Annotated in this window: 87 protein-coding genes (1 of these 87 running past the window's edge); 17 read left to right on the top strand and 70 right to left on the bottom strand. The window is 71.3% G+C overall.

Annotation, left to right across the window (positions count from 1 at the left end; translation table 11 throughout):
* From JOF41_RS36430 to JOF41_RS36265, 34 genes are all read right to left on the bottom strand, one after another.
* Positions 1-1043, bottom strand: partial view of a hypothetical protein gene (locus JOF41_RS36430; protein ID WP_209624865.1) — the 5' portion only. The gene continues 112 nt to the left of window position 1, outside the view; the window shows 1043 of its 1155 coding nt (coding positions 1-1043); the start codon lies at positions 1041-1043; its stop codon lies off the left edge, out of view.
* The gene (locus tag JOF41_RS36425) at positions 1040-2179 is read right to left on the bottom strand and encodes a hypothetical protein (RefSeq protein ID WP_209624863.1); all 1140 of its coding nucleotides are present in this window, start codon (positions 2177-2179) and stop codon (positions 1040-1042) included. Before JOF41_RS36425 ends, JOF41_RS36430 begins: the two co-directional genes overlap by 4 nt.
* Positions 2180-2197: 18 nt before the next feature.
* Entirely contained in the window at positions 2198-3142 is a 945-nt protein-coding gene (locus JOF41_RS36420) for a phage tail family protein (RefSeq protein WP_209624861.1), read from the bottom strand.
* Entirely contained in the window at positions 3139-7401 is a 4263-nt protein-coding gene (locus JOF41_RS36415) for a transglycosylase SLT domain-containing protein (protein ID WP_209624859.1), read from the bottom strand. Before JOF41_RS36415 ends, JOF41_RS36420 begins: the two co-directional genes overlap by 4 nt.
* Before the next feature lie 6 nt (positions 7402-7407).
* A complete protein-coding gene (locus tag JOF41_RS36410) occupies positions 7408-7749 on the bottom strand; it encodes a hypothetical protein (protein WP_209624857.1) in 342 nt (113 codons plus the stop codon).
* Between the two features lie 95 nt (positions 7750-7844).
* Positions 7845-8153, bottom strand: a complete 309-nt coding sequence (locus tag JOF41_RS36405; RefSeq protein WP_209624855.1) for a hypothetical protein — start codon at positions 8151-8153, stop codon at positions 7845-7847.
* A gap of 36 nt (positions 8154-8189) precedes the next feature.
* Positions 8190-8393, bottom strand: a complete 204-nt coding sequence (locus JOF41_RS36400; protein ID WP_209624853.1) for a hypothetical protein — start codon at positions 8391-8393, stop codon at positions 8190-8192.
* A 71-nt stretch (positions 8394-8464) separates the two neighbouring features.
* The gene (locus JOF41_RS36395) at positions 8465-9127 is read right to left on the bottom strand and encodes a phage tail tube protein (RefSeq protein ID WP_209624851.1); all 663 of its coding nucleotides are present in this window, start codon (positions 9125-9127) and stop codon (positions 8465-8467) included.
* Between the two features lie 67 nt (positions 9128-9194).
* Entirely contained in the window at positions 9195-9608 is a 414-nt protein-coding gene (locus tag JOF41_RS36390) for a phage tail termination protein (RefSeq protein WP_443705804.1), read from the bottom strand.
* 2 nt (positions 9609-9610) lie between these two features.
* Entirely contained in the window at positions 9611-9916 is a 306-nt protein-coding gene (locus JOF41_RS36385) for a hypothetical protein (RefSeq protein WP_209624847.1), read from the bottom strand.
* On the bottom strand, positions 9916-10263 hold the full coding sequence (locus tag JOF41_RS36380; protein WP_209624845.1) for a hypothetical protein: 348 nt from the start codon (positions 10261-10263) through the stop codon (positions 9916-9918). The genes JOF41_RS36385 and JOF41_RS36380 overlap by 1 nt, the downstream gene beginning before the upstream one ends.
* Positions 10260-10712 (bottom strand): hypothetical protein, encoded by a 453-nt coding sequence (locus JOF41_RS36375; RefSeq protein ID WP_209624843.1) that lies wholly within the window; start codon positions 10710-10712, stop codon positions 10260-10262. The genes JOF41_RS36380 and JOF41_RS36375 overlap by 4 nt, the downstream gene beginning before the upstream one ends.
* Before the next feature lie 12 nt (positions 10713-10724).
* Positions 10725-11657, bottom strand: a complete 933-nt coding sequence (locus JOF41_RS36370) for a major capsid protein (protein ID WP_209624841.1) — start codon at positions 11655-11657, stop codon at positions 10725-10727.
* Between the two features lie 66 nt (positions 11658-11723).
* Positions 11724-12272, bottom strand: coding sequence for a hypothetical protein (locus JOF41_RS36365; RefSeq protein WP_209624839.1), 549 nt, complete (start codon positions 12270-12272; stop codon positions 11724-11726).
* A 58-nt stretch (positions 12273-12330) separates the two neighbouring features.
* Positions 12331-13137 carry a VG15 protein gene (locus JOF41_RS36360; RefSeq protein WP_209624837.1) on the bottom strand — a complete coding sequence of 269 codons (807 nt, stop codon included), beginning with the start codon at positions 13135-13137 and terminating at the stop codon, positions 12331-12333.
* A gap of 2 nt (positions 13138-13139) precedes the next feature.
* Entirely contained in the window at positions 13140-14516 is a 1377-nt protein-coding gene (locus JOF41_RS36355) for a phage portal protein (protein ID WP_209624835.1), read from the bottom strand.
* Positions 14517-14543: 27 nt separating this feature from the next.
* Complete coding sequence (locus tag JOF41_RS36350; protein WP_209624833.1) at positions 14544-16385, bottom strand: terminase large subunit domain-containing protein; 1842 nt, start codon at positions 16383-16385, stop codon at positions 14544-14546.
* The gene (locus JOF41_RS36345; protein WP_209624831.1) at positions 16375-16749 is read right to left on the bottom strand and encodes a hypothetical protein; all 375 of its coding nucleotides are present in this window, start codon (positions 16747-16749) and stop codon (positions 16375-16377) included. The genes JOF41_RS36350 and JOF41_RS36345 overlap by 11 nt, the downstream gene beginning before the upstream one ends.
* A 34-nt stretch (positions 16750-16783) precedes the next feature.
* Positions 16784-17530, bottom strand: coding sequence for a bifunctional DNA primase/polymerase (locus tag JOF41_RS36340; RefSeq protein ID WP_244992879.1), 747 nt, complete (start codon positions 17528-17530; stop codon positions 16784-16786).
* A 258-nt stretch (positions 17531-17788) separates the two neighbouring features.
* A complete protein-coding gene (locus tag JOF41_RS36335; protein WP_209624829.1) occupies positions 17789-18097 on the bottom strand; it encodes an SAP domain-containing protein in 309 nt (102 codons plus the stop codon).
* A complete protein-coding gene (locus JOF41_RS38725) occupies positions 18097-18426 on the bottom strand; it encodes an HNH endonuclease signature motif containing protein (protein WP_209624827.1) in 330 nt (109 codons plus the stop codon). Before JOF41_RS38725 ends, JOF41_RS36335 begins: the two co-directional genes overlap by 1 nt.
* Positions 18423-18626: a hypothetical protein gene (locus tag JOF41_RS36325; RefSeq protein ID WP_209624825.1), complete on the bottom strand. Its 204-nt coding sequence runs from the start codon at positions 18624-18626 to the stop codon at positions 18423-18425. Before JOF41_RS36325 ends, JOF41_RS38725 begins: the two co-directional genes overlap by 4 nt.
* Positions 18627-18629: 3 nt before the next feature.
* Positions 18630-18920 carry a hypothetical protein gene (locus JOF41_RS36320; protein WP_209624823.1) on the bottom strand — a complete coding sequence of 97 codons (291 nt, stop codon included), beginning with the start codon at positions 18918-18920 and terminating at the stop codon, positions 18630-18632.
* Complete coding sequence (locus JOF41_RS36315) at positions 18913-19191, bottom strand: hypothetical protein (RefSeq protein WP_209624821.1); 279 nt, start codon at positions 19189-19191, stop codon at positions 18913-18915. The genes JOF41_RS36320 and JOF41_RS36315 overlap by 8 nt, the downstream gene beginning before the upstream one ends.
* A 29-nt stretch (positions 19192-19220) precedes the next feature.
* Positions 19221-19913 carry a hypothetical protein gene (locus tag JOF41_RS36310; RefSeq protein WP_209624819.1) on the bottom strand — a complete coding sequence of 231 codons (693 nt, stop codon included), beginning with the start codon at positions 19911-19913 and terminating at the stop codon, positions 19221-19223.
* Between the two features lie 12 nt (positions 19914-19925).
* Entirely contained in the window at positions 19926-20225 is a 300-nt protein-coding gene (locus tag JOF41_RS36305; RefSeq protein WP_209624818.1) for a hypothetical protein, read from the bottom strand.
* A 13-nt stretch (positions 20226-20238) separates the two neighbouring features.
* Positions 20239-20652, bottom strand: coding sequence for a helix-turn-helix domain-containing protein (locus JOF41_RS36300; protein WP_209624816.1), 414 nt, complete (start codon positions 20650-20652; stop codon positions 20239-20241).
* A gap of 234 nt (positions 20653-20886) precedes the next feature.
* The gene (locus JOF41_RS36295; RefSeq protein ID WP_209624814.1) at positions 20887-21273 is read right to left on the bottom strand and encodes a hypothetical protein; all 387 of its coding nucleotides are present in this window, start codon (positions 21271-21273) and stop codon (positions 20887-20889) included.
* Entirely contained in the window at positions 21270-21746 is a 477-nt protein-coding gene (locus tag JOF41_RS36290; RefSeq protein ID WP_209624812.1) for a hypothetical protein, read from the bottom strand. Before JOF41_RS36290 ends, JOF41_RS36295 begins: the two co-directional genes overlap by 4 nt.
* Entirely contained in the window at positions 21743-22456 is a 714-nt protein-coding gene (locus tag JOF41_RS36285) for a hypothetical protein (protein WP_209624809.1), read from the bottom strand. The genes JOF41_RS36290 and JOF41_RS36285 overlap by 4 nt, the downstream gene beginning before the upstream one ends.
* Positions 22453-22767 (bottom strand): hypothetical protein, encoded by a 315-nt coding sequence (locus JOF41_RS36280; protein WP_209624807.1) that lies wholly within the window; start codon positions 22765-22767, stop codon positions 22453-22455. The genes JOF41_RS36285 and JOF41_RS36280 overlap by 4 nt, the downstream gene beginning before the upstream one ends.
* Positions 22764-23021: a hypothetical protein gene (locus JOF41_RS36275; RefSeq protein WP_209624805.1), complete on the bottom strand. Its 258-nt coding sequence runs from the start codon at positions 23019-23021 to the stop codon at positions 22764-22766. Before JOF41_RS36275 ends, JOF41_RS36280 begins: the two co-directional genes overlap by 4 nt.
* 7 nt (positions 23022-23028) lie before the next feature.
* The gene (locus JOF41_RS36270) at positions 23029-23199 is read right to left on the bottom strand and encodes a hypothetical protein (protein ID WP_209624803.1); all 171 of its coding nucleotides are present in this window, start codon (positions 23197-23199) and stop codon (positions 23029-23031) included.
* A 185-nt stretch (positions 23200-23384) separates the two neighbouring features.
* Positions 23385-24161 (bottom strand): GntR family transcriptional regulator, encoded by a 777-nt coding sequence (locus JOF41_RS36265; RefSeq protein ID WP_209624801.1) that lies wholly within the window; start codon positions 24159-24161, stop codon positions 23385-23387.
* Between the two features lie 114 nt (positions 24162-24275).
* Between JOF41_RS36265 and JOF41_RS36260 the strand changes: the two genes are divergently transcribed.
* The 15 genes from JOF41_RS36260 (at position 24276) to JOF41_RS36190 (ending at position 33088) form a co-directional block, all read left to right on the top strand.
* Positions 24276-24509: an excisionase family DNA-binding protein gene (locus JOF41_RS36260; protein ID WP_209624799.1), complete on the top strand. Its 234-nt coding sequence runs from the start codon at positions 24276-24278 to the stop codon at positions 24507-24509.
* Between the two features lie 139 nt (positions 24510-24648).
* The gene (locus JOF41_RS36255) at positions 24649-24837 is read left to right on the top strand and encodes a hypothetical protein (RefSeq protein ID WP_209624797.1); all 189 of its coding nucleotides are present in this window, start codon (positions 24649-24651) and stop codon (positions 24835-24837) included.
* A complete protein-coding gene (locus tag JOF41_RS36250) occupies positions 24837-24986 on the top strand; it encodes a hypothetical protein (protein ID WP_209624795.1) in 150 nt (49 codons plus the stop codon). The genes JOF41_RS36255 and JOF41_RS36250 overlap by 1 nt, the downstream gene beginning before the upstream one ends.
* Positions 24987-25060: 74 nt before the next feature.
* Complete coding sequence (locus JOF41_RS36245; RefSeq protein WP_209624793.1) at positions 25061-25279, top strand: hypothetical protein; 219 nt, start codon at positions 25061-25063, stop codon at positions 25277-25279.
* A 45-nt stretch (positions 25280-25324) separates the two neighbouring features.
* Complete coding sequence (locus tag JOF41_RS36240) at positions 25325-25618, top strand: hypothetical protein (RefSeq protein ID WP_209624791.1); 294 nt, start codon at positions 25325-25327, stop codon at positions 25616-25618.
* A 91-nt stretch (positions 25619-25709) separates the two neighbouring features.
* Complete coding sequence (locus JOF41_RS36235) at positions 25710-25985, top strand: hypothetical protein (protein ID WP_209624789.1); 276 nt, start codon at positions 25710-25712, stop codon at positions 25983-25985.
* 23 nt (positions 25986-26008) lie between these two features.
* Complete coding sequence (locus tag JOF41_RS36230; protein ID WP_209624787.1) at positions 26009-26938, top strand: DUF2637 domain-containing protein; 930 nt, start codon at positions 26009-26011, stop codon at positions 26936-26938.
* 21 nt (positions 26939-26959) lie between these two features.
* Positions 26960-27421 carry a hypothetical protein gene (locus tag JOF41_RS36225; RefSeq protein WP_209624785.1) on the top strand — a complete coding sequence of 154 codons (462 nt, stop codon included), beginning with the start codon at positions 26960-26962 and terminating at the stop codon, positions 27419-27421.
* Position 27422: 1 nt separating this feature from the next.
* Complete coding sequence (locus JOF41_RS36220) at positions 27423-27956, top strand: hypothetical protein (protein WP_209624783.1); 534 nt, start codon at positions 27423-27425, stop codon at positions 27954-27956.
* Complete coding sequence (locus tag JOF41_RS36215) at positions 27953-28276, top strand: hypothetical protein (protein WP_209624781.1); 324 nt, start codon at positions 27953-27955, stop codon at positions 28274-28276. Before JOF41_RS36220 ends, JOF41_RS36215 begins: the two co-directional genes overlap by 4 nt.
* A gap of 18 nt (positions 28277-28294) precedes the next feature.
* Complete coding sequence (locus JOF41_RS36210) at positions 28295-30583, top strand: putative type IV secretion/conjugal transfer ATPase (RefSeq protein ID WP_209624779.1); 2289 nt, start codon at positions 28295-28297, stop codon at positions 30581-30583.
* Between the two features lie 335 nt (positions 30584-30918).
* Positions 30919-31389 carry a hypothetical protein gene (locus tag JOF41_RS36205; protein ID WP_209624776.1) on the top strand — a complete coding sequence of 157 codons (471 nt, stop codon included), beginning with the start codon at positions 30919-30921 and terminating at the stop codon, positions 31387-31389.
* 249 nt (positions 31390-31638) lie between these two features.
* A complete protein-coding gene (locus tag JOF41_RS36200) occupies positions 31639-32355 on the top strand; it encodes a metal-dependent hydrolase (protein ID WP_209624775.1) in 717 nt (238 codons plus the stop codon).
* Positions 32356-32429: 74 nt separating this feature from the next.
* Positions 32430-32843, top strand: a complete 414-nt coding sequence (locus JOF41_RS36195) for a RapZ C-terminal domain-containing protein (RefSeq protein WP_209624773.1) — start codon at positions 32430-32432, stop codon at positions 32841-32843.
* On the top strand, positions 32840-33088 hold the full coding sequence (locus JOF41_RS36190) for a hypothetical protein (RefSeq protein WP_209624771.1): 249 nt from the start codon (positions 32840-32842) through the stop codon (positions 33086-33088). The genes JOF41_RS36195 and JOF41_RS36190 overlap by 4 nt, the downstream gene beginning before the upstream one ends.
* A 60-nt stretch (positions 33089-33148) precedes the next feature.
* Here the strand turns inward: JOF41_RS36190 and JOF41_RS36185 are convergent, their stop codons facing one another.
* The gene (locus JOF41_RS36185) at positions 33149-33406 is read right to left on the bottom strand and encodes a hypothetical protein (protein ID WP_209624769.1); all 258 of its coding nucleotides are present in this window, start codon (positions 33404-33406) and stop codon (positions 33149-33151) included.
* 98 nt (positions 33407-33504) lie between these two features.
* Here JOF41_RS36185 and JOF41_RS36180 point away from each other — a divergent pair, with 98 nt between their 5' ends.
* Entirely contained in the window at positions 33505-34008 is a 504-nt protein-coding gene (locus tag JOF41_RS36180; protein ID WP_209624767.1) for a DUF6003 family protein, read from the top strand.
* A gap of 61 nt (positions 34009-34069) precedes the next feature.
* Here the strand turns inward: JOF41_RS36180 and JOF41_RS36175 are convergent, their stop codons facing one another.
* From JOF41_RS36175 to JOF41_RS36020, 34 genes are all read right to left on the bottom strand, one after another.
* Positions 34070-34309 carry a hypothetical protein gene (locus JOF41_RS36175; RefSeq protein WP_209624765.1) on the bottom strand — a complete coding sequence of 80 codons (240 nt, stop codon included), beginning with the start codon at positions 34307-34309 and terminating at the stop codon, positions 34070-34072.
* Between the two features lie 20 nt (positions 34310-34329).
* Complete coding sequence (locus tag JOF41_RS36170; RefSeq protein WP_209624763.1) at positions 34330-34860, bottom strand: DUF3307 domain-containing protein; 531 nt, start codon at positions 34858-34860, stop codon at positions 34330-34332.
* Positions 34857-35171, bottom strand: a complete 315-nt coding sequence (locus JOF41_RS36165) for a WhiB family transcriptional regulator (RefSeq protein WP_209624761.1) — start codon at positions 35169-35171, stop codon at positions 34857-34859. Before JOF41_RS36165 ends, JOF41_RS36170 begins: the two co-directional genes overlap by 4 nt.
* Before the next feature lie 83 nt (positions 35172-35254).
* Entirely contained in the window at positions 35255-35458 is a 204-nt protein-coding gene (locus tag JOF41_RS36160) for a hypothetical protein (protein WP_209624890.1), read from the bottom strand.
* Positions 35455-35970, bottom strand: a complete 516-nt coding sequence (locus tag JOF41_RS36155; protein ID WP_209624759.1) for a RuvC family protein — start codon at positions 35968-35970, stop codon at positions 35455-35457. The genes JOF41_RS36160 and JOF41_RS36155 overlap by 4 nt, the downstream gene beginning before the upstream one ends.
* Entirely contained in the window at positions 35967-36308 is a 342-nt protein-coding gene (locus JOF41_RS36150; RefSeq protein WP_209624757.1) for a MazG nucleotide pyrophosphohydrolase domain-containing protein, read from the bottom strand. The genes JOF41_RS36155 and JOF41_RS36150 overlap by 4 nt, the downstream gene beginning before the upstream one ends.
* Complete coding sequence (locus tag JOF41_RS36145) at positions 36305-36478, bottom strand: hypothetical protein (RefSeq protein ID WP_209624755.1); 174 nt, start codon at positions 36476-36478, stop codon at positions 36305-36307. Before JOF41_RS36145 ends, JOF41_RS36150 begins: the two co-directional genes overlap by 4 nt.
* The gene (locus JOF41_RS36140; protein WP_209624753.1) at positions 36475-36876 is read right to left on the bottom strand and encodes a hypothetical protein; all 402 of its coding nucleotides are present in this window, start codon (positions 36874-36876) and stop codon (positions 36475-36477) included. The genes JOF41_RS36145 and JOF41_RS36140 overlap by 4 nt, the downstream gene beginning before the upstream one ends.
* Positions 36876-38033: a hypothetical protein gene (locus tag JOF41_RS36135; RefSeq protein WP_209624751.1), complete on the bottom strand. Its 1158-nt coding sequence runs from the start codon at positions 38031-38033 to the stop codon at positions 36876-36878. Before JOF41_RS36135 ends, JOF41_RS36140 begins: the two co-directional genes overlap by 1 nt.
* Positions 38030-38353 carry a TIR domain-containing protein gene (locus tag JOF41_RS36130; protein ID WP_209624748.1) on the bottom strand — a complete coding sequence of 108 codons (324 nt, stop codon included), beginning with the start codon at positions 38351-38353 and terminating at the stop codon, positions 38030-38032. The genes JOF41_RS36135 and JOF41_RS36130 overlap by 4 nt, the downstream gene beginning before the upstream one ends.
* Entirely contained in the window at positions 38350-39009 is a 660-nt protein-coding gene (locus JOF41_RS36125) for a ParB/RepB/Spo0J family partition protein (RefSeq protein ID WP_209624746.1), read from the bottom strand. The genes JOF41_RS36130 and JOF41_RS36125 overlap by 4 nt, the downstream gene beginning before the upstream one ends.
* A 9-nt stretch (positions 39010-39018) precedes the next feature.
* Entirely contained in the window at positions 39019-39153 is a 135-nt protein-coding gene (locus JOF41_RS38055) for a hypothetical protein (RefSeq protein WP_276516030.1), read from the bottom strand.
* Positions 39150-39284 carry a hypothetical protein gene (locus tag JOF41_RS38050; RefSeq protein ID WP_276516029.1) on the bottom strand — a complete coding sequence of 45 codons (135 nt, stop codon included), beginning with the start codon at positions 39282-39284 and terminating at the stop codon, positions 39150-39152. The genes JOF41_RS38055 and JOF41_RS38050 overlap by 4 nt, the downstream gene beginning before the upstream one ends.
* Positions 39285-39398: 114 nt before the next feature.
* Complete coding sequence (locus JOF41_RS36120) at positions 39399-39596, bottom strand: hypothetical protein (protein ID WP_209624744.1); 198 nt, start codon at positions 39594-39596, stop codon at positions 39399-39401.
* Positions 39593-40087, bottom strand: coding sequence for a hypothetical protein (locus JOF41_RS36115; protein WP_209624742.1), 495 nt, complete (start codon positions 40085-40087; stop codon positions 39593-39595). Before JOF41_RS36115 ends, JOF41_RS36120 begins: the two co-directional genes overlap by 4 nt.
* Entirely contained in the window at positions 40084-40689 is a 606-nt protein-coding gene (locus tag JOF41_RS36110; protein WP_209624740.1) for a hypothetical protein, read from the bottom strand. Before JOF41_RS36110 ends, JOF41_RS36115 begins: the two co-directional genes overlap by 4 nt.
* Entirely contained in the window at positions 40686-40865 is a 180-nt protein-coding gene (locus JOF41_RS36105; RefSeq protein ID WP_209624738.1) for a hypothetical protein, read from the bottom strand. The genes JOF41_RS36110 and JOF41_RS36105 overlap by 4 nt, the downstream gene beginning before the upstream one ends.
* The gene (locus tag JOF41_RS36100; RefSeq protein WP_209624736.1) at positions 40862-41182 is read right to left on the bottom strand and encodes a hypothetical protein; all 321 of its coding nucleotides are present in this window, start codon (positions 41180-41182) and stop codon (positions 40862-40864) included. Before JOF41_RS36100 ends, JOF41_RS36105 begins: the two co-directional genes overlap by 4 nt.
* Positions 41182-41490, bottom strand: coding sequence for a hypothetical protein (locus tag JOF41_RS36095; RefSeq protein WP_209624734.1), 309 nt, complete (start codon positions 41488-41490; stop codon positions 41182-41184). The genes JOF41_RS36100 and JOF41_RS36095 overlap by 1 nt, the downstream gene beginning before the upstream one ends.
* A complete protein-coding gene (locus JOF41_RS36090) occupies positions 41490-41699 on the bottom strand; it encodes a hypothetical protein (RefSeq protein ID WP_209624732.1) in 210 nt (69 codons plus the stop codon). The genes JOF41_RS36095 and JOF41_RS36090 overlap by 1 nt, the downstream gene beginning before the upstream one ends.
* Before the next feature lie 201 nt (positions 41700-41900).
* A complete protein-coding gene (locus tag JOF41_RS36085) occupies positions 41901-42245 on the bottom strand; it encodes a hypothetical protein (protein WP_209624730.1) in 345 nt (114 codons plus the stop codon).
* A 67-nt stretch (positions 42246-42312) separates the two neighbouring features.
* Positions 42313-42474: a hypothetical protein gene (locus JOF41_RS36080; RefSeq protein WP_209624728.1), complete on the bottom strand. Its 162-nt coding sequence runs from the start codon at positions 42472-42474 to the stop codon at positions 42313-42315.
* Positions 42471-43013: a zinc finger domain-containing protein gene (locus tag JOF41_RS36075; protein WP_209624726.1), complete on the bottom strand. Its 543-nt coding sequence runs from the start codon at positions 43011-43013 to the stop codon at positions 42471-42473. The genes JOF41_RS36080 and JOF41_RS36075 overlap by 4 nt, the downstream gene beginning before the upstream one ends.
* A complete protein-coding gene (locus JOF41_RS36070; protein WP_209624724.1) occupies positions 43010-43933 on the bottom strand; it encodes a hypothetical protein in 924 nt (307 codons plus the stop codon). The genes JOF41_RS36075 and JOF41_RS36070 overlap by 4 nt, the downstream gene beginning before the upstream one ends.
* 51 nt (positions 43934-43984) lie before the next feature.
* On the bottom strand, positions 43985-44647 hold the full coding sequence (locus JOF41_RS36065) for a helix-turn-helix domain-containing protein (RefSeq protein WP_209624722.1): 663 nt from the start codon (positions 44645-44647) through the stop codon (positions 43985-43987).
* Positions 44644-45162 carry an HNH endonuclease gene (locus tag JOF41_RS36060; RefSeq protein ID WP_209624720.1) on the bottom strand — a complete coding sequence of 173 codons (519 nt, stop codon included), beginning with the start codon at positions 45160-45162 and terminating at the stop codon, positions 44644-44646. Before JOF41_RS36060 ends, JOF41_RS36065 begins: the two co-directional genes overlap by 4 nt.
* Positions 45159-45935, bottom strand: a complete 777-nt coding sequence (locus tag JOF41_RS36055) for a hypothetical protein (RefSeq protein ID WP_209624719.1) — start codon at positions 45933-45935, stop codon at positions 45159-45161. Before JOF41_RS36055 ends, JOF41_RS36060 begins: the two co-directional genes overlap by 4 nt.
* On the bottom strand, positions 45932-46267 hold the full coding sequence (locus JOF41_RS36050) for a hypothetical protein (protein ID WP_209624717.1): 336 nt from the start codon (positions 46265-46267) through the stop codon (positions 45932-45934). The genes JOF41_RS36055 and JOF41_RS36050 overlap by 4 nt, the downstream gene beginning before the upstream one ends.
* Positions 46264-46497: a hypothetical protein gene (locus tag JOF41_RS36045; protein ID WP_209624715.1), complete on the bottom strand. Its 234-nt coding sequence runs from the start codon at positions 46495-46497 to the stop codon at positions 46264-46266. The genes JOF41_RS36050 and JOF41_RS36045 overlap by 4 nt, the downstream gene beginning before the upstream one ends.
* Positions 46498-46590: 93 nt before the next feature.
* Positions 46591-47043, bottom strand: coding sequence for an RNA methyltransferase (locus JOF41_RS36040; protein ID WP_209624713.1), 453 nt, complete (start codon positions 47041-47043; stop codon positions 46591-46593).
* Entirely contained in the window at positions 47040-47672 is a 633-nt protein-coding gene (locus JOF41_RS36035) for an ERF family protein (protein ID WP_209624711.1), read from the bottom strand. The genes JOF41_RS36040 and JOF41_RS36035 overlap by 4 nt, the downstream gene beginning before the upstream one ends.
* Complete coding sequence (locus tag JOF41_RS36030) at positions 47669-48502, bottom strand: hypothetical protein (RefSeq protein ID WP_209624709.1); 834 nt, start codon at positions 48500-48502, stop codon at positions 47669-47671. Before JOF41_RS36030 ends, JOF41_RS36035 begins: the two co-directional genes overlap by 4 nt.
* Before the next feature lie 81 nt (positions 48503-48583).
* On the bottom strand, positions 48584-49033 hold the full coding sequence (locus tag JOF41_RS36025) for a helix-turn-helix domain-containing protein (protein WP_209624706.1): 450 nt from the start codon (positions 49031-49033) through the stop codon (positions 48584-48586).
* The gene (locus JOF41_RS36020; protein ID WP_209624704.1) at positions 49030-49302 is read right to left on the bottom strand and encodes a helix-turn-helix domain-containing protein; all 273 of its coding nucleotides are present in this window, start codon (positions 49300-49302) and stop codon (positions 49030-49032) included. The genes JOF41_RS36025 and JOF41_RS36020 overlap by 4 nt, the downstream gene beginning before the upstream one ends.
* A gap of 77 nt (positions 49303-49379) precedes the next feature.
* On the opposite strand from JOF41_RS36020, the gene JOF41_RS36015 reads away from it, so the two are divergent.
* Positions 49380-49901, top strand: a complete 522-nt coding sequence (locus tag JOF41_RS36015; RefSeq protein ID WP_209624702.1) for a hypothetical protein — start codon at positions 49380-49382, stop codon at positions 49899-49901.
* Here the strand turns inward: JOF41_RS36015 and JOF41_RS36010 are convergent.
* On the bottom strand, positions 49893-50168 hold the full coding sequence (locus tag JOF41_RS36010; protein ID WP_209624700.1) for a hypothetical protein: 276 nt from the start codon (positions 50166-50168) through the stop codon (positions 49893-49895). The two genes, JOF41_RS36015 and JOF41_RS36010, sit on opposite strands and share 9 nt — an antisense overlap.
* Positions 50169-50615: the final 447 nt, after the last annotated feature.

Raw genomic sequence — 50615 nt, 5'->3', positions numbered from 1 at the left:
TGCCCGTACACCCCGAACACCCCCCACCCGCCGGGGATGATCGCGGCGAGCGACGGCCAGGCGTCCGAGCCGCCGGGGTCGGTGAGGACCGTGGCCTCCCACGTCGCCACCGGCCTGCCCAGCAGCGTCACCTGCCCGGTCGCGAGCGCGTTGAGCACGGCCTGGTCGGTTTCGTCGGAGGCCGTGGCCACGATGTCCAGCTGCGGCCAGCCCGCTGCGGGCAGCGTGGGGTCTTCGGCGTACCCGATCGGCGTCAGCCCTTGGGAGACGTTGCCGCGAGCCCACGCGCGGAACCCCATGCGCGACGAGTCGCTGCTGGTGGGCAGGGACAGCAGGGACTGGCCGTAGTCCCACGTCCACGGCTCCCCACCCACCACGTCCAGCGTGGGGTTGCCGATCCTGACGACGTGCTCGACCTTCTCCCGGCCCACGCTGTCCACGGTCAGCCGTGGCGAGAAGTCGACCTCGGGACCGTTGTCGAGGCCGGATAGGTCGCTGACCTCTTGGCCGATGTAGCGCAGGTCCACCGACAGGTAGGTGCGGGACTCGGTGCCGGGGATGTCGGTGGCGGGCAGCACGATGGGCAGCTCGCAGTATGGGTCCAACGTCCCGGCGAGGAGCAGGTACTTGATGACGGTGGGCAGGGCTACGCCGCTGATGGTCATGGGTGCCGCCGCGGCGAGTCCCGTGGTGACGCCCGCGGTCTTGAGCACTCGGCGGTTGAAGATCTGCCCGAGTCCGACCGCGCCGATGGTGACCGTGCCGGAGCCGTCGTCGGGGTCCTGGTGGGCGACGATCGGCCCGGCCTGGAGCACGGCACCGCCCCAGATCGCGGCGAGGGAGTGGCGCCAGCCGGTGAGGTACTGGCGCAGGTCGGCGACGGGGATGCCCGCCGCCGTGGTGGTGATGCTGACGGACCCGGCTTCGCCGATGAGCCTGTTGAACTGCGGCACCCCCACCAGCGGCAACTCGTCGACCACGAGGCCCGTGCGGGTCTCGTAGACCACGCACCGCCACGGCGCCGGAATCGGCGGCGAGGTCATGCGATCTCGCCGACCTTCTCCACGTACAGGCGGGACACGCCGTTGGGGTTGAGCGTCCCCGCCGTCGCCGAGCTGTTAAACGCCTCGACGGTGAACCCGAGCGTCTGACCAGCGCCGATGTAGAGGTATTCGGTGCCTTCGGCGATCAGGAACCCTGGGTTGTTGTTGCCGCCGCCGATGATGTTCGAGTAGGACGGCACGGTGGAGGTCAGGCGCAGCGCGGTGTAGTTGTCGGCGGTGATCGACGCCAGGAGCTTGCCGTGGATGCGGTACAGGCCGGACTCGGCCAGGCTCACGCCGCGCCCGTTGTACACCGACCCCCACGTGGTGCCGTGGCCGCTCACGTTGTACAGCTTCAGGTCGGTGATGCCGCCACCGTTGATGGTCGCCGACCCGTCGGAGCGCAGCAGGTCGGCCTGGAAGAACCGGGGGACACCGGCCTGCGCCATCCACGACCACGACGTGCCGTTCCAGCGGCGCAGCTGCCCGCTGGCGCCGCCGGTGTCGGTGAGCTCACCGAGGTAGGAGCCGGGGTCGGAGAGGCTGTCGCCGGGCAGCAGCACCCGCACCCCGCCGCGCGCGCACGTGCCCCGCCGCTTGTCGGTGATGTTGCCGGAGTTGATGGTCGATGCGTTGGCGGGGACGGTGACCTCGGCCAGCGTGATGTACCCGACCCCCGCCGGAATCGCGTTGTACGGGGCGACCGGCACTGCGGCTGCGGTGCCGGTGACGACCTCGATCCGCCCCTTGGTCTGGGCATCGGTGCCGTTGGTGACCTGGTCGTAGTTGCGGACGATGACCAAGTCGATCCGCGGGTTGGTGGAGTTCGCGTTGTCGAGCTGGACCTTCCACAGCGCGGAGTTCCAGGTGTGCAGGTACGGCCCCTGCCCCGAGCGGGTGACCACGGCGCGGCCGGGGTAGATCTTCAGCCACATGCTGGGGGTGTCGTCGGGGATGACCTTGAGGTCCAGCGGCGCGACCGCGCCGGAGGAGTAGCCGACCAACACCCCGTCGCGCGTCGCCGCAGCGTCGGCCGTACCGGGCGCGAGGAACGCGCCGACCTGCAGCCTGCCCGCGTACGCCGTGTTCTGGAGCTGCAGCGACCACGTGCTGGTCGCGGGGGCGTGCACCGCCACAAGAGCCTCCGGGGTGGTTCAGGCCAGCGCGGGCGACCAGGACACGGTCAGCCGCGAGGACGGCGAGTAGGAGGCCGCGGTGAACGCGACCGTCGTGGTCGAGCCCGGCAACAAGGGCGCCCACTGGGGGTTGGACAGCAGGCTGCGGCGGCGGGTGGTGCCGTTGAGCAGCACGGAGCGGCGCAGCGGGTGCGTGTCGATCAGGAGGAACTCGCCCTGCAGCAGCGTCCCCGAGTACGGCAGCTGCTGGCCGGTGGAGAGGCTGATAACGGGCATGACCAGCGGCGGGTCGATGCCGTTGGATGGTCCGTCGAGGCGGTAGCGCGGCCACGTTTCCGCCGTGCCGCTGTTGACGACGACTTCCGCGCCGGAGGTCTCCGGCACACCCCAGTCCAGACCCCCACCGGTCGACCAGTCCAGCCCGGCTCCGGCTCCGGCCTGCCAGTTCAGGCCCGTGCCCGGCGTCGGCAACGAGATCGGCTGGGACTGCTCGGCGAGGTACTTGCGCGGGTCCGGGGCGTACAGCGCCAGCGAGAAGTCCAGGTGCAGACGTCCGCGGGCGATGTTGACCAGGGTTTCGCCATTGAGCACTACCTCGGCGCGCACGTCCCCGAGCGCTTCGGTGCACACCAGCGTGTACGTCCCCGACGGGTTGTCGCACAGCGCCGCCAGCTTCCGCTCGGCCAGCTCGCGCGCCTCCTCGGTGGGGCACGCGACCCGGCCTTCCAGAGTGATCGGGCGGCCCTCGCGCCACTGCGGCCCCGCGTAGGCGCCGTGCGCGCCCATGACGTTCTGCCGCGAGGCCCGCACGGCGGGGGCGCCTTTCCATCCGGTGGCGTTGGTGACGTAGAACTCGCAGCCGGTGTCCGTGTCGACGCCGCCGTTGAACTCGATGCCGTCCAGCCGCCACCGCTCGGCGGGCAGTTGGTCGGCGGGCAGCCACTCGGCGACAGCTCTGGTCACACCGGGCCTCCTGCCTGCGCGAGAGCGAACCGGTTGTAGCGGGCGGACGCCTGCCCGATCTCGGTCTCGGACTGACGGGGCTGCGGGTGGATCTCCTGGTGGATCGTGACCCCGCCTGCCGCGCCCGCGGAGATGGCCTGCCACTGCTCGCCGGTGAGCACGACTTCGGGGCGGCCGGTGCCGTTGTAGACCGCGGACGGGCCGGGCGGCAGCCACCCGCCCTGGTCGAACACCAGACCGCCGCCCGCGTACCCCATGGGTGGGGCACCGGCGTTGGCCTGCTGCACGTTGAAGATCGACCCGTAGCGGGCCTTGATGTAGTTGATCCCGGCGACGATGTTCGCGATCGGGTCCAGGATGTTGTTCGGCAGCCTGGGGTCGCGGTAGGCGGCGAACGTGGGCGGGATCGTCTGCATCAGGCCCTGGGAGGGGATGCCGTTCTGGGCGTTGATGTCCCAGTCGTTGCGGGCGTTGGGGTTACCGCCCGACTCGCGCATGATCAGCGTGGTCAGCGGCCCGAACCAGGAGGCGTCGGTGCCGGTGAACGCCAGCGCCGCCCGAATCCACTGCGACAGCTGCTCCGACCCTGCCGGGCCCGCCGGGGTGTTGCCCGAGGTGAACGGGTTGATCTTCTCCCACAGCCAGTCCACCGCGTCGCCGATGAGCTTGGCCGGGGCGCGGGCGATCATGTCGATCCACGGGGAGTCGCCGATCCCGATGTGGGTCTTGATCCAGCCGATCGGGTCCTTGAACATGGCCACGACGTCCTCGGCCAGCCCACCGACGAACCCCAGCACGGTGTCGACGATGCCGCCCCCGGCGAAGCGTGCCACCCCGCCGCCGGAGAACCCGGCGACGGTGGCCGGTCGCCCCCCGCTGGCGGCGGCGTTCGCGGCGAGGATGTTGGCCGGGCCCAGCGCACGCACCAGTTCGGGTACCAGCACCGCCTCGCCGGGCGAGAGCAGCGCGGGCACCACGTCGCGGCCTGGTGCGTAGCCGCCCAGCACACCGCCCCCGGCGAACTTCACCGGCTGCATCTCGTCGAGTTTCCCCAACCCCACGAAATCGGCGATCTTGTTCCACAGGGCGCGGATACCGTTGTTGTAGACGGTTTCGATGATGAAATTCACCGGCTTAGCGGCGATTTCCTTCAGCTTGTCCCACGACTGCCGGATGAATTCTACGGCCTTCTCGAAGCCCTTACCGACCAGGTCGATACCCTCGTTGAGTTTGTCGAACACCGGGCGGATGACGTTCTCCCACGCCCACGAGATAATCGTGCCGATGCCCTCGAACACCGGGGCGACGATGTTGCGCCACAACCACGTCAGCACCTCGGCGAGAATCCGGATGGTCGGGATGACCAGGCCCTCCAGGATCGGCATCACGATGCCCCGGAACAGCAACTGGAAGTGCGCGGCGACCATCTCGAACACGGTCTTCACCAGCGGAGCCAGCGCGGTGATCACCGGCACCAGACCCTCGACCAGCGCCAGGACCACCGGCACCAACTGCGGCAGGATCTCGGCGAACGCGTCCGCGATCTGGATCAGCACCGGCACCAGCGGCGGGATCAGCCCCAGCAGCGCGGGGATCAGCGCCGACGCCAGCTCGATCAGGGCCGGGAGGATCGGCAAGATCGCCTGGAAGATCGTCATCCACGCTTGGGCCAGAGCGGGCAGCACCGGCATGAGGGCCTGGATCGCGCCGACCACTGCCTGCCCGATCAGCGCGGCGATGTCATCGAGGTAGGGCAGCAACATCTGGACCGCCTGCGACAGCAGCCCCACGGCCAGGGTGACCACGTCGCCGATCAGCGGTGCCACGTCGGCGATCACCGGGGCCAGTGCGCTGATCGCGGTCACCAGCGTGGTCCCCACCAGGCGGATCAGGTCCGTCAGGGGCGGGGCGAGCTCGGTGATGATCGGCACGAGTGCGATCAGCGCCTCGGCCAACACCGCGCCCAGCTGTCCGGCCAGCTCGGCGACCGGCCCGGCCAGCGCGACCAGCGCCTCACCCACCGGGCCCATCGCGGGCATCAGCGCCTGGAATGCGGCCAGCAGGCCCTGTGTGAGGATCTGCGCGACCTGCCCCAGGAACGGGGCCAGGACCTGCAAGCCCTGCGCGATCGTGCCGATCACCTGCATCGCGACCGGCGCGACCGGCATGAACGCGCGCAGCAGCTCTGCGGCGAGCATGGCGACCTGTCCCAGCACCTGCCCGAACTGGGTCATCAGGGGCCCGGCGGTGGTGCCGAGCATGGTGAAGAAGTCGACCCAGTACGGCGACGCCAACGCCTCCAGCGCCTGCCGCGCCAACCCGCCCAACGCGGACGAGAACTGCCCGATCACCTGGTTGATGACCGGCATCACCGGCATCAGCGCCTGCAGCCCGGCCTGCAGCTGCGGCAGGAACCCGCCCGCCGCCGATGCCTGCAGCGCGTCGAACTGCGGCTTCATGCCGTACAGGAACGTCGCGAACGATGCGGCCGCCGGGGACAGCTCAGCGAACGCGTCCCGGACCTTGCGCGCCGACGCCGAGCCCACGTCGCCGGTCTGCGTCATGGCCTGCTGCAGCGCCCGCTGCGCCTCCACCACGCCCTGCTCGGCCTGGGTGATGCTGTAGGCGGCCTGCCGCTGCTGCGCCGCCTGCTCCCGCACCGCGTCCGCCAGCGCCTGCTGCGCGGCGGCGACCTTGTCGGTGGAGGACTGCACCTGCTCTTGGGCGCGCACGACCTGCTCGGAGCCCTCGACCCCCGCCTTGTCCGCCGCTGCCTTGTCCACGGCCAGCCGCTGGTTGGTGATCTGCAGCCGCTCCAGCTGGTTCGCGGCCTGCTCGTAGGCGAGTAGGGCGCGTTCCTGCTCTTCGGCGGTGGCGTTGGGGTTGCTCCGCACCTCGGCCAGGGAGGATTCGGCGTCGGCGAGGTCGAGCACCGCCTGCCGCTGCGCCAGCGCCCCGTCCTCGACCTGGAACGCCAAGTCCTCCAGCGCCCGCTGCGCTTCCAGACGGGCCTTGTTGAGGTCCTGCTGGGCGCGCAGCGCGGCCCGCTGCGCCTGCACCAGACTCGTCTCGGCCTGGGCGACGCGCTGCTCGGCACGGATCTGCGCGTCCGCCGCCTGCGCGCGCGTGTTCGCCAGCGACGCCGTAGCCGAGCGCACCCGGTCCTGCGCCGACACCACCGCAGCAGCCGCCGCGGCCTGCTGCTTCGCAGCCGCTGCCGCGTCGTCCCCGGCGGACAGTTCGGCGTCGCCCAAGGCGCTGTACGCCCCGCCCACCCCGGCCAGGGCCAGGGCTGCGACGCCGAGCGCGCCGATCCCGACCAGCGCGGCCCCGCCCAGCCCGGCCAGGGCCGCACCGACGCCGCCGATCACGGGCACCAGCGCGCCGAGCTTCATCCCGGCCCCGAACACCCCGTTCAGCCCGGACGCAGCCGAGCCCGCGGTGCCACGGTCGTCCACGTCCACGTCGACCCGCGCGCGGCGCCCGTCCAACCGGTCGACCTCGGACTCCACACCACCCAGCGCGGCCAGCGCCGCCGCGGCGTCGACCTCGACCTGGATGTCCGCCGACGACGCACCCAACGCCAGCAGCCGCGCCTTGACCTGCTCCAGCCGCGCGTTGGCCTCCGCAGCGGACACGTCCACGCCGATGCGGGCATCCCCGAGCGCCTGCAACTGCTGCCGCAGGTCGGCGATCTCCCGCTCCGCCGGGGTCGAGTCCGCGGTGATCGTCGGCGTGGGCAGGGAATCCAAAGCGCCCGCCACCTGCTTGCGCAGCGCCGCCGCGAACTTCCCGCCCGCCAACCGCCCGGCCTGCTCGGCGTCGGGCATCTGCGGCGCCTTGGCCGCGGTCTCGGCTTCGGCAGCCTTGCGCTGCGCCTGCACCAGCCCCGACTGCGCCTTGCTGGCCGCGTCGGTGGCGGCGGCGAGCTTGCGCCGCGCGGACTCCAACTGCTCCTCAGCTACGACGAGCTGACTGGTCTTGGCCTTGCCCGAGTCGCGCAGTTCCTGCAGCTTGGCCTCGGCGGCGCGCACTACCCCGGCGGCGTCGGCTTCCTTGGCGCGAGCGGCCTTGACCTGCTCGGCCATCTTGTCGATCGCCGACGTGGCCGCGGCGAGCGCGGCCTTGTTGACGTCGATCTTCACGTCGCCGGTGGCCTGGATCTTCATTCCGGCGAGCTCGGACTTCACCTTGGTCTGGAAGCCCTTGAGCGACGGAATCACCGGGACGAACGCGGTACCCGCCTGGTACTGGGCCAAGGGTGGTCACCCCCTCGGCGGCAATACCTGCTTCACAATCAGGTCGTGTTTGCGCTGGTCCTCGCGGCGTTCCTGCCGGTCCTGCGCGGTCAGCGGCCGCCGGACCGGCTTCGGTGGGCGCGGTTGCTGCTTCAAGCCGGGGGTGGTGGCGACCACCGCGTACCGCAGCGCCGCCAACTCCTCGCGGATGACCGCGCGCAACTCGTCGAACTCGTCCCAGCCCGCCAGCGGCGGATGCGCCGCCGCTGGCTGCTCGTGTCGGGCGCGGCGCACGGCGAGTTCGTCGTCGTCGTGCAACGCCACCCAGTACCGCGAGTACCGCGGCAGATGCCTGAGCAGCCGCAGCAACTGGTTCCACGGACGCACGCCGCGGAACCAGTCCAGCAGGTCCCAGCCCAGCTCGTGGGCCAGGTCGTACTCGATGGCCTCGCCGTAGCGGTCGATCAGCTCGACGAGGCCCCGGTACCCCCCACCGGAACCCGCTGCAGGTCCACGCCGTAGTGCTTGGCCAAGTCCATGACGAACCGCACCATCACGTGCATCGACTCGTCCTTGAGCAGGCCGAACACCTCGTCCGCGTGCTCACCGCACAACAGCATCAGCCGCTCGCGGGTGCTGGACGTCTCCTCCAGCTTGAGGATTGTGTCCGTGCTCGGAGCGGGGATGGTGATGCTGCGCTGCTCGTCGACTTCCAGCACATACGGCTCGATCGCCGCGTCCTCGCGGTACTGGTCGAAGCGGTAGGTCTTCACGTGGTGCTCCTGGGTGGTTGGGTGGTTGGAGTCGGACTACTTCTTGGCGGGCTTGTCCGCCTCGGCGGGCTCGGTGGTGCGCTGCGCCACCGCCTCCGGCGAGTCCTTGCGCGTGTGCACCGGCTTGTAGCCGGAGCCGAACACCAGCTGGTGGTACTCGACCGCCGTGGTCGCCGTGTACGGGTTGCCGTTCGGGTCGGTCAACTTCACCGGCTCGAACCCGCTGTCGTTGTTGGCCATCGCGTGCTCCTCCGGGTGGTCACAGGGGGTGGGGCAGGCGGCGACCACCCAGGCACCGCCCACCCCACGTCTCAGGAGCCGAAGCCCATCGAGGCGAGCAGCGACTTCCAGCCCGGCCCACCGAAGAAGTGCCGAATGCTGTACCCGGCGGTGGTGTCCGGGGTCGCGGTCAGCGTCATCTGGTAGGCGATCTCCCCCGAGTCCGTCCACGTCTGCTCACCGCGCTCGGACACCATCGCCCGCGGCAGCAGACGACCGATGAAGATCGCGTCGGTGCCGTCGCCGTCCACCGCGATCGCGAACGCCCGGTAGTAGCGCGTCGCCGGGCGCAGCGGCCGCGAGAACGCCACCTCACCGGTGGTCGCGTCCGGGGTGACCGCGGACAGGTCCACACCCTCGTACAGCTCCAGGGTGCGCAGCTTGGTCTCCTGCGCGGTGAACTGCAGGCCGGTGACGTCGGAGACGATGTCGCGGCGGGTCGGGTCGGCGAACCCCCACGAGGTGGTCTCGTTGGTCTCGATGTCCCGGCTCCAGGTCAGGGCGTTGTCCTTGGAGATCAGCCCCAGGTCCTCGTAGCCGGTGGGCAGGGTCGCCAGGGCGCTGGACGCGCCCGTGGTCAGCGTCGCGGGCAGCGTCGAGGACAGCGGCGCCAGGAACACCGCCCCCGCGAGCGCCTTGCGGATCAGGGCGGTCTGCGCTTCGCGGAGCGCGTCGAACGTCGTGGGTGTAGTCATGTCGACCTCCGTGTCGAGGCGTGCGTGGGCAGGCCCCGACGGGGCCACAGGGACAGAAACGAGGTGGTCAGGAACGCGGGCGGCGTAGCTCGACCTGGTAGGTCGCGAGCTTGCGCCGCAGTTCCGGGTTGTCGTACGGGACCTCTTGCGGGCTGGTGGCGGTGACGCACCGGTCCACCAGCACCCCGTCCGGGTACGTGGGGGTCGGCACGCGGGTGCCGCCCGCGCCGAGCATCCGCTGCCGCACCTGTTCGGCGATGCCGATGGCTTGCTTGTAGGACGGGGCGAACACCGCGACCTCCACCAGCGGCCGGTCGGTGATGCCGTCGTCGGTGCCGCCGACCCGCAGTACCTGGATCACCGGCCCGTTGTCGCCGAGGTTCGGTGGGGTCGTCTGCGTCACCGTCGGTGCCAGCGCCGGTGCCTGCCGCAGCAGCGCCATCACCAACTCCTCCGCGTCCGGCCACACCGGGAGCACCATGCTCACTGCTGCTCCCCTTCGATCACCGCGATCGCCGACCGCAGCAGGTGCCGGGCCTTGGTGCGCTTGTTGCCGAACTCGATCGCGGCGGACTTCGCGTCCGTGGCCTCCAAGCGCGCCCCGGCCCGGTCCCCGCGTGGCGACACCGCCCGCACCGCCCGCACCCCGGCGGCGTAGCGCCCGGACTCCCGCGGCGCGCGAGCCTGCACCCAGCGGGCCCCACGCTGCGCCGCTTCCAGGCACGCCCGGCCCATGTCGTCGGACTTGAGCAGCGCGGCCATGCCCGCACGATCGGGTTGGTAGCGCATCAGCCGGTCACCCTCTCCAACGCGATCTCCACACCAGGCGTCCAGCCGGTGAGCGGGCTCGCCCACGACCCGGCTTCGCCCTGCACCCGCCACACCGTGTCGTGGTAGATGGCCGGAACCATCCGGTCCGCCGGTAGCCGCACGAGGTCTTGGGCCTGGATGTCGGCGCCGTGTGGCGCGAACAGCGTCAGCCCGACGATCACCGTGTCGCGCTGTTCCTCCCGCTCGGAGGAGGTGCGCGGCGCGAGCGCGCACCCCGGCACCTGGTGTGTGGTGCCGGGCTGCTCGTCGCCCCACTCGTCGCGGGAGTTCGGGCGTTCGATCGTGGCGGTGAACGTGTGGTTCACGCCCAGTCCCACAGGATCGAGTCGCCGCCGTACTGGTCGTCCACCCACACCGGTGTGCCGGGGTAGTCACCACGGGTGGTGGCCTGCGTCCACAGGCCAGAGGTCGCCGACCGGTACTTGGCCAGCAGCGCGACCTCCTCGTCCAGCAGGTACACGCCGGTCTGGTCATCGGCCAGGCGCCGCGAGAACGGGCCCACCGTCTCGGCGACGAGCCCCTCGGGGTTGCGCACCACCCGCAGCGCCGCCTGCAGGGTGATGGTCACCACCGCGGCCGGGGCGGACACGGTGCCCGCCTCGGTGACCCAGGTGCGGTTGGTTTCGGCGCGCACGATCTCGGAGGCGTCGGCCAGAGCTGCCAGCGCCTGCTCCCGCTGCGCCCCCGTCAGCGCGCCTCGGCCGAGGCGCGCTTCGAGGGCTTCGATGGTCGCCAGCGCTGGCAGGTCCGCCATCACCGTCTCCGATCAGGCCATCGTGATCTTGACGGCGCGGACGAAGTCGGGGTCGGTGTCCACGTCCGCGCCGTCGGTGCCGTCGGCGACGATGTTCGTGCCGATGTAGGTGTCCACCAGCGACCGGTCCTGCACGTTGCGGAAGTCGTAGTCGCGCAGCCACCGCATCGCCAGCCCCTGGAACGCCTGCGACGCGCCGAACGTGGCGCCCGCCGGGACCGAGGGTGCCCGCATCGACAGCACGTAGGCGGTGCGGTGGAACGCGAACCCGACGTTCGCGGGCAGCGCGTTGGTGGCGAACACCGGCCCGAACCCGGCCAGGCGGCCGATCTGGGCGTCCCGCAGCGCCGAGTCGGTGCCCGACTGGTCGACCTTGGACAGGTGCTCGGACTTGAGGAACACGCCCTCCATGTCCGCGCCGACCACCAGGAACCGCTCGGTGCGGGGAACGTTGGCCTTGTTCAGCGCCACGTTGGCGTCGACCGCGGTCTTGTACGGGTCGCTGGTGTCCAGCGTCAGCGTGGTCGCGTAGGTCGCGCCCACCATCTCCGCGACCACCGCGTTCTCGATGCCCTCGGCGACCGCGCGCACCTGCGGCGCGAGGACCTGGGTACCGAAGTCGGTGATGTCGAGGGTCAGCTCCTCGTCGGTGACCGGCACCGCGTTGTACACGTCGGTGTCGAGGGTGACGTCGACCTTGGTCTCGGTCAGGTCGTCCATGGTGATGATGCCGGTGCCCTCCGACGCCGCGCCGCGCGCGCCGCGCAGGGTGCGGGTGCGGGCCTGGGTACGGGCCGGGACGCGGATGGAGATGGTGTCGCCACCAGCCCCGGCGAAGTCCCCGGCCGCGTCGCGCCAGATCAGGCCGGGCAGCACGATCTCGCGCTCCAGCAGCCCCAGCGCAGCGGACGCGATACGCGTCGCCTTCAGGAACGTGTTCGCCACGGTGACCTCCTACGGATCGTCGTGAACCGCCAGCGGCCCTCGTGGCGTGGCCGTGCGGGTGTCGTGTCAGCCCCGACGGATCAGGTCGGCGAGCTTGCGGGGATCGGTCTCCTCGGGCTCGTCGTCGGGGTCGGCGCCGCCGCGCAGCGCCTCGGTGGGCTTGCTGGCGGGGGCGGTCTTGCGGGCGGTCGCGCCGAGCAGCTCGTACAGCTCGGCAGCGTCTTCGGCGAGTTCCTCCGGGGAGCCGCCGGTCACGCGCTTGGCCACCGCCTTGACCTGCGCCAGGCTCGCCCCGTCGGGGGCGGCGTCCAGCGCGGCCTGCAGCTTCGTGAGGGACGCCTCGGCGGTCTCCGCGCGCGTCTTGAACGTGTCGCGGTCGCCGGTGAGGCGTTCGACTTCGGTCTTGCTGGCGTCCTCCAGTTCGCGGGCTTTCTGCGCCAGCGGTTCGAGCTCCTTCAGCCGCTTGCGGAGGTTCTCCGCCTCGGAGTTCGCCTTGGCGATCTTCCGGCGGGCGCGGTCCTCGTCGAACGGCTCGGGCTTGCGCTCCTCGTCCGGCTGCCCCTCCGGGGGGTCGATGTCCGGGGCGTCGTTGTCGGGCGCGTCGTTGTCGTCCATGTGCCCTCCAGGGGCGATTCAGGGTGTGCAACAACCCCGCCACCAGGGCAGGGGAGACTCAGGCCGCGGCGAGGATCGGGTCGCCGGGCAGCGGACGGCCCTCCAGGGCACGCCGGAACGCGCGCCGCGCCGCATCCGTGTGCAGACCGCGCGTCGCCGTGACCCACAGGTCGGCGAACCGCGCGTTGTCCTCCGGCAGCGGCGCGTCCGGGTCCAGGGTGGGTTCCAGGGTGCAGCCGCAGTAGTCGTGGAACTTGAACATGCCCGGCCCGGCGAACCGGTCACTCGCCTCACGCCCGCCGGACTCCTCGGACAGGTACACGTAGCCGCGGCTGGCCATCATGGCGCAGAACCAGCACGGGTCTGGGTCGGTGACCCGCGCGTACCGCACCCCGGAGCGGTCCAGCGGTTCCGGGTCGAGCAGCACCGCCCGACCACCGTCGAGCACGTGCCGTCCGGCCGCGCCGGCCACCGTCGACTGCGCCACCCGCACCGCCGAGGCCAGTGGCTGCCCGGCCTGCGTCAGGTTCCGGATCTTCACCGGGCCGGTCACCAGCAGCGACGTCTGCGCCGCCCGCGCCCGCTCCGGCGTGAACCTCGGCAGCCGGGGCTCCGGCGCGGGACGCCCGGTCTCGGCCTCCAGGAACAGCGCCAGATACGCCGCCGACGCGGCCGCGGAGCGCTGCCAGTGCTGCCGCAGCAGCGGCACCATCGCGGTCAGCCACGGCTCGGTCGTCGCGTCCAGCCGCGCAGGGTCGAGCAGCCCGAACAGGCGCAGCAGCTCCTGCAGGAACCGGGCTCGGATCGACAGTTGCTCCTGGCGGTGCTGGCGGGTCAACCGCGCCCCGCGTGCTGTGAGGGCCACCGCTACACCAGCCCGCCGTCGGCCTGCTGCTCCAGCCGGTCGGCCAGCACCGTCAGCGGGTCGGCGGCCTGCATCGCCGCCCACTCGTCCACGTCCGACTTCTCGACACCGGGGATCATGCCCCACAGCGCCTTCACCGGGATCTGCAACTGGTCGGCGAACTTCCCCAACGCGTCCGCGGCCTGCGCCAGCGACCGGATCTCCATGTCCTGCCACGACACGCGCGCCATCACGTCGACCGCGTCCTCCTCGCGGCCCTCCAACTGGGCGGCGAGCTGCAGAGCCTGCACGTGCGAGGTGCCGGTGGTCTTCTGCCGCTCGTACACCTTCTGCCGCAGCCCCGCCCGCGCCGCGGCCAGCGCGTCGGCGGACAGGTTCACCAACTGCCCGGTGAGGGTGTAGGTGGGGGTCTGCGACACCGCGGCCAGCGCCTCGATGTCGGCCCGCCACGAGTTCACGAACGGGTCCAGCGGGGTCTCGTCCAGCGTGCCGAACCGGGTGTCCTTGTTCGTGGACATCAGCAGGTCGCCGTTGCGCAGCAGCATCTTCACCTGCTCCTGCTCGGCAGGGTCGTCCGGCTTGGCCATGCCGGTGGCGTAGCGGATCTTCCACGAGTTGAAGTGCTGCGCCAACAACCGGTCGTAGGCGGTCTTGTTGATGCGCTTGGCCGCGGGGATGAACGGCTTGACCTCGCCGTCGGAGCGGCCGTCGAGGTCGAGCATGTTGGCGTAGCGCACGAACGGCGTCACCCCGGCGCCGTGTGTCTGGTAGGTGATGTACTCGATGCCGCCGCCGCTCTGGTCGCACGACAGGAAGTGCACGTCCTGCTCGTCGTAGAACCGCAGCATCAGCTTGTCGCCGGACTTCTCCACCTGCAGCACGAACATCGGCCAGTCGTCCTCGGCCGGGTCGGCGTACACGGCGTACGCCTTGCGGGGCGACACGCCGCGCATCGACGCCGTCGACACCCCACCCCACATGCCGGGCAGGACCCGCACGAACGCATACCCGTAGGCCAGCATCGCCCGGTGCACCGCGATCTGCCGGTTGTCGAACTTGTTGGCCTTCCACGTCCGCCACGGCCCCGGCAGCGCCGCCAACGACTCACCGGTCTCGCTGCCCGCGCCGGGCGGGTACAGCGGCGACCGGTAGGCATCCACGTACATGCACTGCGCGACCGTGGTGACCACCAGGTTCAACCACGGTGTCTCCGACAGATCCCGCAGCGCCTTCAGCTCCGGGCTGGCGTCCCGCGGCAACTGCAGCGGCTCCGGTGTCCACCGGTACCAGGCGTCGATGACGTTGAGCCGGTCCCGCTCGGCCCGCCACCCCGGCCACAACTCCTTGCCCACCAGGTCGACCACGGACTTCCTGGCCATCGTCACGAGGACACCGCCCTCCCCGCGTCAACGACCCCAGATCGTCCCGGCATCCACAGGCTCCAACTGGTCAGTGCGGTTGAGCACCAGGCGCCGCAGCATCCGCGCACCCACCGCGCACACCGCCAGATCCACCTTGCGCGGCGACTCCTTCGCGCCCTTCCACAACGACACCCCGTACCGGTTCGGGTAGCGGCGAGCGTTGCGCACGTGCTGTCGCATCCGCTTGTCCCCGTCGTGCAGCAGCGTGTGCTCCTCGATCTCCTCGACCGTGCGCTCCGCCGCCGCCGTGAACTCCTGCACCCGCGCCGGGGACGTCATGTCCCACATCACCGCGTGCCCCGTACCCGCCTTGCCCGGCACCGCCCACACCCGCAGCTGCGCCGCGTACCGCCGGTGGAACCGGTCGATCGTGTCGTCCCAGTACCGCTCCGCGGTCTCGTCGTCCCGCGTGTGCGACGGGTCGGCGAAGAACGCCACCACCCGGTAGTCCTCGAACACCGCCGCCACACGCTGCTCCACCACCAGCCGCGGCGCCGTCCATCCCTCGCCGCGTCGCCCCGGTGGCCGCTGCCACATGCCGAACGTCACCAGCAGCCCGTCATCCAAGCGACACCCGACCAGGGCGGTGGCGTCCTCGGACTTCGAACAGTCCAGGAACAGCACCAGCTCGTCGCCGGGCATCAACGGCAACGCCCGACCGGTCGCCTCGCACAGATCCCAGTCGCGCGGATCGACCCAGGCGTCCTCGGCGGCGGTGATCTGGTTGAACCAGAACCGACGCGACCGCGACGGCGGGTTCCGGCGGTCCAGGATCGACTTCACGATCCGCTGCGGCTTCAACCACACCGAATCCCCGCGCACCGACCGCACGACCTCGCCGATCACCTCGACCACCTGCGCCTCGGACGGCTCCTGCCCGTCGGGCAGCCCCAGCGCCCTGGCGATCGCATCCGGCGCCAGCGGCGCGTCCGGAGCGGCCTCCAGCGAGTCGTACAGCAGCCCCGTGTCCACCGCGGTCCCGGCCTGCGCCGCTTCCCACGCCTCACGGTCCCGCTGCGCCTGTGAGTCCTCCGACGGCTCGTAGGCGTTGGTGATCCGCAGCGTCCGCGCCGCCCCGTCGGCGGACTTCGTCGTGTTCCGCTCGATCACCTCGGCCATCTCGTGGCCCTGGTTCGACGCGTTCCAGTGCTGGGTCTCGTTGAGCAGCACGAACGATGACCGCGCCCCCTCCAACGTGGTCGGCGACGACGTCACCGCCTGGATCAGCCGCTCCCCGCCGTAGGCGTGCACCTGCTCCTTGCCGATCTGCAGGTCGTACTCCTCGCGCGCCTCGGCGGTGAACATGCCGGGGAACAGCCGGAACGTGTTCTTCGTCTGCTCCAACGACACTGCGGCGCACTGCACCCACGCATCCGGGCAGTCCGTCGCCACCGGTTCTCCGTCGCGGCCCCACTCCAGGAACCGGCACGGCCCCACCGCCTCGGCCGCGGCCAGCAACGCCCCCAACGGGTCCTTGCCGTGCCCCTTGAGCCGCTGCAGCACCCCGTCGCGGTAGACGAACTGCCCGGCCTCGTCCAGCGCGAACCACCACAGGATGAACCGGGCCTGCTCCAGCGTGCACCGCCACGGCACACCGCGCCGCAGCTGCAGCCACACCCCGGACCAGCCCAGCACCGCCCACCCGAGCGTCGCCTCCGGCAGCAACCAGTGCCCGTCGTCGGTGCGCTGCCACGTCGGGCCGATCGCCACCGGCTGCCAGCGGAACACCTCCGGCGGCGGCGCGGGCTGCGCGAGCGCTTCCCGGTAGTGCCGGATGACGGGCGTGTACGGGTCGTCCTCGACGGTGGCGGCGCGTCTACGCGCCACGCCTCTTCCCCGTGCCCCACCGCGCCTGCGCGGCCTTCCGCGCCGACGACGACCGGTCCTGCGCCGCCTGATCCGCAGACCCCGCGTCCTCCGGCAGCTTCAACGCCGCGAACAACCGCGCCAACGTCGACCGGTGCTGCCGGATCTCCGTCACCAGCGGCGACGACACCGGCTGCCCCATCGACCCCTGCACCACCAGATCCGCGCCCCGAAGCTCCGCCTCCAACCGCTCGATCAGGTCGATCTCGCGGCAGCAGTCCTCCAGCACCCGCCGCTCGTCCGCGCGCAGGTCGAAAGACCCGGTGATGTCGTCCCACACCGCGCGCGCCTTCGCGCCGAGGTTGGCCGGTCGGCTGTTCGCCATGACGCCCTCCAGGGGCTAAAGCCCCTCCAGGGGGCTAGGTGAGCTGTTCCACGACCACGCCGATGTCCGCCAGCCGCGTGCAGCGACCGAACCGCTTGCCGGTGATCGTGATGTAGCGGCCGGTGCCGTACACCTCGACCCCACCGGGCAGCTTCCGGCCCGCTCCGACGCGGGCGTAGCCCCACACGTGCAGCCCATCCCCGGAAGGGGACACCTCGATGTAGGTGTCGGGCAGCGCGGCGAGGATCTCCGCGGCCCGCCCGGTCGGGCGGCCGTCGACGAGGCAGTGGTCGAGGTCGATGCAGACCAGACCGTCACCGTTGAGCACGAGGCCCTTGCGCTGGTGGTGCTGGACCTGCTCGTAGGTGGACCAGGTGGTCGGGTCGGTGGACGAGGCAGCACGGCCGTCGGCGGTCAGCGGCACCTTCGCCGCGGTGTGCCGCACCCAGCGGGGCCGTTCCCGCAGCTCCACGGGGATCTTGTTGCGGTGCGCTGCGACGCGGCATCGGGTCGAACAGAAGCGGGTGCCCTTGCGGGCGCGCACCGCCAGCGGCTTCCCGCAGCGATCGCATCGGGGCGGGCTGCTCTTGACGCGTCGCGCCTGCCGCCTCTCAACCGGCTCGACCAGCCGCAGGTTGGCCAGCGACTCGACCTGCGGCAGGCCGTCGGTGTTGATGCCCTGCGGCCGGTACATCCACTCCGGCCACAACCCCGGCTCGGTGGTCAGGTCGATGGGCAGCGTGACCAACTCGTCCGCGGCAGGCCGATCCGGCGTCGTCATGCCACCAGTCTACCGGCCATGTAACGCGAACAAGGCATCTAGCAGCGGAAACGTCCGGCAACGATCAGGTCACCGGCTCAGTCGCCCCCAGACGAATCAACCACCCCGAACCCCTGCCAAGAGGCGACGAACTGCCCAACGGGCGCCTACGGACGCGAGGGGAGCCGCCGAAAAACGCCCACCGGGCGCACGCAGAACCCGAGCCGGTATGCCGTCCGGGAGGGAGGGGGACCGGAGGGGGAGTCACCCCCCAGGGGGTCAGTCGTCGTCGCCGGTCTGCTGCTGGCGTTCGAGGTGCTGCTGGATGCGGTCGGCGAGCTGGGCCTTGGTGCCGGAGGTGGGCAGGCCGTACTCCTTGGCCTTGGCCTGGAGGTCGGCGAGGGTGGTGGTCTCGGGGTCGGGCTCCTCGACCTCCTCCTGCTTCTCCTGCTGGCGGGTGCTGGTCTGCTGGTCGAGGGCTTCGGCCTTGCCCGCGGTGATGAGCCAGTCGGCTTCGGTGTCGGTGAACTCGACGGTGGCCCCGGCCTTGTTCTGGCCGAGGCGGGTGAGGAGTCGGACGGTGCGCATCAGCGTGCTCCTGGTGTGCGGTGGCCGGGGTGTGCTTCGGGTGTGCGGTAGCGCTGGGCTGCGCGTGCGGCGCGGGCTTGTTGGGCTTCGCGTTGGGTCTTGGTGGCGTGGCAGGTGGGGCAGAGCCATTGGAGGTTGCCGAGGTCGTGGGTGCCGCCGCGCCAGCGGGGGATGCGGTGATCGCAGTCAGTGCCGGGGTTGGGGCAGCGGTGTCCACGGACGCGGCCTTCGCAGCGGCCACCGGCGCGTCGGCGGGTTGCCGCTCTGCGTTGGGGCCAGTCGGGGGGGAGGTCGTCGCGGCTGGTGCTGTCGGCCCATCTGCCGGTCACTCCGACTCCGGGGGCTCGTGGTATTCGCGGCCGTCGAGACTGTGGTGGATGACCAGCCAGTTGGTGCCTTTGCCGTCTGCGCGGGGCACGGTTTCGCTGTGGGGGCCGCAGAGGCAGTCGTCGTCCATGCTGTGCTGGATGGCGTCGTGGAGGGGCAGGACCTGGGTGTCGTGGTCGGTGTCCTGCGCGAGCCACTGCATGGGTCAGAGCCGCGTGTACTCGTTGACCTGGGCGAGGTCGGCGGGGGTGCCGTCGTCGTTGACGGGCAGCTGGTAGACGGTCCAGACCTGCATCGGCGAGTACAGGGTGAGCTGCTCGTCCCAGATGAGGTAGTCGCTGGGGTAGGCGATGAGGTGCCCGCCGGGGTGGGAGATGAGCAGCGCTGGGGGGCGTCCGGCCATCTCGGGGAGGGGGGTGACGGTGCCGTCGTGCTCGGTCACCAGCCCGGTGACGGCGCTGGTGTTGGTGCCGTTGAACTGGATGCCCTCAGCCACCGGGGTTCTCCTCGCTGTCGGGGGTGGGGACTCCGACGAGTTCGGCTTCGCCGTCGTGCACGATGCGGCACCGGCCTTGCGGGTCGTGCACGTCGCCCTCGAACAGGATCGGCACCCACGCGCAGCGCAGCGGGTTCGGTGCGCCGGGGGTGAGGGTCTCGATGATCGGGCCAGCATCGTGGATGGTGAGCCCGGCGAAGATGTAGTCCCCGATGGACAGGGTGGGGCCTGTTTCGCTCTCGATGATGTGGAGGTCTTGGGAGATCCGCATGGCGGTGTCCTTGGGCGGTGGTGGGTGGTTCAGGCGAGTGCGGCGCCGATGATGGTGGCGGTGCCGCCGGAGATCGCGGCGGTGGCTTTGAACGTCACGGTGCACCCGGCCTGGGTGATCGAGTCGGGCTTGATGGTGGCGGTGACCTTGCCGAGGATGCCGGGGTCCACGACCGGGGGCCGCACGTCGTAGCTGGCCACGGGCATGGGCTGCGCCCACGTGACCGGCCTGTCCACGACGGTGCCGAGGGCCAACTTGGGGACCTCGATGGCCTGGACACGGATGTGGACCCGGCGGGCGGCGAGGACCTCAGCGACCTGCACTGCCCGCAACGCGGTGGTGTTGGCCGCGGCGATGCTGTCGACGAGCTGGGCGAGACGCTGGTCCTGCACGTCCTGGTCGGCGGCGATCTCGGAGAGTTCCGAGCCGTGCTCCGCGAGGAGGATGCCGTGTTGCTGCAGGGTGCTGCCGAGCGCGCTGATCTGGTCCTGCAGCTGCTGGTGCACCTGGTCCGCCACGACACGCACGCTCTGGACGTTGCCCGCGAGGCTCTGCAGTTGCACGAGCTGGCTGCCTGCTTGGTTGAGGCGGCTGTCGAGGAGTTCGCGCTGTTCGGCGAGGGCCGTGGCGACCTTGGCTTGGTCGGCGGGCAGCGACGTCATGAGGGTGTCGACCTTGGCGGCGATCTCGGCGGTGGGGCTGCCGAGGAACGTGCGGCGCACGGCGACCTCCCTCTAGCTGCGGGCGACGCTGATCGTCGGCGTGCCGGGGGAGATGAGTTTGACGACGGTGGGGCCGCTGGTGGTGGGTTCGATCTCGACGCTGGTGACCGCTGCCGGGAGGAGCCGGGTTTTGCGGCCTGCGACGGTGGGGGTGGTGCCGTCGACGGTGAAGTAGACGGCGGCGGTGCCGGTCATGTTGACGATCTCGACTTCGGTGACGTCGTCGGCGAAGGTGACGGTGTCGACGACGCCTGCGGTGAGGGTGATGTTGTGGATGCCTTGTTCGTCGGCGGCGATGGTGTGGTCGGCCACGGGTCACCCCCTGCTAGTTGGAGGAAGTGGCTGGCGTCTCGAATTCGTGGGCGGGGACCTCGCTGTAATAGGCCCGTGGGTCGCCTGTAGGTGGCACCCATGAGCCTCGAACCCATGCACGGGCCTCATCGACTCGGACACCCTGATTCGGGGTGAGGTGGTAGAGGCTGGTGTCGCCCTCGACCGGGACTAGTAGGTGCACCGGAGCCACATCAAGCGCTAGGGCGAGTCCCAGAAGTTCGTTCACGCTGAGTGATTTCCTGTAGCCCTTTTCGAGCTTGGTTACAACGCCTGCTTGCCAGGGGATGCCGAGGCCGGACATTGCTTCGGCCAGGCCTTCCGCTGTCAAACCTCTCCGGGTGCGCAGTTCTTTCATGCGTTGCACGACGATCTGCGTTACGTCCAATCGGGGTGGCTCTTCTTCCATGATGGAAGTGTAACTTTCAGTGTCGCTGCGGCCCCGGTTCCGCCACGTTCCGGGGCCGCAGCTCCCTCCCACCCACCGTGGTGGTCTTGGTGCCCGGCCGGGCCGCTCGCTGGTGTTGGGGATGCGGCGGGGCCGGGGTTGGGATGTGCGAGAGCCCCGGTCGCGAGGGGTGCGGCCGGGGCTCTGGGCATACGTGTGGTTGGGGCTGAGTGTGAACTGTCACAGGTTGATGTGTCAAGCACTGTGGCGGTCGGCGCGGCGGCGACGCTGCTCGGCCTGGTAGTCCAGCACGTCGCGCGGTGTGTTGACCGGGCGTCCGGCGTCGTCACGGCGGTCGGGGATGTGCCCACGCGCCCGCCACTGCCGGACGAGTTCGGGGGTGAGGCCACCGCCGAGGAGTTCGGCGAGGTCACGGGGCCGGTGCGGGGCGTCGAGGTCAAACACGAGGGGTTGTGGTGCGACCCAGGGTTCACCGAGGCGGGTCATCTCACGGTCGATGGCGGCGGCGCGTTCGGGGTCGAGTTGGGTGAGGGCGGCGCGGTAGGTGGTGGCGACGCGGCGGGCGCGGTCGAGTGGGGTGTCACCGGGGTAGGGCCAGGGCGACCGGCGCGGCTTGATCACGGCTGCTTCTCCACGCCGTAGCCCTCGGCGAGCGGTTCGAGGATGCGCCGCTGCCGGGTTTCCAGCCCGCAGTCGCAGGCCGTACCAGCGCGGGCGTCGTCGGCGCAGCCCGACCCCGGTGCCCGCTCCTCTTCGTTGCCGTAGGGGTTGGTCACGGCTTGGGCGCACGAGTACCACGGGTCACCCTCGATGTACTGGTGCTGCCAGGACATCACCTCTTCGACGATCTTCCGGTCGGCGGCGCAGCGGCGGCGCACAGCCTCCGGCACCCCGCACTCGCACCGGTCGCCGCCGCCCGCCTGGCTACCGAAGTACCGGCCGCAGCCCAGGGTGTGCCAGGACTCGTCCAGGTTGCGGCCGGTCGCCCCGTCCACCCAGCCGTCGCTGTGGAAGTCCCTGTAGTCCGGGTAGACCCGATTGGCTTGCTCCAGCGCGTCGATCGCGGCCAACAGCCGCTGCACAAGGTCGTTCACGCCGCGCTCCGTTCGTACGCCTTGGCCAGCACGTCCGCGCGCGCCTCGTAGGACTCCAGCGGCTCCCGGTAGTGACAGCAGCGGCAGTCCACCTGCCCCGAACCCTCCTCCCGCACCAAGGCCAACGCCTGGCACTTCGGGCACGGCGACCAGAGACGGTGGGCGCGGTGGGTGCGGCCCTCGACCAGCGCGACTCGCTCGTGCAACTCCAGCAGCCGCAGCGCCCCATCCACCCCGTCCTCCTCGCCGAGCACGACGGGGGAGCGGCCGGAGAGGCGTTCGTCGCGGCCGTCCAGCCGGGCCACGTCCATCACCGGCACGTGCAGGAGAGCGGGCCAGTCCGCGAGCAGCAGCTCCACGGCGCGCCGCAGACGCCGGTCGGGGGAGCCGACGTCGGCGTGATCCCCTACCGCGCTGGCCCACAGGCCCGCCTCGAACACCAGGTCTTCCTGCAGGGTGAGCACGCCGAGACGCAAGGGGACGGGGAGCTCGCGGGTGCCACCAGTGGGGGCGTCGGTGGTGCGGCCGGTCTTGGACAGCAGGTGGCCGAGTTCGAGGTAGTCGCGCGGCAGTTGCTGGATGGCTCGCTTCACGGTGGTGGTGTCGAACTGGCACAGGCCGCCCGGCACCGTGGCCCAGGCGGGTTCGCGGCGGGCGTCGCCGCACTGCTCGCCGCGGCGACACCGCAGACCGGTCTCATCGGTGCTCATGAGGTCTCCCGGAAGAAGCGGCGGGGGTCGGCCAGGTCGGCGCGGACGCGGTCGGCGAGGGAGGCTTCGTAGCGCCACTGCAGCTTGAAGCGGCGGAACGGGTCGAGATCAACGCGCTGCCAGGCCGGGTCGCGCCACTGCTCGTCGGGTAGGCCGAGCTCTTCAATGGGGATGCCCGCGATGGTGAGGCTGGCGAAGTCAAGGGGCTCGTGCTCACTGTGGACCGGGAGCCATCCGTATCGGAGCCAGCGTTCAACGGTGAGGCCGATGAGGTAGGCGAGGGTCGTGACCACCAGCCAAGCGGCGTTCATCGGAGCCTCCGGTGGATGGCAAAGCCGTGCGAGCCGACTTCGAGGGCCGCGCCGACGATGGGCCCGTCGTTGAAGGTCACGGTGTCCGCGCCGGGCTTGGGGACGGCTTGCAGCACGGGGGTGAGGCTGATCCAGGCGCGGTTGGGGTTGGTGGTGCGGTAGTGGCTGCACCGCAGGGTGACAGTCCGGATCAGGGGGCGGACGAGGTCGGCGACGATCGGGGACAGCGCGTCCCGCAGGTGGCGGCTGAGCATGGCGCGCCTACTTGTGGTCGCGGAGCCACTCGGCGGCCGAGGTGTGCCCGGCCTGGTCGAGGTCGTCGGCGGCGTCGTTGCGGGCTTTGGCGCGGATCTCGCTGGCCATGGTCTCGACGACCTCGCCGATTGCGGTCTTGAGTTCTGCGGACACGACGGGCGTGGGGTGGCTGGTCACCGGCGACCTCCTGGCGGCAGAGGGGGTGGTCCGCCGCAGGGTAGGTCCGATGACCGGAGCTATTCGACCCGACAGGGGCCGGTTACCGAACCGATGCCGCAGCGTGGGGTGTGCGCACGGAAATGCGCGTACACCCGCACGTGCAGATGCACTCTCTGTAGACCGGAACGCCCCCGGCCCGCACATCAGTCCAGCGGCACCTCGTACACCAGCTCGTACCGCTCCCCGGCCATCACCATCCGGTTGACCTCCACCGGCCGGTCCTCACTGGTGAACACCACACGCACCACCTCGGCGACCGGTGCACCGAGCTGGAGTTGGAGCCGCTCCGCCTCCTCCGCAGTGGCAGGGCGGGCGCGAACCGACTCGACCGCGCGAGCCAACCGATACCCGAGGTCCTCCAAGCGCGCGTAGATGCCGCCCTGGCCGCTGTTCTCCTGCTCGATCTGCGTACCGCGGGTGATGGTGCGCGGCAGCCACGAGGTGGCCAGCTGCACCCGCACGCCGTCGGCGGACATGACCCGATCCCGCACCAGCACCTCGTCGCCCTCGCTGATACCCAACGTCTCGGCCAGAGACGCGTCTGCGGTGGTGAAGCTGACGCTCACGCTGGAGGTGACGGTGAACCCGCCCGTGGCGGCGTCGCTCATCATCGCGCCGCGCCCGGCTTGGCGTTCGGCGCGGGAGAGGCGCTTGCTGGAGACCCGCAGCACCGTCGGGCGGGCACGGACGATCGTCCCGGCACCGAAGCGGCTCTCGGTCAGACCCTCGGCGCGGAGGACCGCGAGGGCGGTTTGGACGGTCTGACGGGAGACGCCGTAGTGGTCCTTGAGGGTGGTGACCGTGGGCAGGGCGTGCCCTGGCTTGTAGTCCCCTCGGGTGATAGCCGCGCGTAGGTCGGCGGCGATCTGCTGGTAGCGCGGCTCGCTGGCCTGCGGGTTTTCGCTTTGGTCTCCTGCCACGCCTCCAAGGGTAGGGGCAGACGTACCAGTACGACTCTGCAACTCCTGCAACTCCTGCTACTCTGACTCGTACCAGTACGACCGAACCGGTACAAGATCGGAGACCAACCGCCGATGGGGAACCACACCGAAGAGACCGAGGAGTTGGTCCTGGTCGGCGAGTTCGCCAAGGAACTGGACGTGCACCCGAGCACGGTCTACCGCGCGATCAGCGACGGACGCCTACCCGCCCTGCGGATCGGCAACGGCCGCGGCACGCTCCGCCTCCAGCGCACGGACTGCGACGAGTACCGAAAGGCCTGCCAGCAGGCCGCCCACCGCCTCGAACCGCTGACCCACCGGCCCTGACCTGGGTGTCGTGCTGATCCCCCCGACACGGCACGGCACCCCACATGCCCGGCCGGAGACCACCTCCCCCGCGTCTCCGGCCGGGCCCCCACCACCCAGACCTGATCCCCAGATCACCCCGACTGCACCGGAGGACACCGTGACCGCCCAACTCGACACCACCACCAGCGGCGAGCACCTCGCCACCGCCCAGACCCTCGCCGCCGACACCGCCACCCAGCTCACCCGGACCCCCGACATCGACCCCGAGCTGCGGGCGCTGATCACCGCCGTGCTGGCCGTGGCCCACGCCGTCATCGCCGGAATCCAGCAGAAGGACAACGCCTGATGCCTCGCAAGCCCGCCCCCAAACGGCGTCGCAGGCCCCGGCTGATCCCCGGCGCGAAGGGCAACGGCTACTGCATCAACGGCTGCGGCCAGCAAACCAGCGGCGGTAACGCCCGCTGCGGCCCGAACTGCCCCGGCTCCGGCCACTGAAGCCCCGGTCGGGGCGGGTGACCACCCCTCAACCCCGCCCCGACCGGACCCACCCCACCCCTGAGGAGCACCCCGTGTTCAAACGCAACCGCAAGCCCGCCCCCAAGCCGGTCGCCACGTGCGCCTGCTGCAGCGCACCGCTCGACAACCACGGCTTCTGCCCCCGGTGCACCGATGAGCCGTTCTGCGACTGCATCCAATCCAAGATCGAATCCGGGGAGATCCAGACGGTCTACGTCACCAACTCCGCCGACGAAGGCTTCCGCAGCGTGGTGGTCCGAGACACCTGGTGATCCGCTACACCGCCGCCCACCACACCCACCCCCTAGGAGCACACCGTGAACAACACCACCACCGACGCCACCCTCAGCGACGTGGACCTGCGCCACGAAGCGTTCCGCCGCGCCACCGAACTCCACCCCGACGCCACCGCCGAAGAGACCATGCGCCTCGCCGAGTGGCTGCTCACCGGCAGCGTCCTGCTCGACCCCACCCGCCTGGAGACCGCCGCCCGCGCCGCCATCGAGATGGACGGCCGCAACTGGGACAACTGCGGGCCCGCCACGAAGGCCAGCTACGTGGGGCAGGCCGCGCGCGTGGTCACCCACTACCTCGCGGGCGGTGCCCGATGACCACGACCCGCCCGTGGCGTTGCCCGCACTGCCACACCAACGCCAACACCGGCCCCCGCTGCCGCGTGTGCCGAGTCCCCCGAGGTGCCCAGTGAGCGGCGCCGGGTGGCTGCTCGGCGGTGTCCTGCTCATCGCCGCCATCGCCGGAACCGACACCCCCGAGCAGCAGGAACAGCAGGACCCGGCCGTGGTCGGGGACTGGGGCTTCACCGAAACCGCCTGCGACCAGCACAACCGCGCGTTCAACGTGCGGCCCGACACCCCCGAGGCGTGGGCCGCCGCGCAGGAGTGGTGCGACCGGTCCGGGCAGCTGATCGAGCAGGCCCCCTGGCCCGACGGCATCCACCCCACCTCCATCCCGACCTGACCCACCGATCTGGAGACGTAGCCGTGCAGCAGCACACCGCCCCCCGCCCGCCCGAGCTGTGGACCGTGATCACCATGGCGGTGATCCTGATCCCGCTGGCCGCCTGCGCGTTCGTCCTGTCGTTCCAGATGCTGCACCCGGTCATGCTCCTCGCCGGGTGGAGCGCGGGCACCGCGTGGCTGGGGCCGGTGCTGATCGACCTCGCCGCCGGGGCCGGGGCGCTGATGATGATGGTGCTGCGCGGCACCGCGTGGCGGTTCGGCCTGGGCCTGCTCTCCGCGTCCACCGCGCTGTCCATCGTCGGCAACCTCGCCGGGCACAACATCGAACGCGCCGACGGCAGCCACTCGGCGGACTTCCCGCCGGAGTTGGTGGGGGCGCGGCTGCCGGAGGACTGGCAGTGGGTGGTGGTGCTGCTGTCGATCGCGGCCCCGGTGTTCGTGGCGGTGCTGGTGCACGCTTTCGCCGAGGTGCTGATGTCGTACCTGGCGGCCCGCCGTCCGGCTGCCGCTCGCCCTCCGGTCACGGCCCCGGCGCCGAAGCCCGCCGCTCCGGTGCCGTCCCGGCCAGTGCCGCCGGTCCACGCCACCGCTGAGCGGGTCACCGCGCCGAAGCCCTCGGTGGCTCCGCCGAAGCCCGCCCCCGCTGTCACCGCTCCCACGACTCCGGTCGCCCCTGCGAAGCCCGAGCCCAAGCCACTGCCCGCCCCCGCCCCGGCTGTCCCGGTGACCGCGCCCAGCAACGTCACCCCCATCCGCGCCGCAGGCGAGACGTCCCAGAAGGAGCGCGCCTACCAGCGGTACGCGCAGCTCGCCGATGAGCGCGGCGGCGACCCGTCGAAGGTCACCGGCCGCGAGATCGCCGACTTCATGGGCGCCGAGCACTGGAAGCGCAAGGTCACCGAGTTCAAGAACCGCTACGTGGCCGCCCAGTCGGCCGCCGTCAACCAGTAGACCAGGGCGAAAGGACCTGCCATGAACATCCAGCTCAGCCTGCTCAGCGCGCTCCTCATCGCCCTGGGCGCAGTGCTCATGTGGAAGAAGAAGTCCCCCAAGGCCGTCACCTGGATGTGGTTCTGGGGCGTGCTGGGCATCTCCGGCGGCGCCATGACCGAGGTGCACAACCTGCTGCGCCAGGCCGGGCAGGCCGGTGGCTCCCACGTCAGCCTCGGGGCCAACGCGATCTGCGGCCTGGCCGGGGTGGTCCTGTTCTACGTGGTGCTGCTGGAAGCACCGCTGAAGAAGGGCCGCTCGACCCGGACCGGCCGCGGCGGCGGGGGCGCGGGTGGGGTGCGGGGCCACACCCCCTACATGGCGATCGTGACCGCGCTGCTGCTGGGCGTGCCCACCGGCGGGGTGATCGCGATGCTGCGCGGTGAGGCCCTGGACCTGCTGGCCTGGGTCGGCGGGCCCCTCGCGACGTTCTTCGGAGCCTGACATGGAACTGGTCCTGTTCTGCCTGCTGGTCGCCTGGTTCATGGTCTCCCGCGCCGCCGTCGACACCGCCACCATCGCCCGCCGCGGCCTGGCGTGGGGAGCCGACCGGCTCGCCGGGGGCGCCGACCGGGCGGCCCACCGGTCCCCACGCCTGGCCGGGTTGGTCGGCCGGTGGGCGCGCGCTATCGCCGCCCGCCTGCGCAACCGCCCCAAGCCGTCGGAGGCGCGGACCTCCGACGGGCAGGCCCTGCGCGCTGCCGCCGGGCAGTTGGCGGTGGCGGGGGTGGCGCTGCTGCTGGTGTGGGTGCGGCTGGTGGTGGTCGACGCGATCGGTGCCGCGAACGCCGCCTTGGTGCGCCGCTCGGAGTGGACGCGCTGGCCCGTCGAGGGTGAGCCGGGTGGCCCGGTGCGGGCCACCGCGCAGCGCACCGACCGCCCCGTCCCGCCCGCAGGGCCCGCTCTGCCTCCGGGGCGTCCGGCCGCGAATGTCCCGCCCACCGTGTTTTTCACGTTCATCAGGAAGGACGAATCATGACCAGTCCCGAGTTGGAGTCCGGTACCACCGCCGTCACCGTCGGCGAGGGCGGCCTCGGTGCCTACATCCAGTTCGCCCAGGGGATGCACGACGCCTGCCAGCAGGGCTTCGACGCCTGCGAGGTGACCCTGGCCGACATGCAGAGCCGCGGCTGGTTCGGCGAGAAGACCGCCGGGCTGGAGCGCGGGCAGGAAGCGCTGGCCACCGCTCGCGGCGCGTTCACCGAGATGCTCGAAGCGCTGGAGCAGGCCAAGGCCGTCGCCGAGGCCTACGCCGCCAACGTCGGCGCGGGCGACCGCGAGTCCGTCACCAACCTCTAACCCGGAAGGAGCCCTGTGATGTCCGCGCAGCCCGGAACCGCCCTGCAGCCCTACGGCGGCGACCTGACGCGAGTGGAGCGGCAGCTGCGGCGTGAGCGCAAGCTCGCGCTGCTGCCGCCCACCGCCGGGTCGGTGACGGTGTGGGCCGGGACCGGGCTGCACGGGCAGATGCTGGACGCGCTCGCCGTGGGCGGCCCGGAGATGCTGCTGGTCGGGGTCGGCGGTGGCGCGCTGGTCTCCGCCCTGGCCACCGGGGTGCTGGTCGGCGCGGCGGTGCGCACCGGCACCGCGCAGGCGCTGCCCACCCAGCCCGGCCCCCAGGGCGGTAGCTCGACGCTGGCGCTCAAGCACCTGCTCCTCGGTTCCGCTACCTCCGGTGCGGCGTTGGCGTTGTTCGGCGGGCACCCGCTGATCGTGGGCGGCTACATCGTCGCCGCCGTGGCCACCGCCGGGCGGTGGCAGCTGCAGCGGATGAAGGCGTGGCGGCAGCTGCGGGCGGTCCGCCGGGAGCTGCTGGCCCACGCCCCCGCCGAGGAGGCCGCCGAGGAGTCCTCGGCGGGAACCGCTGTGGCCGCGGAGGGCCCAGGGGCAGAGGTCATCGACGCCGAGGTGGTCGACCCCGTCCCCGTCGCGGCGGCGCTGCCCGAGGAGGTCGCGGCGCTGATCGAGCGGTGGCGCGTCGGCGTGTCCACCCAGCACCTGCCCGACACCCGCATCGTCTGGGACGGGCAGCAGCACGCCGAGGGCCGCTTCTCGTTCGTGGTCGAACCGGGCCCCAAGGGCACCACCCTGAGCGCGGCCCAAGCAGCACGGGAGAAGATCCCCAGCGCCCTGCGGTTGGGCTTCGACCAGGACGTGGTGTTCGACCAGCCCGCTGCGCTGCTGGCCGACCGCGCCCAGCTGCGGATGCAGATCATCCACCTGGCCAACAAGGCCGCCCGCGGCGCGCGTGTCACCCCCGAGTTGGTGTGCTCGCCGGACAACCCCGGTTCGGTGCGCATCGGCGCCTACATCGACACCGGCGACCCGACGTGGTGGGACTTCGCCGACGCCTCCGGCGCGCACTCGGGGTTCGTGCTGGCCGGTACCCGCATGGGCAAGAGTTCGCTGTTCGACGGCCTGGCGTACCGGGCCCGCCAGCTGGGCTACCTGATCGGGTTCCTCGACCCGCAGCGCGGCGCTTCCTCCCCGGTGTTGGCGCAGCACGCCGACTTCCCGGTGCTCGGCGCGGAGCACACACTGGCCTACCTGGAGTGGCTGGAGGCCGAGGCCGACCTGCGCGAGTCGTGGATGGGCGCCCACAACCTGGGCAAGATCACCCCGTGGACGAGCGCTCCGTGCCTGCCCGACGGGGAGTACCCCGACCCGCACTGTCCCTGCGGTGGCGTGGTGCCGCCGGGGATCATGGCGTTCGTCGATGAGTGCGACCAGGCATTCCGGCAACTCGTGCCCGGCTCCACCTCCACCCGGCTGGGGATGCGCTACGGCGAGCTGGCCAAGCGCATGAACAAACTCAACATGGGCATCGTCGCCGCCTCCCAGATCCCCGAGCAGGCCATCTTCGGCGGCTCCGAACTCCTGCGGTCCAGCCTGTCGACCAGGAACTTCCTGGCCATGCGGGTCAACGCCAACGCCGGGGCCACCCTGATCCCCGGTCTGCCCTACAGCCCGAAGCTGCTGCCCCGCACCGCGGGCCGGGCGTTGATGTGCGGCGCCACGTCGCGGCAGATGGAGTCGCAGCTGGACTTCATGCCGCGCCGCGAGGACGCCCGCGACCACCCGGCGCCGTACGCGGAGGACCTGTTCGCCAGCCTGCCGCGCGCCCGGTCGTGGGCGCCGACCACGGCGGCGGCGCGGCGCTGCCTGCCGCAGCAGGGTGAGGACGCGGCGCGGCAGTCGCAGCAGGCCGCCCGCGAGCGCCTGGCGCGCCTGATGAGCGGCACCGGAGCGCCCCAGCCGATGTCCACCGCTGCGGCCCCAGCACCGGCCCGTGCCATGTCGCCTGCGACAGGAGGCATCGCATGGCCCGCGCCGGTCCGCGACGGCGCGGCCACCCCGGCACCGACCGGCCTGGCCGCCGAGTTGCTCGACGCGCTGACCGAGGTGCCCGACGGCGAGTGGCTGACCATGGGCGATTTGGCGCGGCGCTTGGGGCGGGTGAGCGTGGACGCCGAGACCGCCGAGGTGAAGGTGGCCGCCGCCGAGCTGGTGACCGCGCTGGCCGCGCAGGACATCGTGTTGCCGGGCCGCAAGCGGGCGGCGGGCATGTCGACCACGGCCGGGCAGATCCGGGCGTTGCTGCAATGACCCCGCCGTCACTGACGGTGACACAAGGCCCTGTTCGGGACACCGGGCAGGGCCTGCCGCTGCGCCCCGACCCCTTGCACACCCCCATGCATCCCGATCACCACACCCTTGCACACCTGTGCAAGGGTCGAGACCCCCTTGCATGCCCTCTGACCTGCGGAAGTGCATGGGCTGCATGGTGTGCAAGGGGTACCCCATGCACATCCCCGTGCGGTACGTTTCCGCAGGTCAGGGCCTTGAGTGCTGTGACCGGCCCGCCCCCATGCACACCATGCACCCCGGCCCGCATCACTCTTCCCCGACCCGCTACCCACTGTCACGATCGGAGCTGACCCGTGCAGAACAGTGACCCCTCGGCCCTGTGGCTCGTCCTCCTGCTCGTGGCAGGCGGCATCTGGTACTACCGCAACCGCGACCACCGCCCCAACCCCGCCGCCGGGCCCCTCGGAGACGAGGTGCGCGAGGTCGACTACGTGCTGGCCCGCTGCGGCCACGACCACCCCGAGCGGGTACCGACCGCGCACATCCGGTACCGCACCAGCGAGGCCGACGTGAACGAGTTGCACGGCGCCGGGTGGGGCTCGGACGGGTACCTGCTGCTGTGCCCGGCCCACAACCACGGCCGGTACCCGCTGGAGCGGGTGCACGTGGAGTGCGGTACCGAGCACTGCCCCACCCGCGGGGACTTCGACGCGCGGGACCCGCGGGTGGGGATGGGGGACTTGCGGTGGCGGGGCTGGTGCAACGCCGGTACCCGGCTGCTGTGCCCGTACTGCGCGGGTACCCGCTCGCGGCTGTGGCACTGACCGGTACCCGGTACCCGAGCTGGTACCCGGCGGGCCGGTGGGTGAGGTACCTGGGTACCTCGCCGAGCCGGTACCCGGACAGGTACCCGGACGGTACCTACGGCAGGTACCCGACCCGGTACCCGGCGAAGTACCCGGCCCGAGTACCCGGCCAGGTACCCGGTACCCGCGCCAGCCCGGTACCCGCCCAGGTACCTCCCCCAGCACCCGCCCCGGTACCCAGGTACCCGACCCCCTTGGAGACCCCGCATGATGGGACGCACCCACGCCCTCACCGGCCTGTGCGCCGGACTCGCCCTCGCCCCCGCCGCCGACACCACCGCCCAAGGCGCGCTGGTCGCCGTGGTCACCGCCGGGTTCGCGCTGCTCCCGGACCTGGACCACCCCCGCGCCCGCGCCAGCCGACTCCTCGGCCCGGTCACCGGACTGCTCTCCCGCGTCTTACGGGCCGCCAGTCGGTGGCTCTACGCCCGCACCAAAGGACCGCGAGACGAACCGCACACCGGAGAGCACCGGCACGCCACCCACACCCTCGCCTTCGCCGTGCTCACGGGTACCTGCATCGCACTGGGTACCTGGGGGCTCGGTACCTGGTTCGCGGCGGGTACCTGCCTGCTCGGCGTGGTACTCGCCGCCGACGCCCTCGGGGACTGGGTACTCGTCGTCGCGGGCATCGCGGGTACCGCCTGGTGGGTACCCGGGTACCCGGTCGAGGCGCTGGCGGGTACCGGGCTGTGGCTGGGGATCGCGGCGGGTACCGGGTGCCTGGTGCACTGCCTCGGCGACGCCCTCACCCTGTCCGGGTGCCCGTTCCTGTGGCCGCTGCCCATCGCCGGGGAGACGTGGTACGAGATCCGCCCGCCGCGGCCGTTGAGGTTCCGCACGGGCGGTGTGGTGGAGCAGGTGGTGGTGTTCCCCGCGTTCGTGGTGGTGGCGGTGGCGCTGGCGTACGGCGCCGTCACCTAGTTCCGCCCACGTCGGTTCCACATCCGGTCCACACACCTAGGCAACACCTCCCCGCGAGTCGAGAGGCTGACCCCATGACGACACCCAACCCGACACCCAACCCGATCCGGATCATCTCGTTCGGCTACCTGCACAGCCCTGCCCCCGACGCCGAGCGCGTCGAGGACGTACGCGACCGCTTCCGCGACCCCGCCCGCGTGACGGGCCTGCTCGACCTCACCGGCCACGACCCGCGGGTGCGCGACGCGGTGCTGACCACCCCCGGCGTGCGTGATCTGCTGGACGACCTGGCCGCCGACATCGCCGGATGGCCCGCGGACCGGCCGCGGCGGGTCGCGGTGGGCTGCGCCGGGGGCCGCCACCGGTCGGTGGCGATCGCCGAGGAACTGGCCGCCGTGCTGAGCGCGGACGGCTGGCCGGTGATGGTCGAGCACCTGCACGTCCACCTGCCGCGTGTCCTCAAGCCCGCTGAGGCGGTGGCGAGGTGAAGTTCCACGCGATCATCGTCACCGACCCGGTGGCTCCGGAAGTTCCGCAGCTGGTGGACGCGTGGGACGCGGGCATGGTGGCCGCGAACCCGCAGGGTTGGCGGGACACCGTGGCGGAGGAGAGCAAGGGCACCGCGGCGTGCGTGGCGGTGGTGGTGGAGGTGCCGGACGAGGTGCTGTTGGCGCTGCTGTACCCGCAGCCGGGTGAGCCGGTGCGGGGTGTGGTGCGGCCGGACACGACCTGACCTTGGGACGCGTTGAGGGCCCCGTACCGGGTTGGTGCGGGGCCCTCGTGCTGTGCGGGGTCAGGTGATGTGGAGGAGGTGGCGGGGGGTGCCGCCCAGCATCAGGGCTGCCCGCCGGTCGTCCTCGGTCAGCCGCTTCTGGTCTTCCTGGGAGCGCAGCTGCACGTCGTCCTGGCTGGCCAGGGTGCGCAGGGCGGCGTCGACGAGGTGGCGGGGGTAGGCGGCGAGCTGGTGGCGGAGGGTGGTGAGGCTGTGGGGGTGGCCGTCTGCGGCGAGGCAGCGGATGTGGGTGGTGATGTCGGGGGTGGTGGCGGTCATGGTGTCCTCCTCGCTCCGGCCTGTTGTTCAAAACAGTACATGGTCACTGCTGAACAATCAAGCTTGACTGTTCAAAACATTGCAACTAGGGTGGGTGCATGACCAGCACCGAGCACGCCGAACACAACCTCCTGGAGTGGCAGCGCATCACCCGCGACCGCGACGCCCGCATCCTCCAAGCCCTCCAAGCCGGACTCACCAAGCACCGCATCCACCAACTCACCGGCGTCTCGCGCAACACCATCGAAGCCGTCCTCAAGGAGCACCCCGTGATCGACACCGCCGCCGTCCTACGCGCCCGCGCCCGCACCACCAGCGGCATGACCGCCCCCGAGTTCGACTACAGCCTCTCCATCGGCGACGGACGCGCGGTCAGCGCCATGAACCACGCCGCCTACCTCATGGCCAACGAAGGCCACCCCGAGGTGCAGCCCGGCGACGACGACGAGGTGCTGCGCCAGCGCCGGGAGCGCGCCGACGCCCTGTGGGAGCGGGTATGGCCCGAGGTCGAGGCGATGACCCAGCGCGCCAAGGCCATGGGGTTCACCGGCTGGAGCGACGCCGCCAAGGCCCGCGGCCAGAAGATCGCCTACGCCAACTGACCCCATGCAGTGCTGTGCCCCCGTCGTGGCGAAGTCGACGGGGGCACAGACGTGTTCGGGGTCAGGCGGTGGCGGGGGTGAACCGCGTCGGGTCTGCCAGCTGCTCGGCGGTGTGCACCGACGGCTGCCACGTGCCCGCCGGGGTCTCGTGCAGCACCCGCCCGTCGGCCAGGACGTGCCACCGGCCGCCCACCCGCACCGCCCCAGGAGCCCCGGCCTCGACGAATACCTTGCCGGTGTGGTCGAGCTGGTCGGGGTTGCGGATCGGCTCCCACGGCTTCTGCAGGGCTGGTGCGGTCATGGGCCGGACCCTACCCGCGGTCACAGCAGCGCCGTCCACAACGCCGCCACCCCGAGCATCGCCCAGTGCGCGGCCTGATCCAGGCTGGTGGCGCCGGTCGTTGCGGGCGGGTTGTCGAGCTGCACCAGCTCGGGCTCGACCAGGGCGTGCCGCGCCCCCACCCCGGTGGGTCGGGTGGCGTAGGCGTGCACCCGGTAGCCGCGCGTTTCCCCGAGGTCGTGGTAGGCGCGTTTGCCCACCAGGTCGGCGAGCAGGGCCAGGGTCCAGCGTCGGTCGATCACGTAGTGCGTGACCGCCGACCAGGCTTGCCCGGCCAGCAACCCCCATCCGCTGACGTCGGCGCCCAGGGGCAGGGCGGTGACGAGCAGCACCGCGCCCGTGGTGGCGAGGGTGTAGGTGGCGACGTGCCGGGCGCACGCCCACTGCCCGGCGCGGGTGCGTTGGCCTTTGGTGATGGCCTGGTGGTGGGTTTGGATCCAGTGGTCGCCGAGGTGGTGGGCGACCAGCAGGGCGGCGAACACCAGGCAGGCGGTGAGTCCCGTGGTCGTCATGACGCCTCCGTGGCGGGCTGCGCCGTGCGGGCCTGGTGGCGCTTCAACGCGCGGCGCTCACCCTCCGACAGGCCACCCCACACCCCGTGGTCCTGACCGCTCTCCAGCGCCCACGCGAGGCAGTCGGCGGTGACGGGGCAGCGGCGGCATACGGTCTTGGCGTCCTCGATCTGCAGCAGCGCCGGACCCGACGAACCGACCGGGAAATGCAGCTCGGGGTCTTCGTCGCGGCAGGCGGCACGGTGACGCCAGTCGGTGCCGGAGGAGCTCGGGGACGTGGGTGCGTGGCGCGGGTACTGGTGGTGCAGCATGGGATCACTCCTGACGGTCGCGGGATCGGTCGGGGGTGGTGGTGGGCCCGCTGTGCTTGGCGGCTCGGGCGGGCCCACCACGGCTACTGGGGGTGGGTTTTGCCTTCGGCGGGGTCGAGGCCGAGGGCGTCGAGCAGCAAGGCGCAGTCGTCGGCGTCGCGGGCGAGGGCGGCGACGGCGCGGGTGGCGCGGTGGCGTTCCCGCTGCCGGAAGGCTTGTTCGGCGTCGCTGGTCCACACGGTGGCGGTGACCCCGCCGCGGAACAGCTCGTCCGACCCGCGGCTCACGACGTCACCGCCACCGTGAGCTCGGGCCAGCGGGCCTTGTCCAGCCGCGCCCGCTGGTCGGCGGGAAGCGGGAACAACGCCACCCCCAACCTGTCCAGGCCCGCGGCGCGCAGCCACCAGGCGTCGCACTGGTTGTCGTCGCCGAACTCCACCCCGGCGCGCTTGAACGCCGCCAACGCCATCGCCGTCTTGTCCCCGCTGCCCTTGCCGGTGGCGTACGCCTTGAGCGTGGCCGGGGCGACCAGCGCGTAGGGCACCTGCTGGTCGAGCAGCAGCGCCCGCACCGCGCCGTGGACCATGCCGGTGATCCCGGCGGAGTGGGCGTGGGTGGGCAGGTCCTCCAGCACCGCGAGCGTGGTGGTGGGGGTGAGGGCGTCGGCGATGGCGGCCTGGATGTGGAGCAGGCGCCGGTCGCCGTCGGCGGGCCGGGTTTTGATGGTGCGGGTGGTGCCGTCGGGGTAGGCGATGCCGGTGGCGGTGAGGGACAGGTCGAGGCCGATCACGGTGGTCACGCGGATACCTCCCGCCAGCCGCGGCTGAACACCACGGCCAGCTTCTGGCCGATGAGCGCTTCCAGGTCCACGCCGAGTTCCTGCGCGGTGACGAACGCGGTGATGACCACGTCGGCCAGCTCGGCGTGCATCTCCTCGGCGGTGCCCGTGCGGCGGGCGTGTCCGGCCCAGCGGCGGTAGGCGCCGACGAACTCGCCGACCTCTTCGGCGAGGTTGAGCACCTGGCGCATCTGGCCGTGTTCGGCGTCGAAGCCGTGGGCGCGCAGGTTGGTGACGATGCTGGCGGCGGTGTCGGGCAGGTCGGCCAGCGACCATGCGGGGGTGGGGTTGGTGGTCATGGGGTCACCTCGCGGAATTCGTACAGGCCCCACCCCTCGCCGTCGGGGGTGGATTCGTGGTGGGCGTGGGCGGCGGGCAGGGTGGTGTAGGCGGTGGCGTCCGTGAACTCCCCGTCGAGGAGGCGGGCGACGAGCCACCCGACCGGGCCCTGCTCGGGCTGGCTGGTCACGGGTGGGTCCTCTCGGTGGTGGGGCGGAGGGTGTCGGCGCGGTGCTGGTCGGCGGCGTCCTCGACGGCGGGCGGCTTCTGCGCGCGGAGCACGACAACCGCGCCCTTGCGCCACGTGACGACCCACGCCCCGCCGCCCTGCCAGTCGGAACGGGCGCGGTGAGCAAACCGGTACAGGCCATCCACGGTGAGCTTCCGACCTCGGAACCACGTCACCCGGTTGTGGCCGGGGACTCTGGCCCAAGCCCACACCAGCAGTGTCGCGGTCAGGTAGAACGGGCCGACCGCGAGCATCCACAGGGTCTTGATGGTCGCTTCCCGGATTTCCCGGTCGGCGACAAGGCAGAGCAAGTAGCCGATGCCGATAGCGACTCCAGCGCCAACGAGGTAGGGCTGCATCACGGCTCCTTGATGTCGGGTTGTCCGGGGATGAGGTCGTCGTTGTAGTCGTCGCAGCAGCCGTGCCCGGTGCAGGCGGTGAGGTGGTCGCGTGCGGCCAGTCCGGCGAGGTCGGCGGGCGGGGTGTTTGGGGTGGGTTTGGGGTGGGTGACAGCGGGCCTGCTCCACTCCACGGTCAGGTCAGCCGTGGCCACCAGGTCGTGGACGGCTTTGGCCTCCTCGTCGGTGATCTCGCGGCCGAGGTGCTCCGGGGCCATCTCGCGCACCGCCTGGTCTGTGATGTGGCGGGCGTGGTCGAGGACGAGCGTGGCGGCGTACTCCTCCAGCTCGGACGGCTCCGCCGGGGCCACCGACACGGCGGCCTGCCATGGCGTCGTCATGCGGGTCACGACCTCGAACACGCTCTGGTCGGCGCGCGGCGCGGTCCACTCCATCCACGACCGGGCTTCCGCCTCGGTGTCGAAGCGCTGCACGCTGCTGCCGTCGATCCGGACGCCCCACTGCCTTTCCGCTACGGGTGCCGGGTCCGCAGCGGGGGCGGACCGGGCCGCAGCAGCCAGCCCGGCCTGCACCCCGTGCTCGTGGCCGCGCTCGTAGCCCTCGCTGACCTGGTGGGCCTGGACCTCCAGGTGCAGCCGCTCCACCTCGGCGCGCGCCTCGTCCCGCTCGGCGCGCAGCCGGGCGATCTCCGCGCACGCCTGCGGCACCAGATGCTCGAACCACCGCCCGACCCGCTCGGTAATGCCGAGGGCGTCGATCAGCATGTCGCCGTACCGCGCCCGGTCGGCCTTGACCCGCTCGCCGTACCGCGCCCAGCCCTGGTTGATGTCGTGCTGCTCGGCGACGCGCTCCGTGAGCCGCTGGATCTCGGCGTCCCGCTCGGCCAGCAGCGGCAGCACGGCGTCAACGACCTCGCTGCGAGCGTGTTCGACGTCCCGGTAGGGCGTCCAGGCCAGCCGCATCTCGATCTGCTCGCGCAGGTCGGTGTCGGGGGCGGGCGACACGGCAGGCACCAGCAGCGTCCAGCCGGCCACGTCCTCGGCCTCGCAGTCATAGCCGTCGGACTTGCGCCACAGACCGTGCTTCTGCGACCGGCAGTAGGCGATCAGACGACCGTCAGGGCTGAGACGCACCTCGGGCTGCTCAGGGGGCGTCACGATGCACGCTCCTCACGCAGGCCGTGGCGGTAGAACAGGACTTCCTTCCCCCGCGAGGTCGCGTACCCGACCTCGGCTTGGGTCTGTGAGCCGAACTGCGCGCCGATGTGTCGACAGGCCACGACCACGTCAGCGGTGTCGATCAGCGCGTACCAGCGCTCCGCGTGCTCCTCGGGCGACCTGCTCGGATCGGCGACGGGCTTGTGCACGGTGTAGCCCTGCGCCAGGTAGTGCCGCTCGGCGGCGTCCAACGCTGCCACGGCACGGGTCACGCTGCCGCACAGCACAGCGGTCGGGGTGTCGGTGGGGCGGGCGGTCACCGCGCACCCCCAGTAGCCAGCGCGCGCACCTCAGCCAGCAACGCCTCCGCCTCCACAGCGGACAACCCGCCCGCGCACCGGTCGGCCCACCGGGCAGCCAGGTCAGCGACCTTGCTGACGGCCACCACGCGCGGCGCACGCTTCGGCCGCACGCACCCCACCGGCCGCTCCGGAGCGGCCTCCTCGACCGGCTCCTCCTCGCTGGCGGTGCGCCACCGGTACACCGTCGCCGCGCTCACACCCAGCCGCGACGCCACCTCGGACACGCTCAACCCGAACTCGTCAACGAGGGCGTTCACCCCGCGAGCGCGTTCGGTCGGGTCGAGCTGGCGGGCGTGCAGCGCGGTCGCCAACATGCCCTGGATCGCGTCGGCGTCGCTGCGGGTGGGCACGACGATGCAGTCCAACGTGCGCCGCCGGGCGATGATCGACGCCCCGTAGCGGCGGTGCCCGTCCAGCAACTCGAAGTAGTCGCCCTTGCGGTGCACGTTGGCGGGCTGGTGCTGGCCGTCCTCGGCCAGGGACGCGGCCAGGTCGGTGAGGTCACCGAGGTCGGTGCGCAGGTTGCGGGGGTGAACGCGGATCTTGGTGAGGGGGATGCGGGCGGCGCGCAGAGGGGCCTGCTCGCTCAGCTCCCGCTGGATCGTGCTGGTCATGTCGGCTCCTTACGCCGCGGCAGCGGCAGAGGTCTGGGGGTGGGGTGTGTCGCCGCCGGGGAAGGACGACGACACCAGCGCGGTCACGGCGCGGGTGGCCGCGCTGTGCGGCACGGCCACCCGACGCTCGGTGGAGTCGGTCATCGGGGGTCTTCGACGGCCAGGGGCGGCTCCGCCGGGGTCCACGCGGCCTCGAACGCCCGGATCTCGGCCAGGCGCGTGCAGCTGTCCAGGTGGGCGACCGGGTAGGGGTGGTGGGGCGTCTGGCCGCACACGTCGCACGGGGCGTGGTCCTCGCGCTCGTGGCGGTCGAGCAGTTCGGTGGGGGCGGTGTAGCCGCACTGCCGGTAGCAGACGCTCTCGCGGGTGGCGGCGGTTCTTGCGGCCCATCACGCCCCCTGGTGGAACACGAGGTCCACAGCAGCCAGGGGCAGGTGGATGACGGGGCCGCCGGTGTACTCGGTGAAGTCCGCCTCGCGGTCGCCGTCCGTGGTGGTGGTGAGGAGGGTGCCGCCGAGGTCGCGGCCGTCGCGGATGGTGTGGGGGTGGACGCGGACGACGTCCCCGCGCCGGGCCTGCCCGGTCACCGGGTCACCGCCGCAAACACGTCGGCGTGCCGGGACTTCCACTCCGTCCAGTGCGGCATGGGCTCGCCGCCGATGGTGTGGATGCGGTCCAGCAGCGGCAGCAGGTCCATCGGCTCGTCGTCGCGGAACGGCCACGGCCCGTGGTCCCAGGTGCGCTTGCGGTACTTCCAGTTGCCGTCGGCGACCTTGAGCAGGTAGCGGCCGTTCGCGCCGCCGTCCACGTCGAAGGGGTACTTGTCGGCCATGCGGGCGCGGTAGCCGGGGTTGTACCAGCGGGTCATGTACTCGTCGTGGAACGAGGCGACCACGGCGAGTTCGGCGTCGCTGGGCATCACGGCGGTCCACAGCGCTTCGTGGTCGTGGACGACGAGGGCGGTGATGTAGTTCCAGCGCGGGTAGGGGTGGCTGATGATGGGGAAGCGCCACTGCTGGGTGGGGCTGTCGGGGCGGACGCCGTCCTCGGCGAACGGGGCCAGGTCGTAGACGGTCACCACGCCCACCACCCCAGGGCGACCAGCAGCACCAGGGCGGCGGTCAGCAGCAGCCCGACCGCGATCCCCCGGAAGACCCCCAACCCGCCGGTGTCCTCCTCGGGAGACACCAGGGCCAGCGCCGTGTCGGTGTCCAGCAGCTCACCCACCGGGCGGGCGTCGATCTCACGCCGCCACGCCAGCAGCAGCTCCGCCAACGCGTCGTCCCCCAACTCGGGCCGGGCGGAGTCCCTGCCGCCCAAGCGGGTCAGCAGCGCGTCATCCGCGCGCACCAAGGTCGGGAGCGGGTCCGGGTCCGTGCCACCCGCGCAGCCGAAACCGCCGCAGTAGCCCTCACCCGACACGTGCTCGCACCACACCAGCGTGTGGCCGTCCCACGACTCCACCCGCGACTCGTAGGCCCCCGGAGCGCCCACCGTGTACCGGAACCGGCCCGGCTGGGCGAAGAACTTCTCCCGCAGCAGCTCCGCCAGCTGGCAGCGGGCGTTGAGCAGCATCGTGGAGGGCGTCCCGGTGGGGACCTTGGCGGTGCCGATGACACCGGTCGCCCCGTCGTCGTGGATCTGCTCGAAGTACACGCTGGTCGTGGTCGTGGTCGTCATCGGGTGCTCCTCAGGTGCAGGGCGGCCAACTCGGCGCGGGCGGTGCGCCGCCAGTCGCGGTTCTCACGGGCCCGCACCAGGCGGCGCGACACCGGCTTCGAGCAGCGCTCAGCAGTGATCAGGACAGCGGCGCGGTGACCCACCAGCGGGGCCGGACGCGAGGCGGTGGTCGTCATGACTCCTCCGGGAAGGCCCGCTGGATGGACTCCAGCAACTCCCGCGCGTCGCGGATCTTGTAGGCGCAGTACTCGCCCGCGTCCCAGACCGCGTTCCACAGCAGACCGGCGTCCGAGGACTTGTCGCTGCGGACCGGGATCACGCGCACCGCGTCGCGGTAGACCTGCCGCAGCTGCTCGTAGGCGGCGATCAGGTCCCGACACCAGGCGACACGCTCGGCGGGGGTGATGGGCTCGCGGTGGGACACCTCGGCGACGCGGCGGGCGGCGGCCTGGTGGGCGGCCTCGAAGTCGGCGAGGGTGGTCGGCTTGGCCATCACGACTCCTTGGGCTGGGTGCGCAGCAGGCGGTTGATGCGCACCTGCGCGTCCTGGATGCGGGTGTCCTGATAAGCGGTGGCGTCGTCGAACGCGTGCCACACCGCCCCGCCGACCGGGCGGGCCACCCGACCGGCCTGGTCGTACAGGTCCCGCAGATCCTCGCGGGCCGCGATCAGGTCCCGGTAGTAGGCGATCCACTCGGTGTTGGTGGTGGGGGTGTCGCGGTGGAGGACGGCAAAGACGCGGGCGTGCGCGTCCTGGATCGGCTGGTCGTAGCCGCGCAGGGTCTTCGGCTTCTCCGGCATCACGCACCCGCCTCGGTGCGCGGGGTCAGCGGGCCCCAGACGCGGGCGACGAACTCGCGCCGCCGCGGCATCGCGCCGTCCGGGACGGGGGCGCCGTCGAACTCGTGGATGACGAGCAGGTCGTTGCCGAGGTCGCGCCAGACGTGGCCGCCGTTGTCGATCAAGAACGTGGTGGCGGGCGGTTGGGGGGCGGGGTGGGTGTTGGTCATGAGGACTCCCGAGGGACGGAGTGGCGTTCGCGTGCGTCCAATCTACGTCTAATCTCGTCTAATCACAACCCTGTGCGGCACCCCAGTTGGCTTTCAAACCCCCCTGATTCCAAGCAGAAGGCGGGCTGACCTCGGCAAAGAAGGCCAGCCCGCCACGACACACAAGCGGCGCACAGCTACGCCACGAAACACGAGAGCGGGCTACGACACCCGACCCCGGAAGGGCAGCCACGAGCCAGGGACCGGCCGCGGCGGCGGCACCGGGTCGACCTCCGACGTCGGTGTCTCCGGCGGGATCTCGGTGATCGGCCTGGCCACCACCCCCGGAGGTGTGGCGGTGATGGGCGCCCAGCCGGTCGGGGTGACCACGTGGGTGACCGCGCCGTCGAGGCTGTAGAGCGCGACCCAGCGGGCGTGGCAGGCGTCTGAGCACAGCTCGGGGATACGGCCCTGGCGGTCCTCGGGCACGACGTGGCGGGCGTCCATCCAGCACAGGCCACGCTGGGGACGGTGGTCGTAGGAACCGAGTTGGCTGGACAAGCTCATGGGCTGGTCTCCTCTCGCGTCCTGGTGGGCGCTGGGCGGCAAAACGGCGGGGTCCTGCGCGGGTGGCCTACTCGCCGAGGCGGACGCGCTTGGCGGGGTCGAGGTGGGGTTTGCACAGCAGGCACGGCACCGGCTGGTCGGCGTCCCGGTCGATCCAGCCGTTGCGGCAGTGGTGCTCCGCCTCCTCGACTGGTTCCGGGTCGGGGTCGCCGTAGCGGGTCGGGCTCACGACGTGGTCCCCCGCTCCAGTTCCACACGCGACGGGTGCGGCTTGGCCAGGGGCACGTACCGGCCCTTGTGGGGGCCGCGGTGCTGGCGGCGCACGCACGGCTTGCCGGGGAGCGCCTGGCACACCGGGCACTCCACCGGCGACGTCGCCGGGTCGGGGCGCTTGGTGCGTTCCCAGCCCAGCCGGTTCGCCAGCTGCTCCACGATCGACCGCACCCGCTCCGGCTCCGCGGGCGGCTGCTCGGGCGCGGGGAGGGCCTGCGCCACGGTGCGCGCCTCCAACGGGATGCGCGGCTTCTGCCGGGCCTGCTGGATCAGGGCCGTGATGTGGCCCGGCTTGAGGTAGTCGGTGGAGAACGCGAAGTGGTGGTGCACCGCGGCCACCGCCTCGGCGAGCTTCCAGCCCGCGAGCTGAGCGGACATCAGCCACGCGTCGGTGGTTTCGACCGAGGGCGGGCGGTTGTCGTAGTGGGCGATGGTGCGCAGCAGCAGCACGACCTCGTCGCGGCTCATCGGGTCGTGCTGCTCGTGGACGGTCACGGGGTTTCACCTTTCGGGAGGGCTCGTGGCTCTGTGGGGACGGGGTAGAGCGCCGGGCCGTCGGTGCCGGTGGCGGGGAGTCGGGCGTTGTCGGACAGCAGTGCGTCCCATCCGGCGACGCGTTCGGAGGTAGTGGACCGCTGGGCACCGACAACCCGAGGCGGCCGTCGCTGCTCGAACTCCTTCTGGCAGCGGCGCATCCACCGACGCCAAGTCGCGGGCCAGTCGGCCTTCTCGGCTTCCTTGCCGCCCTTGCTGCGCCAGTAGTCGATGAAGTCGTCGGTCTCGGTGCGGCCGACGTTGGGGGTGTTCTCCCTCGCCCAGGCGATCATCTCGGGGGTCGGTGTGAAGTCGTCTGGGATGGGGGTCGCGGTCTTCTTCGGCTTGGGGGTGGGCTTCGCGCGCGTACCCCCCGAACGAAGTGAGGGGGGTACTTCTCCGTTAGGAGAAGTACTTAGGTCGGGTCGGGTCGGGTCGGGGGCAGGGTTACGAGGTGGGTTACTAACCGGGTTTGTAACCGGGTTACGCACCTCGTTACCGTTGATCTCCGGTTCGTCCTGCTCGCCCTCCTGAGCAGCCTTTTTGGCTCTCCACGCCCGGACCTTGGCCGCCGTCTTCTGCCGCTTCGTTATCACTTCGTCACGTGTCGGTTGGTGCTCCGACCACTCGTGAAACTCGTATCCGAACTCCCCTTCCCGCTCAACTTCGCGCCACAACGTGACCTCAACGAGACGTTTCGCCAGGCGCAGACGCGGGTCGTGGCGGCGGACAACCTCCTCCGGGACGAACCCGTCCGAGAGGTTGTCCGCGCACCACACCCCGCATAGCGTCCAGAGGCCCACCGCGGGCACGCGGTCCTTCGCCAAGCGCCGCACCTTGGCGTGCTCGGCGAACTTGTCGTCGACCCGGAACCAGGTCATGTGGTTGGCCTCCCAGGCTGTTGATGGAGGCGCGGTCGGCCGCGGCGGCGGTCAAGCAGCGCTGATCGTCTTGGTGTGAACTGCTGCGGCCACGCGATCGACCGTGCGCGGGGACACCCCCACGCGGCGGGCGATCTCGGGGCCGGGGATACCGAGCTGGCGGCAGCGGCGGATCGCGGCGTGCCGCTCGACGCGGGGAAGCACCTCGTCCTTGCGGCGCTCCCCCCGGACTGCGCGTTCCACGGCGGTCTCGTCGATCTGGGTGGTGGGGATGAGGCAGTGCGGTCGGGCGTCGGGGGTGTCGATCTCGTCGTCGTCCCACGCCAGCGGCGGTACCCAGCGGCGTTTCTGCGCGAGCGCGCGAGCACGCGCGGACGGTCCGGGGTGCATGGACAGCTCGTCGTAGACCTGCCGCACGCGGTCCGCTGTGGAGGTGGTGACGGTCTGCCCGGCCAGCAGGTAGCTCACCGCGCGGGGGGTGATGCCGAGGCGGTCGGCGATGTGGGGGCCGGACCAGCCGAGCGCCCAGAGGGCTTGCAGGCGTCGGCGGGTGCCGGTGGCGTCGATCCAGCGGGGTTGGGCGTAGCCGTGGTGGTGCAGCTTGTTGTAGCGGCGCCGGTCGGCCAGTGCTTCGGGGCAGGTGCAGCCGTAGCGGGCGGCGCTGTAGGTGCCGTGGCGGCGCACGGTTGCGGTGCAGTCGGGGTGCGGGATCATGCCGCCCCCTGACTGCGCGCTGCGCCGTTCAGCGCGGCGAGCATCTCCACCTGCAGCGGGTGTGGCTCGGCCTCCACCCACTCGTCGTCGCCGGGCTTCGCCCAGTACTGGCCGAACCGCAGCACCGCCCAGTCCTCGGGGTCGATGCCGTTGGGGACGAGCCATCCTTCGGCGGTGGCGCGGCGGCGGGCCTGGTGCTCGATGTCGTCGTGGCACATGTCGGGCGTGGTCGCGGAGCCGCACACGAGCGCGAGGTTCCGCATGGTGTTCTGCCCGCCGCGGCCGCGCGGCAAGAGGTGCTGCCGGGAGTACGGCGAGCGGGTGGCTGCGAGGTCTTTGCCGCAGCGCTGGCAGTGCAGGTTGTCGCGGATCAGCACGGCGTCCTTGACCGCTTTGGACGGCTCGTTGTCGCGGACCGGCTTGGGCTTGGCCTTGCGGGGCAGCGCGCTGCCGCAGGGCTTGAACGCGGTGCGGCGCAGCGGCTTGCCGCGCCGGAGAGACTGTGAGCGCTTCACTCGGTCACCTCCCGCAGGGCGTCGTCCGGCCACGGGTGGCAGTCGAAGACGCCTTGACAGCACGACTTGTCGCCACAGGACTGATAAGCCCGGTGGAATGCCACCGGGCCGCGGCAGCCGCGCCCCTCGGTGCACTCGTAGCTGCGGTCGTTGTGGCGGGTGACCGTGCCGGGACAGCTCAGCTCGGTGCGCCGGTTGGTCGGGTCCTGCGCCACCCACCGCTTCTCGTACGCCGCCGCGTCCCAGCGGCAGTTCGAGCGGCCGACGTGGAAGGTCACCGGGGGGCCGCCGGGCATCTCCAGGTTTTCGTCGAAGGTGCGGACCTTGGTGCGGATGGTGACCGGCTGTTCGCAAGACGGGCACACGCCGGGCATGGTGTAGCGGTTCATCCGCTTGATGACGGCTTCGGCTTCGCGCGCGGCCAGCTGCTCGCGGCAGGGCAGCGGTTCGTGGCAGCGGGCGCAGATCGGGTAGTGCTCGGTGGGGAAGACGAACCACTCCATCCCGTGGCGGTGCCTGATGTGCTTGTCGCGGTGGCGGGTGCGCACGTCGTCGCCGAGGTGCGCCGGGCGCAGCACGACCCTCACGGGGAGCACACGAGTCCCTGCGGTGGGCTTGTAGAGCCTGACATTGCGGTGCTCTTCGTCGGTCCACATGTCCTCGGGGACCGGATTGACCTCGACCACACGCCACGCCGCGTGGTTCCAGGCGACGAGGTCGCCGACCTCGGGCGGGGAGTAGGACGAACGGGTGCCATCCGGGTACCACCTCATGCCAGGACCCCCTGCTGTGGCGGGTAGTCCTCCGGCGGCAGTTCCACCGCGTGAGCCCACGCCGACCCGAACCGGCGCACCGCGTCCCACAGGGCTGCGACGGCGAGGGCGTGCTCGACCCGACGCAACGCCGCGCGCAGCAGCGCCCGGTCGTCCCGCTCGGCCCGCGCCACCCGAGCCCGCACGTGCGGCTTGACCCCGGCGTAGATCGCGGTCGTCGGGCACTCCGCGCAACACCGGCACACCGACGCCTCACCCGGCGCCGGGCAGTGCTGGCCGCAGCACACGACCACCACCCTGCCCCCGACCGGCACCGCCACCACGCCGCTCATCGGGCACCGCGCTTCCGGCGCCACCAGCACACGACCGCGGCCACCACCAGGCGGCGGGCCACCCCGAGGGCGGTGCGCGGCTCCAGCGCGGCGTCGGCGCTGGAGCCCACGTCGTGGTAGCCGACCACGTCGACCCACACGTTCCAGCCGCCCCAGCCGTCCACGGCCACCCGGACCTCACCGCCAGCCTCGGGCTCGACGGTGCTCGCGTAGATGCGGTCATCGGCCACGGCGCACCACCCGGTACAGCCCGGCCAGCACCAGCAGCAGGGCGAACGACCTGTTCACACAGCCGGTCGGCCCGTAGTCCTTGCGCTCGTCGCTCACGCTGCCCTCCCGGTCTTCGCGTAGCGGTCGGCCATCACCAGCGACCCCGCGACGGCGACGTTGAGCGACCACGCCTGCGGGGTGGGCACCTGCACCACGTGGTGGCAGCGCTCCAGCACGGCGGGCGGCAGGCCGTGGTCCTCCGCGCCCAGCAGGTACAGCGCCCGCAACGGGTGCCGGAACTGCGGCAGCGGCACCGCGCGCGCGTCCAGTTCCACTCCGACCAGCGGGCAGCCCTGGGGCAGGTGCTCGATCAGGTCGTCCAAGTCCGGGTAGTGGTACAGCGGCACCGACAGCGGGGCCTTGCACGTGTCGGACGCCTGCGGCTCGTAGCGGCGCCCCACCGTGGCCAGCAGGGAAGCGTCGTAGGTCTTCGCCGACCGCCACAGCGTGCCGATGTTGTCCTCGTGCTTCGCGTGGTAGACCGCCACACCGAAGAAGCCCCTCATCGCCGCGCTCCGTTCCGGGTGCGCTGGACCGTGGTGTGCGTGGACGGGTCCAGGTGCTTCAGGTACTCGCCGAGGTCCTTCTCGTCGGCCGCCTCGATGTCGGCACCCTGCGACCAGAGCGCGTAGTCGTCGCGCAACTGCTGGAAGCTCTCCAACCCCTTCTTCGCGCCCGCCATCTTCACCTGCTGCTGGAGCTGCAACAGCCGTCGACCGACCGGCGGCCCGGCGTGCGGGTCACGCTCCCCCGTGGCGATGGCCAGCGCCTGCAACAGGGCAGTGCGGTACGCCACCGACATGGCCTTCGAGGTGGCCTTGTCCTGCTGGTCGTTAGCCTCACCCGGCACCACCGCGGTCCACGTCTCGCCCGACTCGGCGTGGGTGAAGTCGTAGGCCACCGTGACGATGACCTTCGAGCCGTCCTTGCCGATGGGGAAGTGCTGCAGGTTCCGCAGCTCCGGGCGGGTCAGCACGCCGTGGTCGCGCAGCAGCGGGGCCACCCGGTCCAGCACCGTGTCGATGCCCCGGAACTTGAACCCGAAGTGCTTGTTCTCGTCGGTCTTGCCGATCGCCCCGACGTCCTTCATCACCGCCAGCACCGCGGCCAGCACCTTGCTCTGCGGGGCGGTCACGCGGCCACCTCGCCCGGCTTGGCCAGCGGCTGCCCGATCAGCTTCTTCGCGCGGTCCGACTGCACCACCCGGCGGTAGGTCTCCAGGATGCGCACGAAGTCCTCGAACTGCTCTCTGCCTGCGGTGATGGGGATGAGGTCGTAGTCGTCGGGCTTGATGTGCAGGATGAACGTGTCCTCGACCTCGATCATCGGGTGCTCGTTGCCGTCGGCGTCGAGGTACACCTCGGCGTAGCGGTAGGCCGGGAGCTGCAGGGCGTGGTTGCCGTAGATGCCGTTCGAGGTCTTCCAGTCCACCAGCACCCGCCCCAGGCCGGGCACGTCCTGGATCGAGTCCAAGGTGCCGCAGTACATGTGGGTGTAGGACGCCACCACGGTCTCGGCAAGCACCGTCTCGGGCTGCCAGTCGTCGAGGTAGGCCAGCGCGCCTCGGACGTAGGGCAGGACGTCGTTGGGCACGTCGACCGGCTTGTCCTGCGCCAGCTCGAACACGATGTCGTGCACGTGGGTGCCGCGGTCTCCCGCGCTGTCGCGGGTCTGGTCGGGCAGGGCGGTGAGGAAGTTGATGGTGGGCTGGCGTCCGCCGCTGGCGAGGTTGGCAGCCACCTCGTCCCAGTGGTCGACGACGTGGGTGGCGACGGTGCGGGCGGCCCAGTTGGTGAGTGGCTTGGGCAGGGCGTTCAGGGCGGTGGTGACGCCGACGACGCGCTTGCCGTTGATCGTGTAGTAGTGCGACTTGGGGGTGTCCACTCGCTGCACCCCGGCCGCGGGCTTGGTGGTGGTGAGCTTCTTGGACGGCTTGGTGGCGGGTGTGGGACTCTGCTGTTGCACGAGGCTTCCTCTCGTGTGTGGTGGGTCGTCGCCACCGGGGCGCATCCCGGCTGGATGGCGGCCCACCGGCTTGTTCAGGGGTCAGGCAGAGTGGCGGTGCCGGATGGGGGCGTCGCTGCCGTTGAGGTAGGTCAGAAGGACCGCGCCGGAGGTCAGCGGCCGGGTGCAGGCGATGTCCGGGACCAGGCGCCCGTTGTAGGCCAAGCGCTTCACGGCGTCGATGGACAGGTCGAGCATCACCGCGATGTCGCCGTAGCTGTAGGCCACGTCGGGTTGGATCAGGGTGCGGTGGTCGCGGACGACATCGTGCTCCTCGACGTCGAGCATTTCGAGGATGGTGCCCCCGGCGATGATGTAACGGCGTCCGGTCTGGCGGGCCCGGATGAGTCCACGCTGGATCAACCGGGCGACGCGGGCAGAAGGGATACCCAAGGCGACTGCGGTTGTCTCGACGCTGTAGGCGCACTGGATGGGCTCCACTGCGGCGCGACCGAAGACGAGCTGGCGAACGGTGGCGATGTCGGGCGTCATGCGGCGCCCTGTGTCAGCGCGTCGAGGCGGGTCCGGAGGTCCGTTACTTCGGCCTCCAGCCGTTCCAGCCGGGATGCGGGGGGCTTGAGGTCGGGCAGGACCGCGCGTAGGCGGGCGGCGGAGCGGTCGCTGATCGGTGCGCCGTTCTCTATGAGGTGGATGGTGGCGCGGCTGAGTCCGGCGAGGTTGGCCAGCTGGCGCAGGCTCAGGCCAGCTCCTTTGCGTGCATCGCGGACCTGCTGGCCGCTCAGGGGTGGGGATTCGGTCATGTCGTCTAATCTATGTCCAACTCTGTCTAACCGCAACCCTGCTTGGTCCGCCGCTGATCATGAGGGATCATTCGGCCATGACCGACGGGGAGCGCGACCCTGGCACGGAGAAGACGTTCAGCCAGCACGTAACCGCAGCACTGCAGAAGCGGCGATGGTCCGCGCGCAGAGCTGCCACGGAATCTGGCCTGAGCGTGCAGACCGTCATCAACATGACGGCGGGCTTCAAGGCGCAGGCGCCGGACGAGCCCTGGCGGCCCACCGAGGAGAGCGTCACCAAGCTCGCCCGCGGCCTGAAGGAACGGCCCGAGGTGTGGCTCCGCCGCGCGGGGTACTACGTCGATGAGCCGTCAGGTGACTCCAGCACGCTGGCGGAGGAGATCGCCTTGCTGGAGGACGACGAGCGGCGGGCGCTCCGCCTGCTCGTGAGGTCTCTGCTGACCGGCCGCGGCTACATCGAGCCGGGGGAGTCGCGTGCGTCGCAGCCTGCGCTGCCGGACCTGAGTCACGGCGAGGCGGGGATCGAGGGGGTGCGCTCCGGTCCGGTCGAGATCGGGGAGGTTCCTGCGCCGGACCGGAGCGATGAGGTGTCAGGGTAGGAAGATCCCGGAGATGCCGGGGTAGCGCTCGGCGCGTGCGTCGTCGAGTGCGTCCATGAGCATCAGGCGTGCGAGGCCGGGGTCGGTGAGGCCGAGCAGCGGCAGCCGATGGATGCGGTACTGGACGTGGCCGTTGATGGTGGCCTTGGTGCGGGCGATGCCGAGGTAGGCGTCGACGTCCATGGTGGGGCACCAGGTGCCGTTGTGGTGGAGGACTGCTTCGACTCTGCGGCGGATCGCGTTCTGGCTGAGGTCGAGGTCGGTCACGTGCGCTCCCACGGTGGTGGCGGTCGGGCGGTGAAGCTGGGATCAGCTACCCAAACACGACTTTTGCCCGCGATCTGCGGCGAGTTGAGACGGCTCTCCTGTCGGAGCAGCGATTCCACTCTGGTGGGGTAGTCGCTGTCGGGGGGTATACGTGAGGGTGTGTCGCCCGTGATGAGACTGGTACGCCCGTACCCGTATCGTGAGGATGCGGTGATCGTTATGGCGCCTGCCCTGTGCCCCAGGAGCGGCGGCGGGGCGCGGGGCGTCCAGTGTGCAGGATGATCAGTCCCAACGGATACCCCACGTTTATCACCGCTCTACAGCGTGTGGTGTGCGCACGATTGTGTTTGCGAGCGCACGCCGTGTCAGGGGTAGATGCAGGTGAGCGCACGGTAGAGTCACCTATCCGCACGCGATCATTCGCCCCCGCACTACGGACGCAACACC

The organism is Saccharothrix coeruleofusca (assembly GCF_017876325.1).
Classification (GTDB): domain Bacteria; phylum Actinomycetota; class Actinomycetes; order Mycobacteriales; family Pseudonocardiaceae; genus Actinosynnema; species Actinosynnema coeruleofuscum.
Note: the sequence above shows the minus strand (reverse complement) of the source record. Positions and strands in the feature narration are given on the sequence as shown.

Bases quoted from the DNA above. Each gene is read 5' to 3' on its own strand.
- JOF41_RS36390 (WP_443705804.1), bottom strand. From the start codon at position 9,608: ATGGTGCTCCCGGTGTGGCCGGACGCGGAGGAGTTGGTGATGGCGCTG.
- JOF41_RS36215 (WP_209624781.1), top strand. From the start codon at position 27,953: ATGACCAGTCCCGAGTTGGAGTCCGGTACCACCGCCGTCACCGTCGGC.
- JOF41_RS36365 (WP_209624839.1), bottom strand. From the start codon at position 12,272: ATGGACGACAACGACGCGCCCGACAACGACGCCCCGGACATCGACCCC.
- JOF41_RS36110 (WP_209624740.1), bottom strand. From the start codon at position 40,689: ATGACGACCACGACCACGACCAGCGTGTACTTCGAGCAGATCCACGAC.
- JOF41_RS36015 (WP_209624702.1), top strand. From the start codon at position 49,380: ATGACCGACGGGGAGCGCGACCCTGGCACGGAGAAGACGTTCAGCCAG.
- JOF41_RS36185 (WP_209624769.1), bottom strand. From the start codon at position 33,406: ATGACCGCCACCACCCCCGACATCACCACCCACATCCGCTGCCTCGCC.
- JOF41_RS36300 (WP_209624816.1), bottom strand. From the start codon at position 20,652: ATGGAAGAAGAGCCACCCCGATTGGACGTAACGCAGATCGTCGTGCAA.
- JOF41_RS36170 (WP_209624763.1), bottom strand. From the start codon at position 34,860: ATGACGACCACGGGACTCACCGCCTGCCTGGTGTTCGCCGCCCTGCTG.
- JOF41_RS36335 (WP_209624829.1), bottom strand. From the start codon at position 18,097: ATGCGCACCGTCCGACTCCTCACCCGCCTCGGCCAGAACAAGGCCGGG.
- JOF41_RS36355 (WP_209624835.1), bottom strand. From the start codon at position 14,516: ATGGCCAGGAAGTCCGTGGTCGACCTGGTGGGCAAGGAGTTGTGGCCG.
- JOF41_RS36055 (WP_209624719.1), bottom strand. From the start codon at position 45,935: ATGAGGTGGTACCCGGATGGCACCCGTTCGTCCTACTCCCCGCCCGAG.
- JOF41_RS36250 (WP_209624795.1), top strand. From the start codon at position 24,837: ATGCCTCGCAAGCCCGCCCCCAAACGGCGTCGCAGGCCCCGGCTGATC.
- JOF41_RS36165 (WP_209624761.1), bottom strand. From the start codon at position 35,171: ATGCTGCACCACCAGTACCCGCGCCACGCACCCACGTCCCCGAGCTCC.
- JOF41_RS36140 (WP_209624753.1), bottom strand. From the start codon at position 36,876: ATGCAGCCCTACCTCGTTGGCGCTGGAGTCGCTATCGGCATCGGCTAC.
- JOF41_RS36220 (WP_209624783.1), top strand. From the start codon at position 27,423: ATGGAACTGGTCCTGTTCTGCCTGCTGGTCGCCTGGTTCATGGTCTCC.
- JOF41_RS36315 (WP_209624821.1), bottom strand. From the start codon at position 19,191: ATGCGGATCTCCCAAGACCTCCACATCATCGAGAGCGAAACAGGCCCC.
- JOF41_RS36325 (WP_209624825.1), bottom strand. From the start codon at position 18,626: ATGCAGTGGCTCGCGCAGGACACCGACCACGACACCCAGGTCCTGCCC.
- JOF41_RS38055 (WP_276516030.1), bottom strand. From the start codon at position 39,153: ATGACCGACTCCACCGAGCGTCGGGTGGCCGTGCCGCACAGCGCGGCC.
- JOF41_RS36260 (WP_209624799.1), top strand. From the start codon at position 24,276: ATGGGGAACCACACCGAAGAGACCGAGGAGTTGGTCCTGGTCGGCGAG.
- JOF41_RS36040 (WP_209624713.1), bottom strand. From the start codon at position 47,043: ATGAGGGGCTTCTTCGGTGTGGCGGTCTACCACGCGAAGCACGAGGAC.
- JOF41_RS36385 (WP_209624847.1), bottom strand. From the start codon at position 9,916: ATGCGCTACCAACCCGATCGTGCGGGCATGGCCGCGCTGCTCAAGTCC.
- JOF41_RS36195 (WP_209624773.1), top strand. From the start codon at position 32,430: ATGACGACACCCAACCCGACACCCAACCCGATCCGGATCATCTCGTTC.
- JOF41_RS36340 (WP_244992879.1), bottom strand. From the start codon at position 17,530: ATGACGACGCCGGATCGGCCTGCCGCGGACGAGTTGGTCACGCTGCCC.
- JOF41_RS36200 (WP_209624775.1), top strand. From the start codon at position 31,639: ATGATGGGACGCACCCACGCCCTCACCGGCCTGTGCGCCGGACTCGCC.
- JOF41_RS36175 (WP_209624765.1), bottom strand. From the start codon at position 34,309: ATGACCGCACCAGCCCTGCAGAAGCCGTGGGAGCCGATCCGCAACCCC.
- JOF41_RS36100 (WP_209624736.1), bottom strand. From the start codon at position 41,182: ATGGCCAAGCCGACCACCCTCGCCGACTTCGAGGCCGCCCACCAGGCC.
- JOF41_RS36210 (WP_209624779.1), top strand. From the start codon at position 28,295: ATGTCCGCGCAGCCCGGAACCGCCCTGCAGCCCTACGGCGGCGACCTG.
- JOF41_RS36395 (WP_209624851.1), bottom strand. From the start codon at position 9,127: ATGACTACACCCACGACGTTCGACGCGCTCCGCGAAGCGCAGACCGCC.
- JOF41_RS36150 (WP_209624757.1), bottom strand. From the start codon at position 36,308: ATGACCACCAACCCCACCCCCGCATGGTCGCTGGCCGACCTGCCCGAC.
- JOF41_RS36090 (WP_209624732.1), bottom strand. From the start codon at position 41,699: ATGACCAACACCCACCCCGCCCCCCAACCGCCCGCCACCACGTTCTTG.
- JOF41_RS36085 (WP_209624730.1), bottom strand. From the start codon at position 42,245: ATGAGCTTGTCCAGCCAACTCGGTTCCTACGACCACCGTCCCCAGCGT.
- JOF41_RS36280 (WP_209624807.1), bottom strand. From the start codon at position 22,767: ATGAACGCCGCTTGGCTGGTGGTCACGACCCTCGCCTACCTCATCGGC.
- JOF41_RS36105 (WP_209624738.1), bottom strand. From the start codon at position 40,865: ATGACGACCACCGCCTCGCGTCCGGCCCCGCTGGTGGGTCACCGCGCC.
- JOF41_RS36025 (WP_209624706.1), bottom strand. From the start codon at position 49,033: ATGACGCCCGACATCGCCACCGTTCGCCAGCTCGTCTTCGGTCGCGCC.
- JOF41_RS36125 (WP_209624746.1), bottom strand. From the start codon at position 39,009: ATGACCAGCACGATCCAGCGGGAGCTGAGCGAGCAGGCCCCTCTGCGC.
- JOF41_RS36275 (WP_209624805.1), bottom strand. From the start codon at position 23,021: ATGCTCAGCCGCCACCTGCGGGACGCGCTGTCCCCGATCGTCGCCGAC.
- JOF41_RS36225 (WP_209624785.1), top strand. From the start codon at position 26,960: ATGAACATCCAGCTCAGCCTGCTCAGCGCGCTCCTCATCGCCCTGGGC.
- JOF41_RS36095 (WP_209624734.1), bottom strand. From the start codon at position 41,490: ATGCCGGAGAAGCCGAAGACCCTGCGCGGCTACGACCAGCCGATCCAG.
- JOF41_RS36375 (WP_209624843.1), bottom strand. From the start codon at position 10,712: ATGGCGGACCTGCCAGCGCTGGCGACCATCGAAGCCCTCGAAGCGCGC.
- JOF41_RS36070 (WP_209624724.1), bottom strand. From the start codon at position 43,933: ATGACCTGGTTCCGGGTCGACGACAAGTTCGCCGAGCACGCCAAGGTG.
- JOF41_RS36050 (WP_209624717.1), bottom strand. From the start codon at position 46,267: ATGAGCGGCGTGGTGGCGGTGCCGGTCGGGGGCAGGGTGGTGGTCGTG.
- JOF41_RS36180 (WP_209624767.1), top strand. From the start codon at position 33,505: ATGACCAGCACCGAGCACGCCGAACACAACCTCCTGGAGTGGCAGCGC.
- JOF41_RS36400 (WP_209624853.1), bottom strand. From the start codon at position 8,393: ATGGCCAACAACGACAGCGGGTTCGAGCCGGTGAAGTTGACCGACCCG.
- JOF41_RS36345 (WP_209624831.1), bottom strand. From the start codon at position 16,749: ATGGCGAACAGCCGACCGGCCAACCTCGGCGCGAAGGCGCGCGCGGTG.
- JOF41_RS36285 (WP_209624809.1), bottom strand. From the start codon at position 22,456: ATGAGCACCGATGAGACCGGTCTGCGGTGTCGCCGCGGCGAGCAGTGC.
- JOF41_RS36020 (WP_209624704.1), bottom strand. From the start codon at position 49,302: ATGACCGAATCCCCACCCCTGAGCGGCCAGCAGGTCCGCGATGCACGC.
- JOF41_RS36065 (WP_209624722.1), bottom strand. From the start codon at position 44,647: ATGATCCCGCACCCCGACTGCACCGCAACCGTGCGCCGCCACGGCACC.